This is a genomic window from Microbacterium sp. GCS4 (assembly GCF_001262495.1).
Taxonomy (GTDB): domain Bacteria; phylum Actinomycetota; class Actinomycetes; order Actinomycetales; family Microbacteriaceae; genus Microbacterium.
Map to the genome: position 1 here is coordinate 730,892 of NZ_LGYE01000002.1, position 55,841 is coordinate 786,732.

Annotated in this window: 54 protein-coding genes (2 of these 54 running past the window's edge); 30 read left to right on the plus strand and 24 right to left on the minus strand. The window is 69.9% G+C overall.

Annotated features, from left to right (window positions below; genetic code table 11):
• From AKH00_RS10790 to AKH00_RS10810, 5 genes are all read left to right on the plus strand, one after another.
• Window positions 1-504: the end of a glutamine synthetase family protein gene (locus tag AKH00_RS10790; RefSeq protein ID WP_050722690.1), read on the plus strand. It extends 852 nt beyond the left edge of the window; only the last 504 of its 1,356 coding nucleotides appear in the window; its start codon lies off the left edge, out of view; it ends in the stop codon at window positions 502-504.
• Window positions 485-1,237 (plus strand): gamma-glutamyl-gamma-aminobutyrate hydrolase family protein, encoded by a 753-nt coding sequence (locus AKH00_RS10795; RefSeq protein WP_050722691.1) that lies wholly within the window; start codon window positions 485-487, stop codon window positions 1,235-1,237. The genes AKH00_RS10790 and AKH00_RS10795 overlap by 20 nt, the downstream gene beginning before the upstream one ends.
• Before the next feature lie 123 nt (window positions 1,238-1,360).
• Window positions 1,361-2,719 carry an aldehyde dehydrogenase family protein gene (locus tag AKH00_RS10800; RefSeq protein WP_050722692.1) on the plus strand — a complete coding sequence of 453 codons (1,359 nt, stop codon included), beginning with the start codon at window positions 1,361-1,363 and terminating at the stop codon, window positions 2,717-2,719.
• 40 nt (window positions 2,720-2,759) lie between these two features.
• Entirely contained in the window at window positions 2,760-3,539 is a 780-nt protein-coding gene (locus AKH00_RS10805; RefSeq protein ID WP_050722693.1) for a 3-oxoacyl-ACP reductase, read from the plus strand.
• 61 nt (window positions 3,540-3,600) lie between these two features.
• The gene (locus AKH00_RS10810) at window positions 3,601-4,347 is read left to right on the plus strand and encodes a FadR/GntR family transcriptional regulator (protein ID WP_050722694.1); all 747 of its coding nucleotides are present in this window, start codon (window positions 3,601-3,603) and stop codon (window positions 4,345-4,347) included.
• Between the two features lie 6 nt (window positions 4,348-4,353).
• Here AKH00_RS10810 and AKH00_RS10815 read toward each other — a convergent pair whose 3' ends face one another.
• Together AKH00_RS10815 and AKH00_RS10820 are read right to left on the minus strand one after the other, a co-directional pair.
• Window positions 4,354-5,742 carry an aspartate aminotransferase family protein gene (locus AKH00_RS10815; protein WP_050722695.1) on the minus strand — a complete coding sequence of 463 codons (1,389 nt, stop codon included), beginning with the start codon at window positions 5,740-5,742 and terminating at the stop codon, window positions 4,354-4,356.
• Between the two features lie 19 nt (window positions 5,743-5,761).
• Window positions 5,762-7,246, minus strand: coding sequence for a CoA-acylating methylmalonate-semialdehyde dehydrogenase (locus tag AKH00_RS10820; protein ID WP_050722696.1), 1,485 nt, complete (start codon window positions 7,244-7,246; stop codon window positions 5,762-5,764).
• 196 nt (window positions 7,247-7,442) lie between these two features.
• Here AKH00_RS10820 and AKH00_RS10825 point away from each other — a divergent pair, with 196 nt between their 5' ends.
• The gene (locus AKH00_RS10825) at window positions 7,443-8,906 is read left to right on the plus strand and encodes a PucR family transcriptional regulator (protein ID WP_050722946.1); all 1,464 of its coding nucleotides are present in this window, start codon (window positions 7,443-7,445) and stop codon (window positions 8,904-8,906) included.
• Between the two features lie 9 nt (window positions 8,907-8,915).
• Here AKH00_RS10825 and AKH00_RS10830 read toward each other — a convergent pair whose 3' ends face one another.
• The 7 genes from AKH00_RS10830 to AKH00_RS10860 form a co-directional block, all read right to left on the minus strand.
• Entirely contained in the window at window positions 8,916-9,830 is a 915-nt protein-coding gene (locus tag AKH00_RS10830) for a hypothetical protein (RefSeq protein WP_050722697.1), read from the minus strand.
• A 61-nt stretch (window positions 9,831-9,891) separates the two neighbouring features.
• Window positions 9,892-11,286, minus strand: a complete 1,395-nt coding sequence (locus AKH00_RS10835; protein ID WP_050722698.1) for an aspartate aminotransferase family protein — start codon at window positions 11,284-11,286, stop codon at window positions 9,892-9,894.
• Complete coding sequence (locus AKH00_RS10840; RefSeq protein ID WP_050722699.1) at window positions 11,283-11,750, minus strand: Lrp/AsnC family transcriptional regulator; 468 nt, start codon at window positions 11,748-11,750, stop codon at window positions 11,283-11,285. The genes AKH00_RS10835 and AKH00_RS10840 overlap by 4 nt, the downstream gene beginning before the upstream one ends.
• Before the next feature lie 87 nt (window positions 11,751-11,837).
• Window positions 11,838-13,010 (minus strand): acyl-CoA dehydrogenase family protein, encoded by a 1,173-nt coding sequence (locus AKH00_RS10845; RefSeq protein WP_050722700.1) that lies wholly within the window; start codon window positions 13,008-13,010, stop codon window positions 11,838-11,840.
• The gene (locus tag AKH00_RS10850; RefSeq protein WP_050722701.1) at window positions 13,007-13,765 is read right to left on the minus strand and encodes an alpha/beta fold hydrolase; all 759 of its coding nucleotides are present in this window, start codon (window positions 13,763-13,765) and stop codon (window positions 13,007-13,009) included. The genes AKH00_RS10845 and AKH00_RS10850 overlap by 4 nt, the downstream gene beginning before the upstream one ends.
• A gap of 122 nt (window positions 13,766-13,887) precedes the next feature.
• A complete protein-coding gene (locus AKH00_RS10855; RefSeq protein WP_050722702.1) occupies window positions 13,888-14,817 on the minus strand; it encodes a sugar kinase in 930 nt (309 codons plus the stop codon).
• Window positions 14,814-16,022, minus strand: a complete 1,209-nt coding sequence (locus AKH00_RS10860) for an MFS transporter (RefSeq protein WP_200903837.1) — start codon at window positions 16,020-16,022, stop codon at window positions 14,814-14,816. The genes AKH00_RS10855 and AKH00_RS10860 overlap by 4 nt, the downstream gene beginning before the upstream one ends.
• A 389-nt stretch (window positions 16,023-16,411) precedes the next feature.
• Here AKH00_RS10860 and nrdH point away from each other — a divergent pair, with 389 nt between their 5' ends.
• The 4 genes from nrdH to nrdF are packed head-to-tail and all read left to right on the plus strand — an operon-like array spanning window position 16,412 to window position 20,293.
• On the plus strand, window positions 16,412-16,645 hold the full coding sequence (nrdH, locus tag AKH00_RS10865; RefSeq protein WP_045253199.1) for a glutaredoxin-like protein NrdH: 234 nt from the start codon (window positions 16,412-16,414) through the stop codon (window positions 16,643-16,645).
• 27 nt (window positions 16,646-16,672) lie between these two features.
• Window positions 16,673-17,122 (plus strand): class Ib ribonucleoside-diphosphate reductase assembly flavoprotein NrdI, encoded by a 450-nt coding sequence (gene nrdI, locus AKH00_RS10870; RefSeq protein WP_050722704.1) that lies wholly within the window; start codon window positions 16,673-16,675, stop codon window positions 17,120-17,122.
• Window positions 17,123-17,142: 20 nt separating this feature from the next.
• A complete protein-coding gene (gene nrdE, locus AKH00_RS10875) occupies window positions 17,143-19,263 on the plus strand; it encodes a class 1b ribonucleoside-diphosphate reductase subunit alpha (protein WP_050722947.1) in 2,121 nt (706 codons plus the stop codon).
• A gap of 49 nt (window positions 19,264-19,312) precedes the next feature.
• Window positions 19,313-20,293 carry a class 1b ribonucleoside-diphosphate reductase subunit beta gene (nrdF, locus tag AKH00_RS10880; protein ID WP_050722705.1) on the plus strand — a complete coding sequence of 327 codons (981 nt, stop codon included), beginning with the start codon at window positions 19,313-19,315 and terminating at the stop codon, window positions 20,291-20,293.
• A 54-nt stretch (window positions 20,294-20,347) separates the two neighbouring features.
• On the opposite strand, the gene AKH00_RS10885 is transcribed toward nrdF, so the two are convergent.
• The gene (locus tag AKH00_RS10885; RefSeq protein ID WP_082297552.1) at window positions 20,348-21,616 is read right to left on the minus strand and encodes an FAD-dependent oxidoreductase; all 1,269 of its coding nucleotides are present in this window, start codon (window positions 21,614-21,616) and stop codon (window positions 20,348-20,350) included.
• A 14-nt stretch (window positions 21,617-21,630) separates the two neighbouring features.
• Window positions 21,631-23,310 (minus strand): glucose-6-phosphate isomerase, encoded by a 1,680-nt coding sequence (gene pgi, locus AKH00_RS10890; RefSeq protein WP_050722706.1) that lies wholly within the window; start codon window positions 23,308-23,310, stop codon window positions 21,631-21,633.
• A 96-nt stretch (window positions 23,311-23,406) separates the two neighbouring features.
• Between pgi and AKH00_RS10895 the strand changes: the two genes are divergently transcribed.
• Complete coding sequence (locus AKH00_RS10895) at window positions 23,407-23,733, plus strand: DUF7882 family protein (RefSeq protein ID WP_050722707.1); 327 nt, start codon at window positions 23,407-23,409, stop codon at window positions 23,731-23,733.
• A 22-nt stretch (window positions 23,734-23,755) separates the two neighbouring features.
• Here AKH00_RS10895 and AKH00_RS10900 read toward each other — a convergent pair whose 3' ends face one another.
• Entirely contained in the window at window positions 23,756-24,367 is a 612-nt protein-coding gene (locus tag AKH00_RS10900; RefSeq protein WP_050722949.1) for a flavodoxin family protein, read from the minus strand.
• Between the two features lie 109 nt (window positions 24,368-24,476).
• Between AKH00_RS10900 and AKH00_RS10905 the strand changes: the two genes are divergently transcribed.
• The gene (locus tag AKH00_RS10905; protein ID WP_235556742.1) at window positions 24,477-24,707 is read left to right on the plus strand and encodes a hypothetical protein; all 231 of its coding nucleotides are present in this window, start codon (window positions 24,477-24,479) and stop codon (window positions 24,705-24,707) included.
• A 24-nt stretch (window positions 24,708-24,731) separates the two neighbouring features.
• Here the strand turns inward: AKH00_RS10905 and AKH00_RS10910 are convergent, their stop codons facing one another.
• The 3 genes from AKH00_RS10910 to AKH00_RS10920 are packed head-to-tail and all read right to left on the minus strand — an operon-like array spanning window position 24,732 to window position 26,206.
• Window positions 24,732-25,334 carry a GNAT family N-acetyltransferase gene (locus AKH00_RS10910; protein WP_050722709.1) on the minus strand — a complete coding sequence of 201 codons (603 nt, stop codon included), beginning with the start codon at window positions 25,332-25,334 and terminating at the stop codon, window positions 24,732-24,734.
• Window positions 25,335-25,367: 33 nt separating this feature from the next.
• Window positions 25,368-25,808 carry an ImmA/IrrE family metallo-endopeptidase gene (locus AKH00_RS10915; protein WP_082297553.1) on the minus strand — a complete coding sequence of 147 codons (441 nt, stop codon included), beginning with the start codon at window positions 25,806-25,808 and terminating at the stop codon, window positions 25,368-25,370.
• Window positions 25,809-25,831: 23 nt separating this feature from the next.
• The gene (locus AKH00_RS10920) at window positions 25,832-26,206 is read right to left on the minus strand and encodes a helix-turn-helix domain-containing protein (protein WP_235556743.1); all 375 of its coding nucleotides are present in this window, start codon (window positions 26,204-26,206) and stop codon (window positions 25,832-25,834) included.
• Between the two features lie 94 nt (window positions 26,207-26,300).
• Here AKH00_RS10920 and AKH00_RS10925 point away from each other — a divergent pair, with 94 nt between their 5' ends.
• The 3 genes from AKH00_RS10925 to AKH00_RS10935 are packed head-to-tail and all read left to right on the plus strand — an operon-like array spanning window position 26,301 to window position 27,882.
• Window positions 26,301-26,510, plus strand: a complete 210-nt coding sequence (locus AKH00_RS10925) for a hypothetical protein (RefSeq protein ID WP_152926157.1) — start codon at window positions 26,301-26,303, stop codon at window positions 26,508-26,510.
• Between the two features lie 37 nt (window positions 26,511-26,547).
• Window positions 26,548-27,477: an aldo/keto reductase gene (locus AKH00_RS10930; RefSeq protein ID WP_050722712.1), complete on the plus strand. Its 930-nt coding sequence runs from the start codon at window positions 26,548-26,550 to the stop codon at window positions 27,475-27,477.
• Between the two features lie 24 nt (window positions 27,478-27,501).
• On the plus strand, window positions 27,502-27,882 hold the full coding sequence (locus AKH00_RS10935) for a PLDc N-terminal domain-containing protein (RefSeq protein ID WP_050722713.1): 381 nt from the start codon (window positions 27,502-27,504) through the stop codon (window positions 27,880-27,882).
• Window positions 27,883-27,892: 10 nt separating this feature from the next.
• Here the strand turns inward: AKH00_RS10935 and AKH00_RS10940 are convergent, their stop codons facing one another.
• From AKH00_RS10940 to AKH00_RS10960, 5 genes are read right to left on the minus strand one after another with little or no spacing between them, the layout of a single operon-like run.
• On the minus strand, window positions 27,893-28,876 hold the full coding sequence (locus tag AKH00_RS10940) for an epimerase (protein ID WP_442922392.1): 984 nt from the start codon (window positions 28,874-28,876) through the stop codon (window positions 27,893-27,895).
• Window positions 28,877-28,878: 2 nt separating this feature from the next.
• Entirely contained in the window at window positions 28,879-29,487 is a 609-nt protein-coding gene (locus tag AKH00_RS10945) for a DUF4166 domain-containing protein (protein WP_050722714.1), read from the minus strand.
• Window positions 29,488-29,500: 13 nt separating this feature from the next.
• Entirely contained in the window at window positions 29,501-30,460 is a 960-nt protein-coding gene (locus tag AKH00_RS10950; RefSeq protein ID WP_050722715.1) for an NYN domain-containing protein, read from the minus strand.
• A complete protein-coding gene (locus tag AKH00_RS10955; RefSeq protein ID WP_050722951.1) occupies window positions 30,453-31,448 on the minus strand; it encodes a Gfo/Idh/MocA family protein in 996 nt (331 codons plus the stop codon). Before AKH00_RS10955 ends, AKH00_RS10950 begins: the two co-directional genes overlap by 8 nt.
• 43 nt (window positions 31,449-31,491) lie before the next feature.
• Entirely contained in the window at window positions 31,492-32,436 is a 945-nt protein-coding gene (locus tag AKH00_RS10960; RefSeq protein WP_050722716.1) for a quinone oxidoreductase family protein, read from the minus strand.
• 300 nt (window positions 32,437-32,736) lie between these two features.
• On the opposite strand from AKH00_RS10960, the gene AKH00_RS10965 reads away from it, so the two are divergent.
• Complete coding sequence (locus AKH00_RS10965) at window positions 32,737-33,039, plus strand: GIY-YIG nuclease family protein (RefSeq protein WP_050722717.1); 303 nt, start codon at window positions 32,737-32,739, stop codon at window positions 33,037-33,039.
• A 299-nt stretch (window positions 33,040-33,338) separates the two neighbouring features.
• Here the strand turns inward: AKH00_RS10965 and hrpA are convergent, their stop codons facing one another.
• Window positions 33,339-37,271 (minus strand): ATP-dependent RNA helicase HrpA, encoded by a 3,933-nt coding sequence (hrpA, locus tag AKH00_RS10970; RefSeq protein ID WP_050722718.1) that lies wholly within the window; start codon window positions 37,269-37,271, stop codon window positions 33,339-33,341.
• A 69-nt stretch (window positions 37,272-37,340) separates the two neighbouring features.
• On the opposite strand from hrpA, the gene AKH00_RS10975 reads away from it, so the two are divergent.
• From AKH00_RS10975 to AKH00_RS10985, 3 genes are read left to right on the plus strand one after another with little or no spacing between them, the layout of a single operon-like run.
• On the plus strand, window positions 37,341-38,507 hold the full coding sequence (locus AKH00_RS10975; protein ID WP_050722719.1) for a heparan-alpha-glucosaminide N-acetyltransferase domain-containing protein: 1,167 nt from the start codon (window positions 37,341-37,343) through the stop codon (window positions 38,505-38,507).
• A 54-nt stretch (window positions 38,508-38,561) separates the two neighbouring features.
• Entirely contained in the window at window positions 38,562-39,134 is a 573-nt protein-coding gene (gene msuE, locus AKH00_RS10980; protein WP_050722952.1) for an FMN reductase, read from the plus strand.
• A 9-nt stretch (window positions 39,135-39,143) separates the two neighbouring features.
• Window positions 39,144-40,940, plus strand: a complete 1,797-nt coding sequence (locus tag AKH00_RS10985; protein WP_050722720.1) for a thioredoxin domain-containing protein — start codon at window positions 39,144-39,146, stop codon at window positions 40,938-40,940.
• 7 nt (window positions 40,941-40,947) lie between these two features.
• Here the strand turns inward: AKH00_RS10985 and AKH00_RS10990 are convergent, their stop codons facing one another.
• Together AKH00_RS10990 and AKH00_RS10995 are read right to left on the minus strand one after the other, a co-directional pair.
• Window positions 40,948-41,166: a hypothetical protein gene (locus tag AKH00_RS10990; protein WP_050722721.1), complete on the minus strand. Its 219-nt coding sequence runs from the start codon at window positions 41,164-41,166 to the stop codon at window positions 40,948-40,950.
• 21 nt (window positions 41,167-41,187) lie between these two features.
• Window positions 41,188-42,744 (minus strand): dolichyl-phosphate-mannose--protein mannosyltransferase, encoded by a 1,557-nt coding sequence (locus tag AKH00_RS10995; RefSeq protein ID WP_050722722.1) that lies wholly within the window; start codon window positions 42,742-42,744, stop codon window positions 41,188-41,190.
• A gap of 35 nt (window positions 42,745-42,779) precedes the next feature.
• On the opposite strand from AKH00_RS10995, the gene rsmI reads away from it, so the two are divergent.
• Genes rsmI through AKH00_RS11010 form a run of 3 tightly spaced genes read left to right on the plus strand, consistent with a single transcriptional unit; the run spans window position 42,780 to window position 45,368 of the window.
• The gene (gene rsmI / locus AKH00_RS11000) at window positions 42,780-43,601 is read left to right on the plus strand and encodes a 16S rRNA (cytidine(1402)-2'-O)-methyltransferase (protein ID WP_050722723.1); all 822 of its coding nucleotides are present in this window, start codon (window positions 42,780-42,782) and stop codon (window positions 43,599-43,601) included.
• Window positions 43,598-44,215, plus strand: a complete 618-nt coding sequence (locus AKH00_RS11005; protein WP_050722724.1) for a class I SAM-dependent methyltransferase — start codon at window positions 43,598-43,600, stop codon at window positions 44,213-44,215. Before rsmI ends, AKH00_RS11005 begins: the two co-directional genes overlap by 4 nt.
• A 58-nt stretch (window positions 44,216-44,273) precedes the next feature.
• A complete protein-coding gene (locus AKH00_RS11010; protein ID WP_050722725.1) occupies window positions 44,274-45,368 on the plus strand; it encodes a LacI family DNA-binding transcriptional regulator in 1,095 nt (364 codons plus the stop codon).
• Window positions 45,369-45,378: 10 nt separating this feature from the next.
• Here AKH00_RS11010 and AKH00_RS11015 read toward each other — a convergent pair whose 3' ends face one another.
• Window positions 45,379-45,747, minus strand: coding sequence for a VOC family protein (locus AKH00_RS11015; RefSeq protein WP_050722726.1), 369 nt, complete (start codon window positions 45,745-45,747; stop codon window positions 45,379-45,381).
• Between the two features lie 55 nt (window positions 45,748-45,802).
• Between AKH00_RS11015 and AKH00_RS11020 the strand changes: the two genes are divergently transcribed.
• From AKH00_RS11020 to metG, 8 genes are all read left to right on the plus strand, one after another.
• A complete protein-coding gene (locus tag AKH00_RS11020) occupies window positions 45,803-46,246 on the plus strand; it encodes a MarR family winged helix-turn-helix transcriptional regulator (protein WP_050722727.1) in 444 nt (147 codons plus the stop codon).
• 130 nt (window positions 46,247-46,376) lie between these two features.
• The gene (locus tag AKH00_RS11025) at window positions 46,377-48,041 is read left to right on the plus strand and encodes an ABC transporter substrate-binding protein (protein WP_235556744.1); all 1,665 of its coding nucleotides are present in this window, start codon (window positions 46,377-46,379) and stop codon (window positions 48,039-48,041) included.
• On the plus strand, window positions 48,038-49,018 hold the full coding sequence (locus AKH00_RS11030; RefSeq protein WP_050722728.1) for an ABC transporter permease: 981 nt from the start codon (window positions 48,038-48,040) through the stop codon (window positions 49,016-49,018). Before AKH00_RS11025 ends, AKH00_RS11030 begins: the two co-directional genes overlap by 4 nt.
• Window positions 49,015-49,929 carry an ABC transporter permease gene (locus tag AKH00_RS11035; RefSeq protein ID WP_050722729.1) on the plus strand — a complete coding sequence of 305 codons (915 nt, stop codon included), beginning with the start codon at window positions 49,015-49,017 and terminating at the stop codon, window positions 49,927-49,929. Before AKH00_RS11030 ends, AKH00_RS11035 begins: the two co-directional genes overlap by 4 nt.
• The gene (locus AKH00_RS11040) at window positions 49,926-51,653 is read left to right on the plus strand and encodes an ABC transporter ATP-binding protein (protein ID WP_050722730.1); all 1,728 of its coding nucleotides are present in this window, start codon (window positions 49,926-49,928) and stop codon (window positions 51,651-51,653) included. Before AKH00_RS11035 ends, AKH00_RS11040 begins: the two co-directional genes overlap by 4 nt.
• Window positions 51,654-51,685: 32 nt before the next feature.
• Entirely contained in the window at window positions 51,686-52,855 is a 1,170-nt protein-coding gene (locus AKH00_RS11045; protein WP_050722731.1) for a glycoside hydrolase family 1 protein, read from the plus strand.
• A 61-nt stretch (window positions 52,856-52,916) separates the two neighbouring features.
• A complete protein-coding gene (locus AKH00_RS11050; RefSeq protein ID WP_235556746.1) occupies window positions 52,917-54,458 on the plus strand; it encodes a molybdopterin-dependent oxidoreductase in 1,542 nt (513 codons plus the stop codon).
• Window positions 54,459-54,495: 37 nt separating this feature from the next.
• Window positions 54,496-55,841: the 5' portion of a methionine--tRNA ligase gene (gene metG / locus AKH00_RS11055; protein WP_050722733.1), read on the plus strand. 229 nt of this gene lie beyond the right edge of the window; only the first 1,346 of its 1,575 coding nucleotides appear in the window; it begins with the start codon at window positions 54,496-54,498; its stop codon lies off the right edge, out of view.

A 55,841-nucleotide genomic window follows, 5' to 3' on the forward strand; every position in this document is an offset into this window, starting at 1 on the left:
CCGCTCATGGAGCACTGGATCGCCGGGATCCTCGCCACCCTCCGCGAGTTCACGCTGCTGTTCGCACCGAACATCAACTCGTACAAACGGTTCGCGAAGGGCAGCTTCGCGCCCACCGGGGTCGCGTGGGGCATCGACAACCGCACGTGCGCGCTGCGCGTGGTCGGCCAGGGCTCCGCCCTGCGCGTCGAGAACCGCGTGCCCGGCGGCGACGTGAACCCGTACCTCGGCATCTCCGCGATCATCGCCGGAGGCCTCCACGGCATCGAGAACGAGCTGCCGCTGCCCGAGCGGTTCACCGGCAACGCCTACGAGGACGCGGTCGACCACCTCCCGACGACCCTCCGCGAGGCCGCTCAGCTGTTCAGCGAGTCGACGATCGCCCGTGAGGCGTTCGGCGACGACGTCGTGGACCACTACCTCAACCAGGCGCGCATCGAGCTCGAGGCCTACGACGCCGCCGTCACCGATTGGGAGCGCATCCGTGGTTTCGAACGCCTCTGAGCCCGCGCCGATCATCGGCGTCACGACATACCTCGAGCGGGCGCAGCAGGGTGTGTGGGACGTGCGCGCGGCGTTCCTCCCCGAGCAATATCTCACCGGTGTGACCGACTCCGGCGGCATCGCGCTCCTGCTCCCGCCACAGAACCCGGATGCCGCCGACGCGGCGATCGCGGGTATGGACGGCCTCGTGCTCTCGGGCGGCGCCGACGTCGCCCCCGAGCTGTACGGCGAGTCGCGGCATCCGCTCACCGACCCCGCCCGCACGGACCGCGATGCCTGGGAACTGGCCCTGTTCCGGGCCGCCGAGCGCCGCCGGATGCCGGTGCTGGCGATCTGCCGCGGCCTGCAGCTCGTGAACGTCGCGCGCGGCGGAACGCTGCAGCAGCACCTGCCCGAGTCGCTCGGCACGGAGAAGTACCGCCTCGGGGGCGGCGTGTTCGCCGAGAACGCCGTCGGGATCTCGGACGAGACGCCGTTCGCTGACATCATCCGCGAGAGCGAGGTGAGCGTGCACAGCTACCACCACCAGGGCATCGGTCGCCTGGGCGACGGTCTGGTCGCGGCCGCTCACTCCGACGACGGCCTCGTGCAGGCCTTCGTCGACACCTCCGCCGGACACGTCGTCGGCGTCCAATGGCACCCGGAGGAGAACGCCGAGGACCGGCGTCTCTTCGCCGATCTCGTCGCACAGGCCCGCGTGTTCGCCGCGGGAAGAAGGGAGAGCGCGGCATGAACGCCGTCATGGTCAGCACCGACGCAGCGCGGGCAGCGACGAGAGGAGAGAGCATCCGATGAGCGCGTTCACCGTCGATCCGTCGACCGCCACCACCACCGGGACCGAGGGAGAGGGCATCCGATGAGCGCGTTCACCGTGATCGACCCGTCGACCGGCACCGCCGTGCGCGAGATCGCCCGCGCAGACGTGGGGGAGACGGATGCCGCGATCGCGCGTGCCGTCGCCGCGCAGCGCCGCTGGGCGGCGCTGCCCCCGGTCGCGCGGGCGGACGCGCTCCGCTCGTTCGCTCGCGCGGTGGAGGGTGTGGCCGAGGAGCTCGCCCAGCTGGAGGTGCTGAACTCGGGTCATCCGATCGGCCAGGCCCGCTGGGAGGCCGCGCACGTCGCGCAGGTGCTCAACTACTACTCGGCCGATCCGGAGCGCCTCTCGGGTCGTCAGATCCCCGTGGCCGGCGGCCTCGACGTGACCTTCCACGACCCCTACGGCGTGGTCGGCGTGATCGTGCCGTGGAACTTCCCCATGACGATCGCGTCCTGGGCGTTCGCGCCCGCGCTCGCCGCGGGCAACGCCGTGGTGCTCAAGCCGGCCGAGCTGACGCCGCTTACCGCGATCCGGCTGGGGGAGATCGCCCGGGAAGCGGGCCTTCCCGAGGGGCTGTTCGAGGTCGTCACGGGCTCGGGCTCGGTCGTCGGGCAGCGCCTCGTGGAGCATCCGGACGTCCGCAAGGTCGTCTTCACCGGGTCGACCGAGGTGGGCATCGAGGTCGCCGCCGGATGCGCCCGCGCGCTCAAGCCCGTCACGCTGGAGCTCGGCGGCAAGAGCGCCAACATCGTGTTCGACGACGCCGACCTCGAGAAGGCGGCGGCGGCCGTGCCCGGCTCGGTATTCGACAACGCGGGTCAGGACTGCTGCGCGCGCAGCCGCCTCCTCGTGCAGCGCTCGGTTTACGACCGGTTCCTCGAGCTGCTCGAGCCCGCCGTGCGGGCGTGGCGGGTCGGAGATCCGTCGAGCGCCGAGACCGACATGGGCCCGCTGATCTCGGCCGCGCACCGCGACACGGTCTCGTCGTTCCTCGACGGCGCCGACATCGCATTCCGCGGCACGGCGCCGGAGGGTGACGGCTTCTGGTTCGCCCCGGCCGTGGTGCTCGCCCAGCCCGGTGACCGCATCGCCCAGCAGGAGGTCTTCGGACCGATCGTCGCCGTGCTGCCGTTCGATGACGAGGCCGACGCGATCCGCCTCGCGAACGACACGGTCTACGGTCTCGCAGGCTCGCTGTGGACCCAAAACCTGGGCCGCGCCGTGCGTGTCGCCCGCGGCGTGCAGAGCGGCGTGCTGTCGGTGAACTCGCACTCCTCGGTGCGCTACGCCACGCCCTTCGGCGGCATGAAGGCCTCGGGACTCGGGCGCGAGCTCGGACCGGACGCCGCCGAGCACTTCACCGAGACGAAGAACGTCTTCTTCGCGACCGACGACTGACCCCGGCATCCGCCCTGATCCATCCAGCAACGGAGACACCATGACCATCGATCTGACCCAGCGACTGAAGGACCGCGTCGCGATCATCACGGGAGGCGCGAGCGGCATCGGCTTCGCGACGGCGCAGCGCTTCGCCGCCGAGGGCGCGTTCGTCGTGATCGCCGACGTCGACCCGGCGACCGGCGAAAAGGCGGCCGCCGAGGTGGGCGGCGCGTTCCGTCCCGTCGACGTGGCCGACGAGACGAAGGTGAACGCGCTGTTCGACGGCGTCGCCGCCGAGTTCGGGCGCATCGACATCGCGTTCAACAACGCCGGCATCTCGCCCGCTGACGACGACTCGATCGAGACCACCGAGCTGCCCGCGTGGGACCGCGTGCAGGATGTGAACCTCAAGAGCGTCTACCTGTGCAGCCGCGCGGCGCTGCGGCACATGGTGCCTGCGGGACGCGGCTCCATCATCAACACCGCCTCGTTCGTGGCGCTGCTGGGCTCGGCGACCTCGCAGATCAGCTACACGGCATCCAAGGGCGGCGTGCTGGCGATGTCGCGCGAGCTCGGCGTGCAGTTCGCGCGTCAGGGCGTGCGCGTCAATGCGCTGTGCCCCGGGCCGGTCAACACGCCGCTGCTGCAGGAGCTGTTCGCGAAGGACCCGGAGCGCGCGCAGCGCCGCCTGGTGCACGTGCCGATGGGGCGGTTCGCCGAGCCGTCCGAGCTCGCCGCCGCCGTCGCGTTCCTCGCCTCGGACGACTCCTCGTTCATCACCGCCAGCGCGTTCGTGGTCGACGGCGGCATCACGAACGCCTACGTCACACCACTGTGAGCACGGGGCTGTGAGCACGCACCTGTGCGGCGCGCACATCGGGGGATGACAGGCTGAGAGCATGAACGAGCGGAATGCGGACGGCGAACTCGTCGAGGTGCGCAAGCTCGTCGAGGTGCGCAAGGCGGTGTACCGCCCGCTGCGTCGCGGCAACGCCCTGGAGGACGCGATCTCCCGCATCGTGCAGACCATCAGGCTCGGGGTCGTGGCTCCGGGGGAGTCGCTGCCGCCGGAGCGCGAGCTCGCGGCATCCTTCGGGGTGAGTCGCGACACCGTGCGCGACGCCATCCGCGAGCTCGCCGACACCGGATACCTGGTGCCGAAGCGCGGTCGGTACGGCGGCACCTTCGTGGCGGACCCGCTGCCCCAGCCGTCGGATGCCGGTGCCGTGCCTCCCGCCGAGATCGACGACGTGCTCGGGCTCCGGCGGGTGCTCGAGACCGGTGCCGTCCGTGCCGCGGCGAACCGCTCGCTCGACGCGGCGACGCGGGCCGACCTCTGGGCGCGGCATGAGGCCGCGCTTCCGGCGGGCCCGGAGGAGTACCGACGCCTCGACACTCTGCTGCACCTCGCGATCGCGGAAGCTGCCGGCATCCCCTCGCTCGTCGCGCTCGTCGCCGAGAACCGCGCCTCGGTCAACGTCTGGCTCGACACGTTCCCGCTGCTGCCGCGCAACATCGCGCACTCGGGGGAGCAGCACGAGCGGATCGTGACGGCGATCCTCGCAGGCAGACCGGATGCCGCCGAGGCGGCCATGAGCGACCACCTCGCCGGCTCCGAGTCGCTGCTGCGCGGCTTCCTCGTCTAGCTCGCGCTAGCCCGCCGCGTGCTCGTCGGCGACGGAGAGCGCGTCGTCGAGCACGGACAGGCCGCGCACGAGCTCGTCCTCGGTGATCACGAGCGGCGGGGCGACGTGCATCCGGTTGAAGTGCGTGAACGGCCAGACGCCGCCCTTCTTCGCCGCCGCGGCGAAGGCCCCCATCGGCGCGGCATCCGCGCCGGAGGCGTTGAACGGCACGAGGGGCTCGCGCGTCTCCCGGTCGCGGACGAGCTCGACCGCCCAGAACAGTCCGCGCCCCCGGACCTCCCCGACGCTCGGATGGCTCTCGACCCAGGAGCGCAGGGTCGGCTCGACGACGCGCTCGCCGAGGTCGCGCACGCGCTCGAGGATGCCGTCTCGCCGGAAGACCTCGAAGGTCGCGACGCCCGCGGCGCACGCGAGCGGGTGCCCCGAATACGTGAGCCCGCCGGCGAAGGGCGTCGTGTCGAACGCCGCGGCGATGCGCTCGGAGATCACGACGCCGCCGAGCGGAACGTAGCCCGAGTTCACGCCCTTCGCGAAGGTGATGAGGTCGGGGCGTGCGTCGAACGCGTCGACGCCGAACCACTCGCCGAGCCGGCCGAAGCCCACCATGACCTCGTCGGCGATGTAGACGATGCCGAACCGGTCGCACAGCTCACGCACGCCCTGCAGGTAGCCGGGCGGCGGCACGAGCACGCCGTTGGTGCCGACCACGGTCTCGATGATGATCGCCGCGATCGTGTGCGGGCCCTCGAGCTGGATCGTCTGCTCGAGGTGCGCGAGCGCGCGCTCCGACTCCTGCTCGAGGGTCTCGGAGTGGAACGGAGAGCGGTAGAGGTACGGGCCGAAGAAGCGCACCGTGCCGGAGTCGACCGTGTCGTTCGCCCAGCGCCGAGGATCGCCCGTGAGCGAGATCGCGGTCGCGGTCGACCCGTGGTAGCTGCGGTACATCGACAGCACCTTGCGCCGGCCAGTCGTCTGCCGTGCCATGCGCACGGCGTACTCGTTGGCCTCGGCGCCGCCGTTGGTGAAGAAGACCTTCTGGAAGCCTTCTGGCGCGACCTCGACGATGAGTCGCGCGAGCTCGCCGCGCACGTCGTTCGCCACGGCGGGCTGGATCGTCGCGAGACGGCCGGCCTGCTGCTGGATCGCCGAGACGAGATCGGGATGCTGGTGGCCGAGATTGAGGTTCACGAGCTGGCTCGAGAAATCGAGGTACGCGTTCCCGGCGTAGTCCCAGAACGTGGAACCCTCAGCCGCGGCGACGGGCAGCGGATCGATCAGGCCCTGCGCGCTCCAGGAGTGGAACACGTGCCCGCGGTCGTCGGCGCGCACCTGCGCCTCGGCCTCCGGGGCGGGGAGCGTGTGGGACGCGCCGTGGCGGTCGATGAAGTCGGTCATGGTGTCTCTCCGTCCCCGGTCAGTGGTTGCTCGGGAACCCGAGGTCGATCTGCGAGGGGGTGTGGTCGGGCCAGCGGGTGGTGACGACCTTGGAACGCGTGTAGAAGTGGATCGATTCGGGGCCGTAGATGTGCGAGTCGCCGAACAGGGAGTCCTTCCAGCCGCCGAAGGAGTAGGCGCCGATCGGGACGGGGATCGGCACGTTCACGCCGACCATGCCGACCTCGATGTCGAATTCGTACTGGCGCGCGGTGCCGCCGTCGCGCGTGAAGATCGCGGTGCCGTTGCCGTAGGCGTTCGCGTTCACGAGCTCGACGGCCTCTGCGTAGGTCTCGACGCGCACGACGCCGAGCACCGGACCGAAGATCTCGTCGTCGTACACCTTCATGCCGGGTGCGACGTGGTCGATCAGGCTCACGCCGACGAAGAACCCCTCGGAGTCGAACTGCTTCTCGGTGCCGTCGACGACGACGGTCGCACCCTCCGCCGCGGCGCCCGTGACGTAGGAGGCGACGCGGTCGCGGTGTTCGCGCGTGATAAGCGGACCCATCTCGCTCGCCTCATCCGTGCCCGCCCCGATCGTGAGCCCCTCGATGCGCGAGGCGATCGCGGCCACGAGATCGTCGGCGACGTCACCCACCGCGACGAGCACCGAGACGGCCATGCAGCGCTCGCCGGCAGAGCCGTACGCCGCGGACACGGCGGCATCGGCCGCGGCGTCGATGTCGGCGTCGGGCATGACGACCATGTGGTTCTTCGCGCCGCCGAGCGCCTGCACGCGCTTGCCGTTCGCCGAGGCGCGCTGGTAGATCGAGCGAGCGATCGGCGTGGAGCCGACGAAGCTCACGGCGTTCACGCGCGGCGAGTCGAGCAGGGCGTCGACAGCCTCCTTGTCGCCGTGCACCACGTTGAGCACGCCGTCGGGGAGACCCGCCTCCTGGAAGGCCTTGGCCAGCCACACCGCGGCGGACGGGTCCTTCTCGCTCGGCTTGAGCACGACCGTGTTGCCGCAGGCGATCGCCGAAGCGACCATCCACAGCGGCACCATGACCGGGAAGTTGAAGGGCGTGATAGCGGCGACCACGCCGACCGGCTGCTTGACCGAGTGCACGTCGACGCCGCGGGCGACCTGCTCGCTGCGCTCACCCTTGAGGAGGTGCACGAGGCCCGCCGCGAACTCGACGTTCTCGATGCCGCGCGACACCTCGCCGGCGGCATCCGAGAGCACCTTGCCGTGCTCGCTCGTCACGATCGCAGCGAGCTCGGGGGTGCGCTCCTTGAGGATCTGGCGCAGGCGGAAGAAGACGTCGGCGCGCTTGATGACGCTGGTCTCGCGCCAGGCAGGGAGGGCGGCGGCGGCCGCGGCGACCGCCTGGTCGACCTCGGCGGTCGAGGCGAACGCGACGTGCGTCGACACCTGACCGGTCGCCGGATCGAAGACCTCTCCCGTGCGGGCCGCTTCCGCGGTATCGGTTCCGTTGACGACGTGACGGATGATCTCCACGCTGCTCCTCATGCTCGGGCTTCTGCTCAGGTTTCTCGGTCGCAGGCGCTGGCAGACATTCTGACCGGCTCCCGATACGCTGTTGTCCTCCCATGTTCACAGACGCAAGAGGGCGGTTCGGGTGGCAGAACGTCGCGAGTCGACAGACTTCCGGACAGACCGTCCGGGTGGATCCGGTTTCCTCACCGTCGCGGAGGTGCTGGAGACGCCTGCGATCCGTCGCGGTGCGCCCGAGGTCGCAGTCGGCGGCGCAGCTCTCGACGCCGCCGTGCGCTGGGTTCACGTGTCGGACAGTGCGGGCGTCGCCCGGCTCCTCGACGGCGGGGAGCTGCTGCTCACGACGGGCGCCGGCTGGCCGGACGACCCTCGGCTGCTGCGCGAGTTCGCGGCGCGCCTCAGCGGCGTCGGCGTGGCGGGCATCGTCCTCGAGCTGGGCGCGCGGCACCCGTCCATCCCCGACGCCGTGACCGAGGTGTGCGCGCAGGAGGGACTCGCCCTGATCGCACTCACTCGCGAGGTGAAGTTCGTCGCCGTGACAGAGGCCGTGCATCACGCGCTGATCGCCGCGCAGACCGCCGCCCTGCGCGAACGTCAGCACCTGCACGAGCTGTTCACCGCGCTGAGTCTGCAGGGCGCGCCGGCCGACGTCATCGTCGCGGAGACGTCCAGGGCGATCGGGTCGCCGGTCGTGCTCGAGAACCTCGCCGGCGAGCTGATCGCGGCCGAGTACCTGGGGCAGTCGGTGTCGCAGACCCTGGCGCGCCGCTCGCTCGCGGATCGGGTTCCCGTGGGCGCCCGCGGATCGCGCTGGGGGATGCTTCTCGCGCTCCCCGGGCCGGAGACGGCCGCGGGGCGACTCACGGTGCTGGAACAGGGCGCGACCGCGCTCGCCTTCGGCTGCATCGCGGACGGCGGCGATCAGGAGTGGTCGCTCCTTGCGCAGCGGGCGGTGATCGACGACCTCCTCGGTGCCCGGTTCGCGGATGCCGCGGACATCGACGCCCGTCTGCGCGCCGGGGGGTTCGAGTTGCGCGGGCGCCGATGCCACGGACTGGTCGCGCGCGGCACGACGTCGATCGGCGAGCTCGCCTACCGGGCGCGGCAGGCCGGCTTCGCGGTCGTCGCGGCTCGGGCGGGAGAGGACGACGTCGCCTTGCTGTCGGCCCGTCCCGCGGTCGAGCTGGACGATGCGACAGTGCTGCGCATCGCGGCGGGTGATCGGGCCGTGTTCCTCGGACCGCCGGCCGAGGACGTGCTCGGGCTCCTGGCGTCGCTGCGCGCCGCACGCGACCTGGCGGACAGCGACCGGGCAGAGGAGGGCGCCCGCGTGCGCCGCGTCGGCGACCGGCCGCTGGAGCGGCTCGTCGCCACATTGCGCGACGACCATCGCCTGCACGAGCACAGCCTGCGGATGCTCGCCCCGCTCGTGAGATACGACGAGGAGCGGCGCGGTGATCTGCTCGACGTGCTCGGCGCCCTGCTCGCCCACCCGGGCAACAGGTCGGCCGCGGCCACCGCGAGCCACCTGTCGCGGTCGGTGTTCTACCAGCGGCTCACGCTCATCGGGGACCTGTTGGGAGCCGACCTCGACGACGGTGAGACCCTGGCCGCGCTCCACCTCGCGCTGCTCGCGCGACGCCGCACGGCGGCATCCGGCTAGAACGCCGCCTTACGGGAGCTCTGCGCGCTCCCATCGGCCCTCGTAACCCCAGCGGATACCGAGCGCACCCGGTCCGAAGTCACGTCGAGCCTGGTGCACCGATGCCTTCGGGCGGAGTGGTCGTACGAAGAGCTCACCCGTCTCGTCCACCGACTCGAGCTCCTCGAGCCAATCGGGCATCGCATCCGGATGGAATCGCGTCCAGATCACGAGATCGCGGATGGGACGGAACACGGCGACGCCCGTCTCGGGCTGACGCGACCGGTGTTCGCCATACTCTTCCATGGTGACCTCCAACATGGCCGAGGCTCCCGGGGCGAGAGGCTGATCGAGCTTCATGACGTAGGCGTAGACCCGCCCGGAGGCATGCAGATGGTCGCGGACGATCCGTGCTCCGCGCACGGTGATCTCCGGGCGGTCGACGACGTCGATCTCGGACACCAGTGTGTACGTCACATGATCGATGGTCTCGGTCAGAGTGGACTGGATCATCGTCTGGGCGGTGCGTCTGCGGAGGATGCCGTCGGCGGCGACGTCGTTCACGACCAGACTCGTCAGCTCGCGCGTCGAGTCCAGGGCCGGGGCGTCCAGGAGCTGCAAGGTCTCCGCGAGCGCGGACTGCGCCTCGCCGTCGGAGAACGGACTCCTGGAAGGCCGCACCGGGGCGACCCGCACCCGTTCCGGGATCTCCCGGATCAGCGCGTGATCCGGGAGTCCCAGGATCCGTTCGATCTCGTCGACGACCGCGTGGGACGACGCCCCCTCGGGGACCCTTTCCCCGGAACGCCAGTAGCTCAGGGTCGCCGCCGCGACGGGGTTGCCGCTCTCGATCAGCCGTCGCCGGAGCGCCGTGAGCGACAGGCCGCGTGCGGCGAGGGCAGCGCCGAACGCCTCCGCGAACGGGTTGTCCTCGGGCATCCCCATGCGCCGCTCCCTCCTCTGCACAGAGGATAGCGCTCAGAATGGCGGCATACTGCTCAGCCCGCTACAGCACCCCCTGCGCCTCCGTGAGCACGCCGCGCAGGATCTGGCCGATCTCCCGGAACTCCGCCGGTCCGATCGTGAGCGGGGGCGCCAGCTGGATCACGGGGTCGCCGCGGTCGTCGGCGCGGCAGTAGAGGCCCGCGTCGAACAGCGCCGACGACAGGAAGCCGCGCAGCAGGCGCTCGGACTCGTCGTCGTCGAAGGTCTCCTTGGTCGCCTTGTCCTTGACGAGCTCGATGCCGAAGAAGTAGCCGTCGCCGCGCACGTCTCCCACGAGCGGGAGGTCGAGCAGCGTCTCGAGCTCGGCGCGGAACAGCGGGGAGTTCTCGCGCACGTGCGCGTTCAGCCCCTCCTCGTCGAAGATCGCGAGGTTCTCGAGGGCGACCGCGGCCGACACGGGATGCCCGCCGAACGTGTACCCGTGCGGGAACGACAGGTCGCCGTGCGAGAACGGCTCGTAGATGCGGTCGCTCACGATGGTCGCGCCGATGGGGGAGTAGCCGCTCGTCATACCCTTCGCGCACGTGATCATGTCGGGCACGTAGCCGAGGCCCGTGCATGCGAAGGTGTGGCCGAGGCGGCCGAACGCGCAGATGACCTCGTCCGACACGAGCAGCACGTCGTACTTGTCGCAGATCTCGCGCACGCGGGCGAAGTACCCGGGAGGCGGCGGGAAGCATCCGCCCGAGTTCTGCACCGGCTCGAGGAACACCGCCGCGACCGTCTCGGGGCCTTCGAACAGGATCATCTCCTCGATGCGGTTCGCGGCCCAGAGGCCGAACGCCTCGAGGTCGTCGCTCGGGCCTCCCATCTCGGCCGCGCGGTAGAAGTTCGTGTTCGGCACCCGGAACCCGCCGGGGGTCACGGGCTCGAACATCGCCTTCATGGCCGGGATGCCGGTGATCGCGAGCGCTCCCTGTGGAGTGCCGTGGTACGCGACGGCCCGCGAGATGACCTTGTGCTTCGCGGGCTTGCCCTGCAGCTTCCAGTAGTGCTTCGCGAGCTTGAACGCGGTCTCCACGGCCTCGCCGCCGCCGGTCGAGAAGAAGACGCGGTTGAGGTCGCCGGGCGCCTCATCGGCCAACCGGTCGGCGAGCTCGATGGCCGCGGGGTGCGCGTACGACCACAGCGGGAAGAACGACAGCTCGGATGCCTGGGCGGCGGCGGCCTCGGCGAGTCGGCGTCGTCCGTGTCCGGCGTTCACGACGAACAGCCCCGCGAGGCCGTCGATGTACTCCTTGCCCTTGGCGTCCCAGATGCGGTGACCCTCGCCCTTGACGATGATCGGCACGCCGGACTTCTCCATCGTGGACTGCCTGGTGAAGTGCATCCAGAGGTGGTCCTTGGCCATGGCCTGCAGCTCGGACTCGGACGGGGTGGTGCGGGTGGTGCTCATCTGGTCCCCCAGTTGTAGAGCTGCTTCTGCAGCTTGGCGTAGATGAAGGTCTCGGTCGACAGCACGCCGTCGATCGGGCGGATGCTGTCGTTGATCAGGGCGAGCAGGTCGTCGTCGTCCTCGCAGACGACCTCGGCCAGCACGTCGAAGGATCCGACCGTGATCACGACGTAGTCGATCGCGGGGATCTCGGCGATCTTCTCGGCGACCACCCTGGTGTCGCCGGACACGCGGATGCCGATCATGGCCTGACGGCGGAAGCCCAGCTGCATCGGATCGGTCACGGCCACGATCTGCATCACGCCCGCCTCGGTCAGCCGCTGCACGCGCTGACGCACGGCCGCCTCGCTCAGGCCGACCGCGCGGCCGATGTCGGAGTACGAGCGCCGGCCGTCCTCCTGCAGCAGCTCGACGATGGTCTTGGACACATCGTCCAGGATGGGATGCTTCTTCGACGACGGCATGATGCGATCTTCGCACCGTGAAGGCCGCTCAGCAACCGATTCCGCAGATTCGACGTATCCCGGATACGAATCCGGCGGTAGTCCGGATCAGGCCTCGAGCGGGCCGAGCCACGCGCTCGCCGCCGTGGAGTGCGCCGACTCCGGATCCGAGGGGTGGAACGCCCCGGCGAGCACGTCCCGGTATAGGCGGGAGAGCTCGTTCGACGAGAAGTAGGAGCCGCCGCCCGCCACCAGCATCGCCTGGTCGACGACGTGCTTCGCCATCGTGATCGCGCGGTGCTTGAGCCCCGACAGCAGAGTGAACCACCGGGCCCCGTGATCGACCCGCTCGTCGACGTCGCGCGCGAGAGCGGCGATCTGCGGGGGCAGCGCATCGTAGGCGAGTCCCATGTCGGCGATACGCCAGCGGATGTCAGGGTCCTGACTGTAAGCCGCTCCGGACCTCTTCGACCGGCGCGTGTGCGCGGTCTGCACCGCGAGGTCGAGCGCACGACGTGCGATGCCCGTGTACACCGACGCGAGCAGGACCTCGAACACCGAGAAGATGCCGAACACGATCGGGTCGGGATTCGGTCCCGGATCGATGCGGCGCACCACATGCGCGGCATCCGCGGTCGCCCCGTGCAGCCGCGTGGTGCGACTCTGCGTCGCGCGCATCCCCAGCGTGTCCCAGTCGTCGCCCGTGACGACCGCGTCGGTGCGATCCACGAAGGCGAACACCAGCTTCGGGGCGTCGGCGCTCGTGGTGTCGAGGCCGTGCAGCCCGAGCCGGGTCCAGACGGGTGCGAGCGAGGTGAAGATCTTCGTGCCGGTGAACGCGTAGCCGCCGTCGCCCGTGGGGACGGCGTCCGTGTCACTGCCGAACAGCACCAGGTCGTTGCCGCCCTCGCTGATGCCGAAGGCGAAGACCTCCCCGGCGACGGCCCCGTCCTGCACGAACTCGAGTCCTGGCACTCCGCGGTCCGAGAACACCTTCGCGACCCCCGTCCAGACCAGGTGCATGTTGATCGCGAGCGCCGTGGCGGGTGCGGCCGTCGCGAGGCGCTGCTGCAGGATCGCCGCCTCCGCGAGCCCGAGGCCCGCTCCGCCGCGCTCGGTCGGCACCAGGATCGACAGGTAGCCGGCATCCCTCAGCTCGGCGAGGTCCTGCTCGGGGAAGGTGTTGTCGCGGTCGTGCAGCGGCGCACGCTCCCGGATGCGCTCGAGGAGGTCGTCGGGGAGGAACTCGGCAGGGTCGAAACCGGGGTCGGATGCGGTCATGCGAGGGCCTCCTTCAGGTGCCGGATCGAGTCCTCGGGCCTGTCCCGGTGCAGGGAGTGCCCTGCACCCTCCACGACCGACATCGTGATGCGAGGGTTCGCGGCGAGCACGTTCGCGGCGACCTCGCCCGTGAAGATGCTGTAGACCGCGGGGTCGGAGCCGATCACGTGCGTCGGGACCGTGAGCGCCGCGGCTTCGGCCGTGACGTCCCAGGGGGTGTTCTGCGCGCTCGTCTGCTCCACGGCCCACGCGCTCGTGCGGTGCACCGCGTCGACCTTGAGCTCCCAGTCCTGCGGATGCCAGTGCGGATGCTCCTGCCGGACCAGCTCCACCCGGTTGTCGGCGAACGCCCGCTCCTGGCTCTTCCGGACGATCGAAGCGTCGCGGCCGCCCACGAGGATCGCGGGGTCCAGCAGAACCAGCCGTCGGGTCCACTCGGGTGACGCGGCCGCCGCGACCGTCGCGGAGGCCCCGCCGAGGGAGTGGCCGATCACGGCATCCCAGGGGCCGCCGCCGTCGGGGCGGGTCGCGGCGAGGTCCGCGCCGTACGCCTGGACCGTGTAGTCGAGCGCACGCGGCGCGTCGCCGTGGCCGCGCAGGTCGATCGCCGTCGCATGCCAGCCGTCCGCGGCGAGAGCCTCGCCGAGACGCCACATCAGCGCGCCCGAGGAGCCGAGCCCGTGCACGAGGAGGGCGCGGAGTGACGACGACGGATCGCCCCAGCCGAGGCGGGGGAGCGTGAGTGGCGCAGGCATGCCCTCAGCCTACGACCGCGGGATGCCGGGGAGCCCATCGGCGTTCCGTCCACCGGTGGGGTGCCGGGGAGAGCCCAGGCATGCCCTCAGCCCACGACCGCCGGGTATGTCGTGATCCGCGCTCAGTCCATCGGCGGGAGGTCGCCGTGGGTCGTGAGCACGCGGGCGGCCGCCGCGTGCCCGGCGGAGAGGCGCGCCGCGAGGTCCGCGCCGTCGAGCGTCGCCGCCAGGAATCCGGCGGCGAACGCGTCGCCCGCGCCGACGGGTTCGACCACGTCGACACGCGGCGCCGGAACGAACACGGGAGCGTCCTCGCCGTCGAAGGCGGTGGCACCGATTTCTCCGTCCTTGACGACGAGCAGGCCGCAGTGCGGCAGGTGCGCGCGCACGTCGTCGGCGGTCGCGGTGCCCCAGATGCGCTCGGCCTCATCCCGTCCGACGAAGGCGATGTCGGCGGCGTCCGCGAGGCGGGTCAGCGTCGCCGCGGCATCCTCCGGACTCCACAGCGCACGTCGGTCGTTCACGTCGAACGAGACCAGGGCGCCCGCCGCGCGTGCGTCGACGTACAGCCGATCGACCATGTCGCGGCAGGACGCGGAGAGGGCCGGGGTGATCCCGGTGGTGTGCACGATGCGGACGCCGTCGAGCCGGGACGGGTCGAGGAATCCCGCGTCCATGCGGGATGCCGCCGATCCGCGGCGGTAGTAGTAGACCGACGAGGACTCGACTCCCGGATCCTTGAACATCACGCCGGTCGGGGCGGTGTCGTCGGTCTCGACCCACAGGTCGACGCCGCGGCGGGCGAGCTCGGCGCGGATGCGTGTGCCGATCGGGTCGGCGCCGAGGCGCGAGGCCCACGCCGCGCGGTGTCCGGCTGCGATGAGCCCGACCGCGACGTTGCCCTCGGCACCGGCGATGCCGAGGGCGGCGGTCTCGGTCTCGGCGAGGGGCGCGCCGAGCGCGGTGACGAGTCCCATGGACTCGCCGACGCACACGACCGCGACGGGTGACCCCTGGTCTGTCGGGACCGGGGGAGGGGGAGCAGTGTTCATGAGGGTGTGACCGCCAGGGGCTCGGTGTCGGGACGGGGTGCCGCGTCGCGATGACGCAGATCGGGGAAGAAGCGGACGAAGACCACGGCGACGAGAAGGCCGACCGCGGCGAAGATCGTGGCAGCGAGGTAGGCCCCGCGCGGGTCGGTCGCGTCGACGAGGAAACCGGCGACCGCGGATCCGGCCGCGGCCCCGATGAGCTGACCGGTGCCGGTCCATCCGAACGCCTCGGCGGTCTCGCTGAACTTCACGCTCGCCGACGTGATCGCGAACAGCACGGCGAGGGCGGGGGCGATGCCGATGCCCGCGACGATCAGAGTGCCGCCGAGCCAGAAGACGTTCAGCGAGACCATGGTGAGGGCCAGGCCGACGGTGACGATCAGCAGACGTCGGGCCATGGCCCACGGTCCGATCGGGATGTGGCCGAAGGCGAGGCCGCCCGCGAGGCTGCCCACCGAGAACACCGCCAGCACGAGTCCCGCTGCGAGACTGCCGTGCTCGAACGTCGCGACCACGCCGACCTCGACGGCCGCGCAGGCGCCGATGAGGAGGAAGCCCACGACGGCGGCGAGGAGCACGGGCGGCTTCAGCACCACGGTGCCGAGCGCGCTGCGGCTGCGGGGGATGCGGACGCGCCCGACCTCGGGCGAGGCGATGAACCAGGCCGCGCCGCCCACGAGGATGACCGCGACGAGGAGGAGGCCTTCGGTCGTGCCGACCTGGGTCGACACGAGCGTGATCACGACCGGTGCGAGCACCCAGATGATCTCCTGCAGCGAGGCGTCGAGGGAGAAGAGGGGTGTGAGCTGGCGGGAGTTCACGAGCTTGGGATAGATGGTGCGCACGGCGGCCTGGATCGGCGGCGTCGACAGGCCGGCGAGCAGGCCGAACGCCATGTACCCGGGGACGCTCAGGGGGAGCAGGCCGAGTCCGAGCACCGCGAGCACGCACACGGCGCTCGTGAGGGTGAGGACGCGGCGCATGCCCCAGGCGCCCATCCAACGGCTCGTGATCGGACCGGCGACGGCCTGGCCGACGCTGGTCGCGGCGAGCACGAGACCGGCCGAGCCGTAGCTGCCGGTCTGCTGCTCGACGTGCAGGAGGATCGCGAGCGACATCATCCCGCTGGGGAACCGCGCGGTCAGCTGCGCCGCGATCATGCGCGCCACTCCGGGCGTGCGAAGAAGGTCCTGGTATCCCGCCACGCGTCCACGCTAGCGGGCGCCGCCGACCTCCGCGGAGGGGTGGGGAACACGACACGCCGCGACACGCCGAAGCGACGTTTCCACAGAAAATCGGATGTCGGAGGCCGGCCGTATCGTGCCCCCTGTGGATGGATCTCTCCCAGCGTCCTCCCAGCCGCGATTTCTCGCGGTTCGCGACCTCCGCGAGAGGGTGCGGACCTGTGGAAGAAACGGTGGAGAACCTGTGTTGTATATGGGGAGAGCGGTGGAAAACTACACGGATGTAACTACTACCCCTTGTGGTCACCCCGAATGTCCGTCCCCATATGTAGTATTGAGTTCCCGGTGAGGGTCTACCGGAAAACGTCTGACGATGAGCAGGCCAGAGAGAGTTGAGGGGAAACGAGAAGATGTCGATCACGGTCTACACGAAGCCGTCCTGCGTTCAGTGCAACGCGACCTACCGCGCACTCGACGCCAAGGGCATCGAGTACGAGATCCTCGACCTGTCGGAGGACCCGGCGGCGCTCGAGCAGGTCAAGTCGCTCGGGTACATGCAGGCACCGGTCGTCGTCACCGACGAGGGTCACTGGTCGGGCTTCCGCCCCGACAAGATCGACGAGCTCGCCTCCCGCCTGGCCTGAGCCGCGACAGCGAAGCGGGGTTGACGAATGACTGCCGTCGCGACCGCTGCACCGCTCCTGGTCTATTTCTCGAGCGTGTCGGGCAACACCGCGCGCTTCATCGAGAAGCTGGGTCTCCCCGCCCGGCGCATCCCGCTCCTCCGCCAGGAGGAGGACCTCGTCGTCGACGAGCCCTTCGTGCTGGTCACCCCCACCTACGGCGGGGGTGAGGGGCGCGGCGTCGAACGCGGCGCCGTGCCCAAGCAGGTGATCCGGTTCCTCAACGACGAGCGCAACCGGCGCCACATCCGCGGAGTCATCTCGGCGGGAAACACCAACTTCGGCGAGGCGTTCTGCCTCGCCGGTGACATCATCAGCCGCAAGTGCCACGTGCCTCACTTGTACCGGCTCGAGATATTCGGCACACAGGACGACGTGGATCGCGTGAGCGACGGATTGGAACGACGGTGGGCAACGCAGTTGAAGAGCACGCAGTGACCGACACGGTGGCTTTCAAGATGAACCCGGCGTACGAGGGGCTGGACTACCACGCCCTGAACGCCATGCTGAACCTGTACGACGCGAACGGGAAGATCCAGTTCGACGCCGACAAGCGCGCTGCACGGGAGTACTTCCTGCAGCACGTGAACCAGAACACGGTCTTCTTCCACTCCCTCAAGGAGCGCCTCGACTACCTGGTCGAGAAGGAGTACTACGAGCCCGCCGTGATCGAGGCGTACTCGCACGAGTTCATCCAGAAGCTCAACGACCTCGCGTACTCGAAGAAGTTCCGCTTCGAGACGTTCCTCGGCGCGTTCAAGTACTACACGAGCTACACGCTCAAGACCTTCGACGGCAAGCGCTACCTCGAGCGCTTCGAGGACCGCGTCGTGATGACGGCCCTCGGGCTCGCGGACGGCGACGAGAAGCTCGCGGTCGCCCTGGTCGAGGAGATCATCTCCGGTCGCTTCCAGCCCGCGACCCCCACGTTCCTCAACGCCGGCAAGGCGCAGCGCGGCGAGCTCGTCAGCTGCTTCCTGCTGCGCATCGAGGACAACATGGAGTCGATCGCCCGCGGCATCAACTCCGCGCTGCAGCTCTCCAAGCGCGGCGGCGGCGTGGCGCTGCTGCTCTCGAACATCCGTGAGGCCGGCGCGCCGATCAAGCAGATCGAGAACCAGTCCTCGGGCATCATCCCCGTGATGAAGCTCCTCGAAGACAGCTTCAGCTACGCCAACCAGCTCGGCGCGCGTCAGGGCGCCGGCGCGGTGTACCTCAACGCGCACCACCCCGACATCATGCGCTTCCTCGACACGAAGCGCGAGAACGCCGACGAGAAGATCCGCATCAAGACGCTGTCGCTCGGCGTCGTCGTGCCGGACATCACGTTCGAGCTCGCGAAGAACGGCGAGGACATGTACCTCTTCTCGCCCTACGACGTCGAGAAGGTCTACGGCATCCCGTTCGGCGACATCTCGGTCACCGAGAAGTACCGCGAGATGGTCGACGACCCGCGCATCAAGAAGACGAAGATCAACGCGCGCGAGTTCTTCCAGACCATCGCCGAGATCCAGTTCGAGTCGGGCTACCCATACGTCATGTTCGAGGACACGGTGAACAAGGCCAACCCGATCAAGGGTCGGATCAACATGTCGAACCTCTGCAGCGAGATCCTGCAGGTGAACACGCCGACCACGTACAACGACGACCTGTCGTACGACCAGATCGGCAAGGACATCTCCTGCAACCTCGGCTCGATGAACATCGCGCTGTCGATGGATGCCGACGACCTCGGCCAGACGGTCGAGACGGCGATCCGTGCGCTGAGCGCGGTCAGCGACCAGAGCCACATCCGCTCTGTGCGTTCGATCGAGGACGGCAACGACAAGTCGCACGCGATCGGCCTCGGCCAGATGAACCTGCACGGCTACCTCGCCCGCGAGCACGTCCACTACGGCTCGGAGGAGGGTGTCGACTTCACGAACATCTACTTCTACACCGTGCTGTTCCACGCGCTGCGCGCCTCCAACAACCTGGCGATCGAGCGCAAGCAGGCGTTCGAGGGCTTCGCGGACTCGACGTACGCCTCGGGGGAGTTCTTCGACAAGTACATCGACCAGGCGTGGGTACCGGCGACCGAGAAGGTCAAGGAGCTCTTCGCGGGCAAGCACATCCCGACGCAGGACGACTGGAAGGCGCTGAAGGCGTCGATCCAGGAGCACGGCATCTACAACCAGAACCTGCAGGCCGTGCCGCCGACCGGGTCGATCTCGTACATCAACAACTCGACGTCGTCGATCCACCCGATCGCGTCGAAGATCGAGATCCGCAAGGAAGGCAAGCTGGGTCGCGTCTACTACCCGGCCGCGTTCATGACGAACGACAACCTGGAGTACTACCAGGACGCGTACGAGATCGGCTACGAGAAGGTCATCGACACCTACGCCGCGGCCACGCAGCACGTCGACCAGGGCCTGTCGCTGACGCTGTTCTTCAAGGACACCGCCACCACTCGCGACATCAACAAGGCGCAGATCTACGCATGGCGCAAGGGCATCAAGACGATCTACTACATCCGTCTGCGTCAGCTGGCGCTCGAGGGCACCGACATGACCGAGTGCGTCTCGTGCATGCTCTGAGGCGTTTCGTCTCGCTCCGCTCGCTCAACGACCGAATCAGGACCGCATCATGACCCCCAACCAATCGATCAAGCTGGTCGACAGCGTGCAGGCGATCAACTGGAACCGCATCATCGACGACAAGGACCTCGAGGTCTGGAACCGTCTGGTGAACAACTTCTGGCTGCCGGAGAAGGTGCCGCTGTCGAACGACATCCAGTCGTGGAACACGCTCACCGCGGACGAGCAGCTGCTCACGATGCGCGTGTTCACCGGTCTGACGCTGCTCGACACGATCCAGGGCACGGTCGGCGCCGTCTCGCTGATCCCTGACGCGATCACGCCCCATGAGGAGGCCGTCTACACGAACATCGCGTTCATGGAGTCGGTGCACGCGAAGAGCTACTCCTCGATCTTCTCGACGCTCGCGTCGACCAAGGAGATCGATGAGGCGTTCCGCTGGTCCACGGAGAATCCGAACCTTCAGAAGAAGGCGCAGATCATCATGGACTACTACCAGGGCGACGACCCGCTGAAGCGCAAGGTCGCCTCGACCCTGCTCGAGTCGTTCCTGTTCTACTCGGGCTTCTACCTGCCGATCTATTGGTCGTCGAAGGCGAAGCTCACGAACACGGCCGACCTGATCCGCCTCATCATCCGCGATGAGGCCGTGCACGGGTACTACATCGGCTACAAGTTCCAGAAGGGCCTCGAGAACGAGACGGAGGAGCGCCGTCAGGAGCTCAAGGACTACACGTTCAACCTGCTGTTCGAGCTCTACGACAACGAGGTGCAGTACACGCAGGACCTCTACGACGGCGTCGGCCTCACCGAAGACGTCAAGAAGTTCTTGCACTACAACGCCAACAAGGCCCTGATGAACCTGGGCTACGAGGCGATGTTCCCCTCGACCGTCACGAACGTGAACCCGGCGATCCTGTCTGCCCTCTCGCCGAATGCCGACGAGAACCACGACTTCTTCAGCGGTTCGGGCTCGTCGTACGTGATCGGCAAGGCCGAGGCCACGGAGGACGACGACTGGGACTTCTGAGCGGAGACCGTTTCAGGCGAAGGGCCGGATGCTTCAGCATCCGGCCCTTCGCCGTCATCGTCCTCGCATTCTCGACGGTGACCCTGCGTGCGCGATAACGGCCCGAGCGGCGCGCTCTCCGGAGGCCAGTGCCCCCTGGATCGAGGCGGTGTCGCGGTGGTCGCCTGCGACGTAGAGGCGCTCCCCGTGGCGTGGCGATCGAGCGGGGCCCAGGGGCGCGGGCTGCGCCGGAAGGGCGTCCGGGATGTCGTCCCGTCGCAGCAGCTCCCACACGCCGACGTCTGCACCCCAGATCTCGCCCAGGTGCTGGCGCACAGTGCCCTCCTCCGCGGAGGCACCGGCCCGCGGCAGCAGGCAGGTCGCGGCGATCAGGTGGCGTCCGGCGGGCGCGTACGACGGCACCGTGTGCGTCATGACGACGGTGTTCACGACGGGCCCGCGGCGCCGACCGTCGACCGTCAGCAGGGCTGAACGGGTCGGCAGCGCGTCTGCGGCGAACCACCACGTCTGCAGGCCATTGGTCGCGGGTCGAGTCAGGTCGATGAGATCGGAGACGGCCTCCGGTCCGACCGCGACGACCGCGCGCGCGGCGCGGACGGGATCGCCGCCGGTGACGTCCGCCTCGACGCCGGCGCCGCTCGTCGACAGCCGCTCGACACGGGCACCCAGGTGGATGGCCGCTCCTGCATCGCGCGCGTGCGCGGCCAGCTGCTCAGGCACCGCGGCGATGCCCTGCGCGGGAAGGCCGGGGCGGCCGACAGCGAAGTACCCGGTGAGCAGCTGCGCGAACGCGTTCGAGGTGGTGCCGCGATCTTCTGCGAGTACCCCGGCGAGGAACGGCTCGAGCACGGCGGTGCGCAACGGACCCTGAAGTCCCAGGGCATCCCACGCCTCTCGCAGCGGGAGGTCGTCGGTCGCGAGGTTCGAGAGCGGACGCGCCAACCCCGGCGCCGCCCACCGTGCCAGCGCGACGGCATCCCGACCGCTCACCAGACCGCTCCGCACAGTGGCGCGGATCGACAGCGGGTGCCGGAGAGGATGCCGGAGCTCGGCCATCCCGTCGGAGGTCCGCACCTGCACACCCACGGGGAACCTCCCGAGCGCCAGCGCGTCGAGATCGACGCTGCGCCGGAGCGCAGGATACGCCGGGTTGAGCACCTGGAATCCGCGGTCCAGTCGGAACCCGTCCAGGACGTCCGTGCGCTGGCGTCCGCCGACCGCATCCCCGGCTTCGAGGACCACGACGTCGAGTCCGCGCGCGGCGAGCAGCCCCGCGCAGCGGAGGCCCGCGAGTCCCGCCCCGATCACGACGACGTCATGCACGGCGGCGGTCCTCGTCAGTCCCGGTTCGCCCGGTAGTACTCCAGCAGCGCCCTCGTCGAGGGGTCCTGTGCGGCGACGGCATCCTCGTCGCCGCCGATCGCCGGCGCGATCTGCATCGCGAGCTGCTTGCCGAGCTCCACGCCCCACTGGTCGAAGGAGTTGATGCCCCAGATCGTACCCTGCGTGAACGTGATGTGCTCGTACAGCGCGATGAGCTGGCCGAGCACCTGCGGGGTGAGCGCGGGAGCGAAGATCGAGGTCGTCGGGCGGTTGCCGGCGAAGGTGCGCGCGGCGACGAGCGCGCCGGTCGTGCCTTCGGCCTCGACCTCGGCGGCTGTCTTGCCGAACGCGAGCGCCTTCGTCTGGGCGAGGAAGTTCGCGAGGAACAGCTCGTGCACGTCCTGGCCGCCGTCGCTCAGCGGGTACGCGGGGTTCACGAAGGCGACGAAGTCGGCGGGGATGAGCCGGGTGCCCTGGTGGATGAGCTGGTAGAAGGCGTGCTGGCCGTTCGTGCCGGGTTCGCCCCAGAACACCTCGCCGGTGTCGGTCGTGACCGGCGTGCCGTCCCAGCGCACGGACTTGCCGTTCGACTCCATCGTGAGCTGCTGCAGGTACGCGGGGAATCGGCTCAGCTGCTGCGCGTAGGGGAGCACAGCGTGCGACTGCGCGCCGAAGAAGTTCACGTACCAGACGTTGAGGAGACCCATCAGCACCGGGACGTTGCGCTCGAGCGGGGTCGTGCGCACGTGCTCGTCGACCGCGTGGAATCCGGCGAGCAGATCGCGGAACACGTCCGGTCCCAGGGCGATCGCGAGCGACAGGCCGATCGCGGAGTCGACCGAGTACCGTCCGCCCACCCAGTCCCAGAAACCGAAGGCGTTGACAGGGTCGATGCCGAACGCGGCGACCTTGTCGAGCGCGGTGGACACCGCGGCGAAATGGTGTGCCACGGCATCCGTCCGCGAATCCTCGGAGCCGTCGATCGACCCGGACGACTCGAGCCCCGCCCACAGCCAGTCCCGCGCGAGGCGCGCATTGGTGAGGGTCTCGAGGGTCGTGAACGTCTTGGACGCGACGATGAACAGGGTGGTCTCGGGATCGAGGTCCGCGGTCTTCTGAGCCAGGTCGGTCGGGTCGATGTTCGACACGAACCGCGCCTCGATCCCGGCATCCGCGTAGGGCTTCAGCGCCTCGTAGACCATGACGGGCCCGAGGTCGGAGCCGCCGATGCCGATGTTCACGACATGGGTGACCTTCTTGCCCGTCACTCCGAGCCAGTCGCCGCCGCGCACGCGATCCGCGAACGCCGACAGCGACTCGAGAACCGACTGCACGTCGGCATCCACGTCCTGTCCGTCGACGACGAGCGCGGGGTCGGAGCCGGCGGGGCGACGCAGTGCGGTGTGCAGCACCGCGCGGTCCTCGGTGGTGTTGAGGTGGGCTCCCGAGAGCATCGCCGCGAAGCGCTCGGCGACGCCGGTCTGCTCGGCGAGGCGCAGGAGCGACGCGAGCACCTCGTCCGTCACCAGGTTCTTCGACAGGTCGACGTGCAGGTCGGCGAGGGGGAACGACAGTCGCTCGGCACGCCCCGGATCCGCGGCGAACCAGCCGCGGAGATCGGGGGAGAGCTCCTCGTGCAGAGCCGTGAGCTCGGACCAGGCGGACGTGTGCGTCGGATCGACAGGAGCGGTCATGGCTCCACGCTACTCCCGCGACGGCTCGAACGGATTCCGCGTGACACTGCGCCCGCCGTGTAGGCGGAATATCGCCAGTCGGGGTACCTTTCACTCATGGGAAGACTGCGCTACGACGGAACCTCCGAGCCGATCCACATCGACGACGAGACCCTGGCCGTGCTCAAGGTGATCATCGGCACCAAGCTGCGCCGTCAGGAGAGCTTCATGATGACCTGGCGCACGATCGAGGGCGGCGATCCCGCTCGCATCACCGTGTGGGTGCATCCGGCGATCCCGCTGCAGTTCCTGTTCTCGTCGTCCGAGCCGCAGCACATCGAGAAGAAGCAGGTCGAGGACATGATGCACTCTCTCAACGCCACCGGGGAGCTCGTGATCGACGAGCTCGCGCGGGTCGAGGAGACGGTTCCCGAGAAGGTCTGACCCGCCGGGTCGCGCGTCCGGCCTATTCGGCCGGGTACTTCTCCGCGCGCAGCGCCCGGGCGAGGTGGGCCGCGTTGCGCGCTGCCGTCGCAGTGGCCGACGCGACCTTCTCCGGGGTCTCGGGGAGATCCTTGTAGTCCACGGTCTGCATGGCCTCGCCGTTCCAGTACACCGACCCCTGGGCGGCCACCGTGTACCCCACGTCGTTCAGGGACTGGAACAGGATGCCGGCGATGTGATGAGCGCCGTCCTCGTTCCCCACGATGCCCGCGATCGCGACCTTGTCGAACAGGCTCGGACGTCCCTCGTCGTCGGTCTCGGACAGTTCCGCGTCGAGGCGCTCCAGCACGCGCTGTGCGACGCTCGAGTGCTGCCCCATCCACGTGGGTGTCACGAGTACGAGGATGTCGGCCTCGAGCACCTTGCGTCGCAGCACCGGCCACTCGTCGTCGCCGCCCATGTCGGCCTCCACGCCGGGGCTCAGATGATGGTCGACGGCTCGGACCAGCTCGCCGCTCACACCATGCTGCGCGAGGGCCGTGAGGATCTGCGAGGAGAGCAGATCGGAGCTCGACACGTCGGGGGAGGGCTTGAGGGTGCAGGAGATGGCGATGGCAGTCGGTTGTGCGCTCATGACGGGCACGAAACCACTCCGCAGTCGTGAGTCCAAGGGGGTTCCGCCGGGCGCGCGGCTGCGCTAACCCCTCGGGGGCGAGAGCGGGGCGCGGACGACGGTATCCTGGATGACGGCCGCTACGACAGGAGTTCTCGTGATCCTCAGCTTCATCTTCTTCATGATCCTCTTCCTCGGAGGCATCTACCTGATGGGTCTCGCTCAGTCGCTCGAGGACTTCCAGGCGATCGTCTTCACGGGCGGCCTGCTCATCACGATGCTGTCGCTCGCCTTCATGATGCGCCAGGGCGGCACCGCGACCCGCCGCTCGAACAACTGGTCGGGCAACGCGACCGAGTGATCGCGGCGGCGCGTCCGCAGGGACTCAGGCCCTGACCGCGAGACGCGCCTGCAGATTCGCCTTCACCGCGGGCCATTCCGGCTCGATGATCGAGTACTCGACGCTGTCGCGCAGCGCGCCGTTGCGATAGCGGCTCATGGCGCGCATCACGCCGTCCTGCTTCGCCCCCAGCCGCTCGATCGCCGCGCGGGACTGGAAGTTCACCCACTGCGTGGTCAGGCCCACGCGGAACACGCCGAGGTCTTCGAACGCGTGCTGCAGCAGGAGCAGCTTGGACTCGGCGTTGGTTCCCGTGCCGTGGGCCGACGGCCGGTTCCAGGTGTAGCCGATGTGGAGTCTCGGCACATCGGCGGCGATGTCGTAGTAGGACGTGAGCCCGAGTGTGCGCCCCGCGGCGTCGAACGCCGTGAAGGGGATCATCTCGCCCGTCTCGATCAGGCCGATCCGCCGCTCGATCTCCGCGGCGAGGCCGTCGGGAGAGGGGATCGAGGTGTACCAGGCGCGCTGCCACAGATCGCCCTCGGTCAGCGCCTCGAGCAGTCCGTCGTGGTGCGAGCGCTCGAGCGGACGGAGCTCGACCAGGCGGCCGGTGAGAGTGAGCGGTGCGGGGCGGGTGCGGAACGTCATACCGTCATCCAACCAGCGACGCGCGGGTCTCGGTCAGGCCGACACGGCCCGATGCGCCCATTGCCCCGCGCCCATCCGCGCATCGACGTAGGTCGTGTCGCCGATCCGGTGCAGGAGCCTCCGGTACGCGAGGACCAGGTCGACCGCGACGCCGAGGTCGAACGCCATGCTGGCCGCGTGCGCGCCGCGGAGCTCCTCCGCCTCGGCGTACGCCTCCGGGGTGATGAGCAGGCGGGCGGCCCATTCGTCGGCACGCAGCTCCTGCCGCGCGCGGACGGCGGGGTCGGTGGTGGGCTCGTGCCCGAGGACGGCGTGCCCGAGCTCGTGCGCGATGATGCTGCGCGTGGTGCGTGCGCTCTGACCGGGCGTGACGCGGATCGTGGCCGTCTCCGGTCGGTAGCCCCCGCGCGAGGGACCAGGCTGCTCGATGAGGTGGAGCCCGTGCGCGTCGATGAGCCGGAGGAGCTGGTCCATGGGGCCTCCCGGGCGGTGAGCGTCTAGGGGTAGAGGTCGTCCGTGTCGTCGCCGTGCGGGACGGGCGAGTCGAAGGCGACCTCGGATCCATCATGGCGTCGGGCGGGGACATCGGCACGGGGCGTCAGCGTCGTCACCGGCGCGAGGTGCAGGTCCTCCGCCCGCAGGCGCTCCTCGGCGCGACTGAGGACGAGATGGGGCGCGATCCCGAGGATGGTGCTCACGGCGTACACGATCGGGATCGGGATGGCGCGCTTGCCGGTGACGTAGTTGTCGAGGGCGCTGCGGGCGATGCCCACCTGGCGGGCCATCGCGGCGATGCTGCTCCCCGCTGCGGCGATCTCGCCGCGCAGCTGTCGTCCCACCGCCGCGTTGAACTGCTCGCCCTGTGTCTTCACGCGAGTCACGATAGCACTGCATCAAAGCCAGGATGCCGTCATATTGGTGCACCGAGGGCTTGAGCGCGGTCGTTCGGAGCGCTACCGTCGTCGGGTGACGACAGAAGTGAGACGCCTGGTGGCAGGTGCGATCGACTCCGCCCTCGCAGAGCGAGAGCGGGACGTGCGATGGCTGTCGGTTCGATCCGGGATCGAGCTGGGGACCCTCGAGAGCGTGCTCGCCGGCGAGCGCGACGTGACGGTGATCGAGCTCGCGGACATCGCACAGGCGCTCGGGGTGGCCGTGGCACGGCTCGCGCCGTGACACCCTGAGCGCTGCGGTCCGCGCTAGCGTTGACCGCATGAAGACCATCCCCTTCGGATCCACCACCGCACCCGCCGTCGTCGCCGGGATGATGCGGATCGACGACAAGGACGACGCTCGCATCCGCGAGCTGTACGACGCCGCGCGTACGTCAGGCATCGACTTCTTCGACCACGCCGACATCTACGGCGGGCGCATGCACTTCTGCGAGGAGCGCGTCGCCGCAGCGCTCGACCTCACCGCGTCCGAGCGCGACGAGATCGTCATCCAGACCAAGTGCGGGATCGTGCCCACGCAGGGCATGTTCGACTTCTCCTACGACCACATCGTGCGGCAGGTCGAGGGCTCGCTCGCCGCGCTGCGCACCGACTACATCGACGTGCTCCTCCTGCACCGCCCCGATGCGCTGGTCGAGCCCGAGGAGGTCGCCCGTGCCTTCGACGACCTGGAGGCCGCGGGCAAGGTGCGAGCCTTCGGCGTCTCGAACCACACGCCGCGGCAGATCGATCTGCTGCGCACCGCCGTGCGGCAGCCGATCGTCGCCAACCAGCTGCAGCTGTCGATCACGCACGCCCCGATCGTGGCCCAGCCGGTCGCGGCGAACATGATGGGCGAGGAGCAGAGCGTGGTCCGCGACGGCGGAGGCATCGTCGAGTACTGCCGGATCAACCGCATCACGGTGCAGGCCTGGTCGCCGTTCCAGGGCGGGTTCTTCACGGGAGTGTTCCTCGGCAACCCCGAGTACGCGGAGCTCAATACCGTGATCGACCGCCTCGCCGCGTCCTACGACGTGACACCGATCGCGATCGCCACAGCCTGGATCACACGTCACCCCGCGAACATGCAGGTCGTGCTCGGCACCACCACGCCCGAGCGGGTGCGGGATGCCGCGGTCGGCGCCGACCTCGAGCTCAGCCGCGCCGAGTGGTACGAGCTGTTCCGCGCCGCGGGACACCTCCTGCCGTAGCCCGGCGTCGTCTACCCTGAACTCATGCCGTTCCTCTCCATCCTCGTCGTCGCCCTCATGGTGTTCGCGCTCGTCGACATCATCCGGCGCGACGACGCTCAGGTGCGGTTCCTGCCGAAGCTCGCGTGGATCATCATCGTGATCCTGCTCCCGCTCATCGGCAGCATCCTGTGGTTCACGATCGGTCGCGAGTACTCCGAGGCGGGGCTGCGCATCCCGCGGATGCGTGCGGCAGCGCCGACGGCCCCGCCGGCGGATCCGCGTCCCGCGCGTCCGGTCGACGCGCGCTCCACCGAGGAGCAGATCGCCGACCTCGACCGCGAGATCGAGGAATGGCGGCTCCGCGCAGAGCTCGAGAAGCGCCGCCGCGAGGGTGGCGACACGGCGTCGGGCCCCGCGGCCTGACGATCCGGGCCTAGTCCGGTCGGTCGTGCGACTCGCGGACGGCGCCCTCGAGCGTCGGGTAGGAGAACGTGAACCCGGCGGCCTCGAGCTTCTCCGGTAGCACCCAGCGGCTCTTCAGCACGAGCTCCGTCTCGGTGCGGATGCCGATCGCCCCCAGCTCCAGCATCCACCGGGGGAGCGGCGGACCGATGCGTGCGCCGAGCACCCGCCGCACCGTCGCCATGAACGTGGTGTTGTCGACCGGGTTCGGAGAGGAGGCGTTGACCGGTCCCTCGAGCGACGGGGTGCGCTCCAGGAGGTCGATCACCCGGGCGACGTCCTCCACGTGGATCCAGCTGAAGCGCTGGCTTCCGCGCCGGGCGGCGAACTCGTGGCCCGTGCCGGCCGCGCGGCGTGCCCGGCTGATGGGCCACCGGCCGTCGTGCGCTGCGCCCCCGAGACCCAGGCGTGCGAGGCCGCGCAGCGGTCCGAGCACGCCGCCGTGACCGAGCACGATCGCGCTGCGCAGGGCGACGCGGCGGGTGGCGGGCAGGTCGTCCGCGAACAGCGCACGCTCCCAGGAGGTGGCGACGTCGACGGAGAACCCGGTGCCGATCTCTCCCGTCGACTCCGTCATGGGGCGATCCTCCGCGTGGCGGTAGATCGTCGCTGTGGAGGAGTTCACCCACAGGGCGGGTGGTGCGTCTGCGTGGAGGATCGCGGTGCGCAGAGACGCCGTCGTCTCCAGACGCGAGCGGAAGATCTCCGCCCTGTTCTCCGGTGTGTACCGGCAATTGACGCTCTTGCCGGCGAGACCGATCACGAGCGCGGCTCCGTCGACGGCACTGTCGATAGCCGCCTGGTCTCCCCACGCGATGTCGGCTCCCGAGCGCGAGATCGTGACGACCTCACGCCCTGCGGCTCGATAGCGCGGCGCGAGATACCTTCCCATGAACCCGGTGGAGCCGCCGATCACGACGCGTCCCGTGTGGGCGTCGACAGGGGAGGAGGGGATGCTCACGGGCGCTCGCTCTCGATCGTGTACTCGAAGAAGCCGGAGTACTCGTAGACGCGGCCCAGGAAGGGCGCGTCTATCGTCATGGAGACATGGTGACGCTCGCGCGCCTCGTCCCAGCGCTCGACGAGGCCGATGGTCGGCCGCAGGAAGCGCGGCGCCGCGAGGCGGAGAGGCCCGAGCCGGAGACCCACGCGACGGATGCTCAGCACGACCGCCCCGTCGCGCACGTCGATGTCGAACGTCGTGACGACGGTGCCGCGCGGGCCGATCTCGTTGCGCAGCACATCCCCGGGGCCGAGAGCGACGACGTCGGGCATGACCCAGGTGCGGCCGGGCAGGTCGAACCAACGCGTCGCGACCGCGCGGCCGCCCACCGTCCTGTTCTCGATCCGGAACGGCACCTCGCGTTCCCACCCTGCGAACGCCACGCCGAGGGACTCGGCGATCCGGAACAGCGGGCGCAGCCAGCGGTGGCGGGATCCCGCCGTGGTGAACACCCCCGTGCCGACGCCGACGTGCCCCGGCGGTATCGTGCGGAAGTACCAGGCGGTCTTCGGATGCAGCTCCGCGATGCGCGGACCGAGCGCACGCTCGTACGGCGAGGTCATAGCGTGTCCGGGCTCAGGGTTCGCGCAGCCGGACGAGGCGCTCGTGTCCGGTCTCCTCGAGCTCGGCGATGTCGCCGCGCGACTTGAGGAAGTCCGAGAAGGACCGGAACCCGAGGGCCTTCTCGCTGAACGACGGATCCATGCGTCGCATGTGCGTCTTGACGGCCGAGCTGTGCAGCCACTCGTCAGCGTCCGCCTTGTCGTGGCCCAGGCGCAGCGCGCGCTGCAGGAGCTCGGTCGCCTCGTCCTTCTCCTCCACCACCTTCTCCTCCGCCTTCGCGGTGGCGGCCTTGGCTCGGCCGTTCTTGGCCGGCGGACGCGACTTCGCTTTCGCGGCGGGCTCGACCGTCGTCTCGGCGACGGTCTCAGGGAGCTCCGGGGTCGAGGGCGGCGCGGACTTCGTCGGGCGGACGACGCCCGGGAGGGAGTCGTAGGCCTCGAACTCGTCGCACGCGGCGGCGAGCGACTTCGCGGTCGACCCGGCGACGCCGACGCCGATCACGTACCGGCCGAGCCGCTTGCAGCGCTGAGCCAGCGGGACGTAGTCGCTGTCGCCCGCCACGATGACCACGTGCGTGAGATCGGGCAGGCGGAACATGTCCTCCACGGCATCCACCGCGAGCCGGATGTCCGCGCCGTTCTTGGCGTAGGCCGCGGCGGGGAACAGCTGCACGAGGTCGACCGCGCGCGCGACCAGCTGCGACCGGTACTCCGCGTTCACGGGAGACGACCAGTCGGCGTAGGCGCGGGTGAGCACGAGCGTTCCGAACGAGGAGGCGTAGTCGATGATCGCGCCGACTTCGATCATGGCCCGCGCGAGCCGGTCGGCCACCTCCGGGTCACCCGGGTGCTCGGTGATGCGCTGACGGTCCTTGCCGTACGCGTTGCGTCCGTGCACCCGGTCGTACCAGGAGATGACGATGTTGTCGAAGTCCAGGTACACCGCCACGCGGGCGTCGGTCGCCTCAGCCATTGCTGGTCCCCTCGCTCGGGTAGCGCACCCCGATCTGCGCGCGGATCTCGTCGAGCGTGCCCATGATCGCGACGCTCTCGGCGAGCGGGAGGATGTCGCCCTCCAGCAGTCCGTCGCGCACCAGGCGCTCGGCCGCCCACGCCTGGTACTCCATGCCGCGTCCCGCGACCTCGGAGGCGTACTCCTCTGTGACGGTGCCGTCCGGCAGCACGACCCGGAACGACGTCGGGGTGTACCAGACGCGGTCGATGTCGATGCGGGCGTCGGTGCCGATGATGCTGGCGACGTCGGGGCCGGCCGCGCGCGACGACGAGAGGCTCGTGGAGATCGCTCCGCCCTCGTGCGTCATGATGGTCGCGACCTCGGAGTCGGCGCCGGTCTCGATGAGGCGGGCGACGGCCGTGATCGTCTGCGGTGCTCCGAGCACGTCCCAGATGAAGGAGATCGGGTAGATGCCGAGGTCGAGCAGGGCGCCGCCGCCGAGCTCGAGCGCGTTGAGGCGGTGCTCGGGATCGGTCGGGAGCTTCTGCGTGTGGTCGGCGCTCACGGCACGGATCTCTCCGAGCGTCCCTTCGGCGATGATCTCGCGGATGCGCACCATGTGCGGCAGGTAGCGGGTCCACATCGCTTCCATCGCGAGCAGCCCCCGTTCGGTGGCGAGGCGCTGCAGGTCCTCGGCTTCGTCGCGGTTGACCGTGAACGCCTTCTCGACGAGCACGTGCTTGCCGGCCTCGAGCGCGAGCTTCGCGTTCTCGTGGTGCAGCGGGTGCGGTGTCGAGACGTAGACGATGTCGACTTCGGGATCGGCGACGAGCGCCTCGTAGGAGGCGTGGGCGCGGAGGATGTCGAACCGCTGCGCGAATGCGTCCGCCGACTCCTGCGAGCGGGAGCCCACGGCGACGAGGTCGAATCCTGCTGTGCGCAGATCGGATGCGAAGGTCTCGGCGATGAAGCCGGTGGCGAGGATGCCCCAACGAAGTCCAGTCATGCTCTCAGCGTAGAGGGTCATCGCGCGAGACCGGATGCCGCGGTCAGGGGATCAGCAGGATCTTGCCCGAGGTGGCGCCGGACTCCATGAGCTCATGCGCCTGCGCCGCCTCGGCGAGCGGAAGCTCCGGTCCGAGTTCGATCGAGAAGTCGCCAGACGCGAGGAGCGCGATGGTGGCCTCGAGCGCCTCTGCGCGCCATGCGAGCTCCTGCTCGGTGAGGGGGATCGGCGAGCCGCCGGAGAAGGCGCGGATGCCGAAGTCGGCGGCATCCGGTCCTCGGACGATCGTCGCGATTCGATCGCGATCGGCCACGAGTTCGAGCGAGGTCTGGATGGCCTCGTCGGTGCCGGCACCATCGAGCACGACGGTGACGCCCTGCGGGGCTGCCTCCCGCACGCGGTCGATCAGGCCGTCGCCGTATGCCACGGGGATCGCGCCGAGTTCACGCAGCTGGTCGTGCCGGGCGGGACTCGCGGTGGCGATCACGGTAGCGCCCCACGCCACGGCGAACTGCACGGCGGCCTGGCCGACGGAACCGGAGCCCGCGTGCACGAGCAGGACGTCGCCTTCGGTCAGGCCGAGGGACTTGAGGGCCTGGTAGGCGGTGCCGGCGGGGATGCCGATCGCTGCGCCTTCCCCGGCGGTGACGGCGTCGGGCAGGAGCGCCAGCCGCTCGACGGGCACCGCGAGCAGACTGGAGTATGTTCCCCGCGTGTCACGGATCGCGACGCGGTCGCCGACCGCGAAGCCGTCGACGCCGTCGCCGAGGACGTCGATCACCCCGGCCCCGTCGAACCCGACCGGGCGCGGTTCGGTGATCGGCGGCGATGGGCGCTTCGCGCTGCGCAGCTTGCCGTCGATCGGGTTGACGCCGGCCGCCTCGATGCGCACGATCGCCTCGCCGCGCACGGGAACGGGGTCGGGGATCTCGATCTGGTGGAGGACGTCAGGGGAGCCGAATTCCGTGTACACGATCGCGCGAGCCATGCAGCCAGGCTAACGCCGACTCCTGCGCCCTGACGCGTTTCGTCTCGCTGCGCTCGCTCAACGACCGGGGAGCTGCGCTCGCTCGACGATCGAATAGTGACCCCGGTGGTTGAGCGAGGAGCGCAGCGACGAGACGAAACGCGTCGAGCTCGTCCCGGTCGTTGAGCGAGGAGCGCAGCGACGAGACGAAACGCGTCGAGCTCGTCCCGGTCGTTGAGCGAGGAGCGCAGCGACGAGACGAAACGCCTTCCGTGCTGGACGACGCCGCGATGTCGGCATCCCCGAGTACGGTGCTGCTGCATGGGGACGGTGTACATCCTGAGATGCTCCGACGGCACACTCTACGTCGGCAGCACGATCGACCTGCCGCGACGGCTGATACAGCACGCCGACGGTACCGGAAGTTCGTACACGCGCCGCCGCCTCCCGGTCGAACTCGTCTGGAGCGAGGATTTTGCCCGCGTCGACGACGCGTTCCGGTGGGAGAAGCGCATCCAGGGATGGAGTCACGCGAAGCGTCGCGCGTTCATCGAGGGCGGGCTCGGTGCCGTCCGCGGGTGGAGTGCGCGACAGCGAAGGGAACAGCGTTCCGCGGAGACCTGACGCGTTTCGTCTCGCTGCGCTCGCTCAACGACCGGGAGGGGCTGCGTTCCGCGGAGACCTGACGCGTTTCGTCTCGCTGCGCTCGCTCAACGACCGGGAGGGGCTGCGGTCCGCGGAGACCTGACGCGTTTCGTCTCGCTGCGCTCGCTCAACGACCGGGAGGGGCTGCGGTCCGCGGAGACCTGACGCGTTTCGTCTCGCTGCGCTCGCTCGACGACCGGGAGGGGCTGCGTTCCGCGGAGACCTGACGCGTTTCGTCTCGCTGCGCACGCTCGACGACCGGGGGAGCAGCGTTCCGCTCACTTGCCGGCGGCGAGGGCCTTCATGATGCGCTGGGGTGAGACGGGCTGCGCCGTTCCGAGGCGCTGCGCGAACACGCTCACTCGGTACTCCTCGAGCAGCCAGCGCGTCTCGACCAGCGCAGGAGAGGCATCCGGGGCGAGCGGGATCGTGCCGCCGGCATCCGTGTACGCCGCCGCCATGCGCTCGTACTCGGTCATGCGGGTGCGGTCCTTGCCCGGCTCGTTCGCCAGGGTCTTCAGGCGCTCCAGCATCCCCTCGAGATACCGCGGCAGGTGCGCAAGACGTTCGACGCCCGTCGCCGCCACGAATCCGGGGTACAGCAGGCCGGAGAGCTGGGTGCGGATGTCGTTCAGCGGTCCGAGCAGCGCCAAGGAGTTCTGCGACTTGATGCCCCGCTCGACCTCGCGGGCCTTGGTCAGGATCCGTGCCACGAGCGACACGCACGCGAAGAGCTCGTCGACCATGGCCGCGGAGACGGCGTCGCGCACCCGGGTGAAGTCCGCCTCGCTGCGGATGACGCCGCCGGGCACCGCGCGCTCGATCAGCTGCCGTGCGACGGCGGCGCGGCAGTCCTCTATCAGCGTCGCGGCCGACGGGTACGGGGAGGCCGCGAGCGCCAGCTTTTCCTGGCTCGTGAGGTGCTGCTGCACGTACGACGAGGGCGACGGGACGCTCAGGAGCACGAGGCGCAGCACTCCGTCGCGGGTGGCTGTGGCTGCGGCATCCGCCGTCGACTCGACGCGGACCGCGACGGTCTTGCCCTGATCGACGACCGCCGGGTAGCCGCGCACCACGCCGCCGGCGACCCTGGTGTCGAGCACGTCGGGGAGGTCGCCGAAGGTCCACGCTGTGAGCCCATCGCGTTCGATGGACGCGGTGGCGGTGGCAGCGGCAGCGGGGCGAGGTCCCTTCCCGGGGCCCGCCGGACGCGGCGGCGCCGCGATCGAGCGGGCGACGCTGCTGCGCGCCCTGTCGGCGAGCGTCGACTGCAGTGCGCCCAGGTCGCGCCCGGAGCCCACGACGCGTCCGCGTTCGTCGATCGCGCGGAAGTTCATGCGCAGGTGCCCGGGCACCCGCTCGTCCTCGAAGTCCGCGGCCGACACGAGTTGATTCGCGAGCGGCTGGATCAGACGCGCGAGCGCCTCCTTGAGCGTGCGCGTCGGGCGTCCGCCGTGCGCCTCGGGGCCGTCGCCGGCCAGCTCGGCGCCGAACTTCTCCGCCCAGTCCGCGGCGGGTACGACGTGGCGGCGGATCGCCTTGGGCAGCGCGCGCAGCAATCCGGTGACGAGCTCTGCGCGCAGACCCGGCACCTGCCAGTCGAACCCGCGGTCCTCGATCTGCGCGAGCAGCGGCAGCGGGATCACGACGCTCACGCCGTCGTCGGGAGCGCCCGGCTCGAACCGGTACGCCAGACCCAGCACCTGGTCGCCCTGCGTCCATCGGGTCGGGAACTCGCTCTGATCCGCACGGCTGTCGTCGTCGATCAGGTCGGACTCGCGCATCACGAGGAGCTTGGGCGTGGAGGCCAGCGCCTCACGCCACCACTTCTCGAACGACCGGACGTCGAAGACATCGGCGGGGACCCGCTCGTCGTAGAAGCGGAACACGGCCTCGTCGCCCGCGAGGATGTCGCGGCGGCGCTCACGTTCCTCGAGCTTCTCCAGTCGTCGGCGGAGCTCGGCGTTGCTCCGCCGGAACGCGCTCACCCGCTTGTCGATGCGGCTCGGGTCCCACTCGCCCTCCACGAGGGCGTGCCGCACGAACAGCTCGCGCGACGCGGCGCGATCGATGCGCGCGAACTGCACCCGGCGGCGCGGGATGATCTCGACGCCGAACAGCGTCACCTTCTCGTAGGCGACCGCGGCCCCGGCATCCTTCGACCAGTGCGGTTCGGTGACCTGCCGCTTCGCGAGGTCGCCCGCGAGCGCCTCCGCCCACGCCGGGTCGATCGCAGCGACCGTGCGGGCGTAGGTGCGAGACGTCTCCACGACCTCCGCCGCCATGACCGCCTGGGGGGCCTTCTTGCGCAGCGCCGAGCCGGGGAAGATCGAGAACCGGATGCCGCGGGCCCCGCGGTACTCCGCCTGCCGGCGCTTCTTCGGGTCAGCGCCCTTGCCCGTGGTGCGCTCGTCGAGGATGCCGATCTGCGACAGGAGTCCCGCGAGCAGGGCGCGGTGGATCGCGTCGGGGTCGCTGGTGCCGGTGTGTTCGGTGCGTTTCGTCTCGCTGCGCTCGCTCAACGACCGGGGCCCCAGCACACCCCGCAGCTGGCGGTGGACGTCGAACCATTCGCGCACGCGGACGTAGTTCAGATGCTCGGAGCGGCAGAGTCGCCGGAACGCGCTCGACCCGAGCTCGCGCTGCTGCTCACGCAGATGGTTCCACAGGTTGAGGATCGACAGGAAGTCGCTGGTCGGGTCGGCGAAGCGCGCGTGCATGCGGTCAGCCTCGTCGCGCACGCTCTGCGGGGCCTCCTGGGACGGGCGCTCGCGGACGTCCTGGATCGACATGCCGGCGACGATCGCGAGCACGTCCCGTGCCACCGACCCCGCCGAGGCGCGGCCGGCTTCGATCAGCATGCGGGCGAAACGCGGGTCGATCGGGATCCGCGAGATGTCACGGCCGACACGGGTCAGTCGCGGGTCGTCGCGCGAGGTGTCGATCGCTCCGAGCTCGGTGAGCAGGTCGAACGCGGCCTTCACGCCGCGGGAGTCCGGAGGCGTGAGGAACGGGAATGCGGAGATGTCGCCGAAGCCCAGCGAGAGCATCTGCAGGATGACCGAGGCGAGCGAGGTGCGGAGGATCTCGGGCTCCGTGAACTCGGCGCGACGCTCGAAGTCCTCCTCGCTGTACAGGCGGATGGCGATGCCGTCGCTGGTACGGCCCGCGCGGCCCGAGCGCTGGTTCGCCGAGGCCTGCGAGATCGGCTCGATCGGCAGCCGCTGCACCTTGGAACGGGCGCTGTAGCGCGAGATGCGGGCGGTGCCGGTGTCGATCACGTACCGGATGCCGGGGACGGTCAGACTCGTCTCGGCCACGTTCGTCGCGAGGACGACGCGACGTCGTACCCCGGCCACGCGACTGCGCTCGAACACTCGGTGCTGCTCGGCGGCGGACAGGCGACCGTACAGTGGCAGCACCTCGGTGGGGGAGCGGTCGTGCGCGTAGGCGCCGCGGACCGCGTCCGCCGCGTCACGGATCTCGGCCTCGCCCGGCAGGAACACGAGCACGTCACCCGGCGCCTCGCGGTCGAGTTCGCGCAGCGCCGCGACGATCGCGGAGACCTCGTCGACGTCCGCCGCCGGGTCTGTGCCCTCGGCATCCGTCTCCTGGGAGCGGTAGCGGATCTCCACGGGGTAGGTTCGACCCGAGACCTCGATGATCGGCGCCGGTGTGCCGTCGGCGGCCGCGAAGTGGCGGGCGAAGCTCTCGGGATCGATCGTCGCCGAGGTGATGACGACCTTGAGGTCGGGGCGTTCGGGCAGGATGCGTGCGAGGTAGCCGAGCAGGAAGTCGACGTTGAGCGAGCGCTCGTGCGCCTCGTCGATGATGATCGTGTCGTAGCGGCGCAGCAGCCGGTCGCGGCCCAGCTCGTTGAGCAGGATGCCGTCGGTCATGAGCGCGATGCGCGTCTCGTCCGAGACCTTGTCGGTGAAGCGCACCTTGTATCCGACGAGCGTCCCCAGCTCGACCTGCAGCTCCTCCGCCACGCGTTCGGCGATCGTGCGGGCGGCGAGGCGCCGCGGTTGCGTGTGGGCGATGCGCTCGCGGCCCAGCTCGAGGCAGATCTTCGGCAGCTGCGTCGTCTTGCCGGAGCCGGTCGCACCCGCGACGATCACGACCTGGTGGTCGCGGATGGCGTCGGCGATCTCGTCCCGGGCGGCGCTGACGGGCAGCTCAGGCGGAAAGACGATCACGGGAGAAGACATAGCCCTCCATCGTATGACGCTCTCCCCGACCTTCGGCACACTCCTCAGCGCCGGCTCTACTATCGTCGGGTGACCTTCGCCCTCGCCGCTCCCGCGCACTGGTTCCGCACGTTCGGTCGGCCCCCGCGCATCCTCGGGCTCGACATCGCCCGCGGCCTCGCGATCCTCGGCATGGCCGGCGCGCACATCGGCGAGACCTCCGCGTTCGACCCGTTCGATCCCGGCACTTGGCTGGACCTCGTGCACGGTCGGTCCTCGATCCTGTTCGCGGTACTCGCCGGCGTCTCGATCGCCCTCATGACGGGGCGTCACGATCTTCCGGATCCCGAGCGGATGCCGAGCATCCGCCTGCAGCTCCTGGGCCGCGGCGCCGTGATCTTCGTGATCGGCCTCGCTCTGGAGATGCTGAACACGCCGATCGCCGTGATCCTCACCCTGTACGGGCTGCTGTACGTCGCGGTGATCCCGTTCCTCCGGTGGCGACCGGGCACGCTGCTCGTCGCGGCGGGCGTCCTCGCTCTCGCAGGACCCGCGCTGCTCGCGCTCGTCGGAGTGCTCGCGATGCATCCCTACGGCGCCGGCATCAGCCTGGTGCTGTACGGCTCGTATCCGATCACGGTGTGGCTCGCGTTCGTGTTCGGCGGCATGGCGCTCGGACGCCTGCGCGTGGAGCGCATGGAGACGGCGGTGGTGGCGCTCGGCATCGGCGTCGGGCTCATGGTCGTGGGGTACGGACTCGGCGTGGTCGGCGCCGCCGCAGGGGTGAGCTCGTCGGACGCGGGCATGGGTTCGGGAGGGGCCACCGGCTGGAGCTCGTATCCGACTGCGCTCGCGGATGCCGATCCGCTCGGCGCGGTGCTCACGGCGATCTTCGGCGTCGACCCGCATTCCGGCGGCACGGCGGAGATCCTCGGTTCGGGCGGGTTCGCGCTCACCGTGATCGCGCTGTGCCTGCTGCTGAGCCGCCCGGCGCGCTGGGTGCTGCTGCCGCTGGGCGCTCTGGGGTCCATGCCGCTGTCGGCATACAGCGTGCACGTGCTCTCGGTCGCCCTGATCGGTGGACCCGGCGGCTTCTTCACGAGCAACGCCTTCTGGGGCCTGACGGCCCTCGCCCTGCTTCTCGTCACGACGCTGTGGTCGATCTTCTTCGGCCGCGGACCCTTGGAGCGGCTCGTGGGCCGGGCGGCCACGGCGATGGCGAGCCCGCCACGCCCATCCGTCTCTCCCGTCAGATGACGTCGCGTGTCATTCCACGCGACAGGGCGGATGCTCGTGGGTAGCGTCGTCGGCATGACAGCCCCCTACCGTGTCGTCGCCGTCTCCGGATCGCTGCACGAGCCGAGCAAGACCACGGCCCTCGTGCGGGCGATCGCCGAAGCCGTCGCCGAGCGCGCCGATGTCGAGTTCGAGCTCATCGAGCTCACCGAGATCGGTCCCTCGCTCGCCGGGGCGCTGCGCCGCGACCAGCTGCCCGCCTCCGTCGAGGAGAAGCTCGTCGCGATCGAGACCGCGGACCTTCTGATCGTCGGCAGCCCCGTCTACCGCGCGTCCTTCACCGGCCTGTTCAAGCACCTGTTCGACTTCGTCGGCCAGTACGAACTCGTCGGCAAGCCGGTGCTGCTCGCCGCGACGGGCGGGGGAGAGCGGCACGCCCTCATGATCGAGCACCAGCTGCGTCCGCTGTTCTCGTTCTTCCAGGCGCTCACGCTGCCGTTGGGCGTCTACGCGAGCGACACCGACTTCGACGGCTACGTGATCTCCGCCGATGTGCTGCGCTCACGCATCGACCTCGCCGCGGAGCGCGCACTGCCGCTCGTCGGCTATGCGGCCAGCCGACCCACGGAGACCCTGCTCGTCTCGTAGCGTGAGGGTATGACGAACCGGCTCGCCGACACGCTCAGCCCCTACCTCCGCGCGCACGCCGACAACCCGGTCGACTGGTATCCGTGGGGCCCCGAGGCCTTCGAGGAGGCGGCCAGGCGCGACGTGCCGCTGCTCATCTCGATCGGCTACTCGACCTGCCATTGGTGCCACGTGATGGCGCGCGAATCGTTCGCCGACCCCGAGATCGCGGCGCTCGTGAACCGGGACTTCGTGGCCGTCAAGGTTGATCGCGAGGAGCATCCTGAGGTCGACGGGGCCTATATGGCGGCGGCTTCCGCGTTCACACAGAACCTCGGGTGGCCGCTCACGGCGTTCGCCACGCCCACCGGCCGCACCTTCTACGCCGGCACCTACTGGCCGCCGGAGGCCCGGCCCCCGCTGCCCGCGTTCCGCGACGTTCTCGCCGCGGTGCGCGAGGCGTGGACGGTCCGTCGGGCACAGGCGGAGGAGTCGGCGGATGCCGTGACGGAGGCGCTCCGGCACGCGGCGGCCACGGCTCCGTCCGACGTGCCCGCCGCGGCCGCGCTCCAGGCGGCGGCGTCGACGATCGCTCAGCGGGAGGACGCGGTGCACGGGGGGTTCGGCGGGGCGCCGAAGTTCCCCGTCGCGACGGTGCTGTCGTTCCTGCAGAGTCCACTGGTGCGGCGAGAGGCCCCGGATGCTGCGGCGTCGGCCGACCGCGCGATCGCCGCGATGACGGCATCCGCGCTGCGCGACGAGGACGGCGGGTTCTTCCGCTACGCGACGCAGCGTGACTGGAGCATCCCCCACTACGAGCGGATGCTGACCGACAACGCCCAGTTGCTGGACGCGGCGCTCGCGGCGGACGACCAGGACACCGCGCGGGGCGTCGCCGCCTTCCTGCTGCGCACTCTGCGACGTGCGGACGGCGGCTTCGGCGCCGCTCAGGACTCGGAGTCATGGATCGACGGCCGCCGCAGCGAGGGCGGCTACTACCTCCGGCCCGTCGCGGAGCGGAGCGCGCTGGAGCCGCCCGCTGTCGACGGCAAGGTCATCACGGGCTGGAACGGCCTCGCGATCGGCGCGCTCGCCCGCGCGGGAGCGGCGCTCGGAGAGCGGGAATGGGTGCGGGCCGCTGTCGAGGCCGCCCGTCACGTGCTGCGCGTGAACCGCGCGGAGGGCGGACTCGTACGGACCTCGCTCGACGGCGTCGCCTCGCCGGCGGCCGCGACCACGGCGGATGCCGCGCTGCTCGCCGGCGGTCTGCTCGCGCTCGCCGTCGCGACCGGCGAGGCCGGATGGGCCGTCGCGGGAAGGGACCTCCTGGACGCGGCTCTCGAGGGGCTCCGCGGCGATCCGCTTCTGCCGGCGCACGGCATCGCGGCCGCTCCGGATCAGACCGACGGCGACCTGCCGTCCGCGGCGGCGGCCGTGGCTGCGACCTCTCTGACGGCCTGGCGGCTCGGCGCCGGCGACCGTTACCGGGTCGCGGCCGAGGAGCGCGTGCGGGCGCACGCGACGGCTGCGACGGCACAGCCCTTCGCACACGGCAGTCTGCTGGGCGTGGCTGCCGGACTCGTGGAGGCGCCGCGGCAGATCGTCGTGGTCACGGAGGACCCGGACGGTCCGCTCGCGCAGGCCGCCCGTCGTGCGGACGCGGACGTCGTCGCGGTCGTGACGGCGACCCAGGCGCAGGCGTTCGAGGACGCGGGATTCGACCTGTTCGCGGCGAAAGCGAACGCACGGGAGCAGGCCTTCGACTGCCGGTCGTTCGTGTGCCGTATGCCGACGAGTGATCCGGGGAGCATCCCACGGGCGAGGTGACGGGTTCTCACCCCCGGTTGCGGGGATGCTCCTTCGCCGTCCGCTCGTTGCCGCGGCGGTAGTCGCCGGTCACTCTCGCCATCAGCAACTGCGGGTCGTCGCTCTCGACCTCGTCGAGGAACCGGGCCGCGCGCTCGCCGCGGAGCACGGTCGCCACGCGTCCGCCGTGACGGATCACGACGTCGCCGCCGCGGACGGCGTAGTCGAAGCCGGAGGGGTCGCCCATGATCGTCCTGGTCTCGGATCCTCAGACCCAGCCCGGCAGCCAGTTGTGCAGCAGCCAGAACTGGTACGGCACGCTCATGCCCGTCCAGACCGGGTAGTAGAACACCGACACGAGCACGACCACGCCGAGGAACACGAGCACGGCGCGCTCTCCGGTCCGGCGTCGATGCAGCGGAGCATCCCGGGTCCCGGCGATCCGGCGCAGCACGACGGCGAGCGCGATCGCAAGGAACGGCGCCATCGCGACCGTGTAGAACTGGAAGATCGTGCGTTCGGGGAACATCAGCCACGGGACGTAGGTCGCGACGAGGCCGACGAGCGGGAACGTGAGCGCCGGCCCTGGCGTCGGGCGCCGCTGGATCCACGCGCGCACCAGGCAGTACAGGAGGTACACCGCGGCGGCGATGCTCGCGTACCAGATGAGCGGGTTGGGGATCGTCGAGATCACCGCGATGCAGTGGTCCACGCCGCACGGCGCCGGGTCGCCGGCGACCCACACGGCGGTGGGGCGCAGCAACAGCGGCCACTCCCAAGCGGGGCTCGCGTACGGGTGCCCGCTGGTCAGACCGACGTGGAAGTCGAGGATCTGCTTGTGGTAGTTCCACAGCGCGATCAGGGGGTTCGGATCGCTGCGGCGGGCGTAGCCGCCCATCGTGACGAGCCAGCCCGTCCAGCTGACGAGGTAGGTGAGCAGGGCCGGGAACACGAGCAGCACGAACGACACCGGACCCTGACGGAACGCCGCAGCGGTCGGCCACAGCACGACCCCCGCCCGGCGGCGGGCGAGAGCATCCGTCACCACGACGTAGAGTCCGAACGCCGCGAGCGCGTACATCCCCGACCACTTGACCGCCGTGGCCGCGCCGAGCGCGACACCCGCCGCCACGAGCCAAGGGCGCCGCCACAGCACCCGGCCCCACATCGGGTCGGGGGAGTCGGGGTTGGGACGCTCCAGGACCGGGATCGTGCGCTCGCGGTCGAGCAGGATGAACAGGGCCCCGAGCAGCAGGAAGAACGTCAGCGGCCCGTCGAGCAGCGCGGTGCGGCTCATGACGATGCTGAGGCCGTCGATCGCGAGGAGTCCGGACGCGACGGTCGCGACGACGATCGATCCGGTCAGGCGGCGTGCGACCAGGTATACGAGCAGTACGGTCGCCGTGCCGAGGAGGGCCGTCGCCAGACGCCACCCGACCGTGTTGTCCGGCCCGCCGATCGCCATGCCCAGGGCGATGAGCCACTTGCCGAGCGGCGGATGCACCACGAAGGAGCCGACATCCGACAGGGGGAGCTTCTGCAGTGTGACGAAGGCCTCGTTCGCGCCCTCGCCCCAGGTGCCCTCGTAGCCGAGCGTCCACAGCGACCAGGCGTCCTTGACGTAGTACGTCTCGTCGAACGCGAGCTGATGCGGGTGCCCGAGGTTCACGAGCCGCAGGACCGCGGCGACGGCCGTGACGACGAGCGGGGCGAACCAGCGCAGCATCCGCCCCCAGTCCGGGTCGCGCAGGATGCGATCGCGGAGCGCTCCGTAGCGCGTCAGCCGATCCTCGGGAGAGGGCAGCAGCGGCACGGGCTCGGTCACCGCTCCAGCCTAGACAACGCGCCTATGCTGGGCGGGTGATCATCCTCGCCGCCACGCCGATCGGAAACCTGGGCGACGTGTCGCGCCGCCTCGTCGAGGTGCTCGAGAACGCCGAGGTCGTCGTCGCGGAGGACACCAGGACGACCGCGCACCTGCTGCGGGCGCTGGCGATCGAGAACCGGCCCCGACTCATCGCGCTGCACGACCACAACGAGAAGCAGAAGGCCGCCGAGCTCGCCGCTCTGGCCGCCGAGCAGGACGTGGTGGTCGTGAGCGATGCGGGGATGCCGGCGATCAGCGACCCCGGGTACGGCGTCGTCGCCGAGGCCGTGGCGCAGGGCGTGACCGTCACCGCGATCCCCGGTCCCAGCGCCGTGCTCATGGCCCTCGCGATCTCGGGCCTGCCGACCGATCGTTTCACGTTCGAGGGTTTCCTGCCGCGCAAGCCCGGGGAAAGGCGCTCCGCCCTCGCGACGCTGGCGGCGGAGCCGCGCACCATGGTGTTCTTCGAATCCCCGGCCCGCCTCGCCCCCGCGCTCGCCGACATGGGCGCAGCGTTCGGCGACACGCGCCGCATCGCGGTGTGCCGGGAGCTCACGAAACTCTACGAGGAGGTCCGTCGGGGGACGGCGCCGGAGCTCGTCGAGTGGGCGGAGGCTGGGGTCAAGGGCGAGATCGTGATCGTGGTGGAGGGCGCGCCCCGTACCGCCGCCTCTCCCGATGATGCGCTCGCCCAGGTGCAGGCGCTCGTCGCCTCCGGCATCCGCCTCAAGGACGCGTGCGGCGAGGTCGCCGCCGCCACCGGGCTCTCCTCGCGCGACCTGTATCAGGCGGCGCTCGCCGCGCGACACGGATGAACCCGGCTGAGGGTGCGGTCGCGGCGGCGTACGACGCGCGTGCCGCGGAGTACACCGCGCTCGCCGGGGACCTCGCGCAGATGGACCCGCGGGACATCGCGACGGTCGGTGCCTGGCGCGATGGCACGGCCGGGTCGCTGCTGGATGCCGGGTGCGGCCCGGGGCAGTGGGCGGCTCTCCTGGCGGAGGGCGGCAGGGAGGTCTACGGCATCGACCTTTCCGCCGCCTTCGTCGCGGTCGCGCGATCCCGGCATCCCGGCATCCGGTTCGATCAGGGTTCGTTTCATGAGCTGTCCTTCGACGACTCCTCGCTCGGCGGCATCCTCGCCTGGTACTCCCTGATCCATACGCCGCCCACGGATGTGCCGCTCGTGCTGGCCGAGTTCGCGCGCGTCCTGCGCCCCGCCGGCTCGATCCTGCTCGGCTTCTTCGACGGCGAGCCGCGCGAGCCGTTCGCGCACGCGGTGACCACGGCGTACCTCTGGTCCTCGGATGCGCTGGGAGCGCTGCTGACGGATGCGGGGTTCCACGTCGAGCGCAGCGAGAGCCGTGAGCGGGTCCCCGGCGAGATCAGCGCGCGTCCGCACGGGGCGCTCGTGGCCCGTCGAGTCTGATGTCCCGTCGCGGGTTACCCTGGTGCACACCCGAGCGAGCGACCGAGGAGGAGCCAGCGTGAGCAGGAGGGCGACGGTCTACGACGTCGCAGAGCGGGCCGAGGTCTCGATCGCGACCGTGTCGCGCGTGCTGCGGCAACCGGATGCCGTACGGCCGGTGACTCGCGAACGCGTGCTCGCCGCGGTGTCGGAGCTCGGCTACGTGCCGAGCGGGAGCGCCCGGGGATTGGCTGAGCGTCGCACCGGTGTGCTGGGTCTCTACTTCCCGGGTTTCGATGCGGCCGAGGATGCGCCGATGCTCGATGTGCTGGCAGATCGACCGGCCCCGCCGTTCACGGTGAGGCATGAATCGGACGACCACGTGCCTCAGCCGGCCATGCTGTTCCTCGACGAGGTGCTGCGAGGCGCGGAGCTGGAGGCGTGGAAGCGCGGGTTCGTCCTCATGATCGGCGTGGGGCGCGACGACCCCTCGCGGGAGACTGTGCGCGACATCGCCGGACGCGTCGACGGCCTCATGGTGCTGGCGCAGAGCGTTCCGGACGATGTGCTCGCACGCCTCGCGCAGCGCATCCCGGTGGTGGTGCTGTCGGGACCGCCGCGCGGCGACAGCTACGACCATGTCACGGTCAGCAACGCCGAGGCGATGACGGAGCTGACCCGGTTGGTGCTGCGGGACGCGGCACCCGATCGTCTGGCGTATCTCGCCGGCCCTGTCGACTCGCCCGACGGCGCTCAGCGCTGGGAGGGCTTCACGGCCGCGCTCGCCGAGGTCGGAGCGACTGCGGATGCCGTCACCCTGGTGCGCGGGGACTTCACGCGTGAGTCCGGGCGACGGGCGGGGGCGGAGCTGGTCGAGCGCGGAGCGCCGAGCGCGCTCATCGCGGCGAACGACCAGATGGCGCTCGGCGCGATCGACGCGTTCCGCGCGGCGGGGCTGCGGGTGCCGGACGACGTGCGCGTGACGGGCTTCGACGGGATCGAGGCCGCGGCGCTCGCGCGTCCGGCGCTGACGACGGTGCGGCAGCCGATGATCGACCTCGGCCGCGCGGCCGTCCAGCTGCTCGCGCGGCGCCTGGAGCATCCCGACGCCGAGCCCATGACCGTCCGGCTCCCGTTGCAGATCCTGGTCAGGGAGAGCTCCCGGGTGTCCTGAGCGGGTTCTCTCAGGCCTTGTCGTGCAGGGTGATCCGGTAGCCGTCGGGGTCGGCGAGCGTGAACGTGCGGCCGAAGGGGCCGTCGATCGGCGCCGATACGATCTCGTGGCCGTCTGCGACGAGGGCGTCGTGGATGTCCTGCACGTCGGTCGCGTGCAGCCAGACCGCGGCGCCGATTCCGGGGTGGGGGGCCGCGTCGAGGTCGGTGCCCTCGACGACGTCCCGCAGCGCGAAGGCGATGGGCGAGGTCGTGAACACGACGGCGTGCGGGGGACCGGCGGGGGACCGCTCGAGGCCGAGGTAGGTCTCGTAGAAGGCCTGGGATGCGGGGAGGTCGCGCACCTGGAGGGAGACGAAGTCGGGACCGGTGACGGGCATGTGGTCATCCTTTCATGTCAGTTATCTGACACAAAGCGTATGTCAGACTACTGACATGGGTCAAGACATGATCGATCTGGACACCTCGCTCGGCTACCTGCTCAAGGAGGCGTCGAGCGCCCTCCGCGCCGCCATGGAGGATGCGCTGCGTCCGTTCGGCATGACGATCACGCACTACTCGTGCCTCGAACTGCTCGCCCAGAGGCCCGGTCTGTCGAACTCGGAGCTCGCCAGAGGCGCCTTCGTGACCCGGCAGTCGATGAACGTCCTGTTGCAGGCGCTCGAGCGCGACGGCTCTGTGACGCGCCCCGACCATGCCCCGGTCGGCAAGGCGCTTCCGACCCGGCTCACCGCGCAGGGGAGGCGCACTCTGGAACGCGCCAGCGCCGCCGTCCGCGGGGTCGAGCTGCGCATGCTGGCCGGGCTCTCCGAGCGGGAACGCGAAGCCGCGTTGCGGAGCCTGCGGAGCATGATCGTCGCACTGCGAGCATCCGACTGAGCGCCCCGGCATCGCCGTCAAGGGGTTGCATTCCGCAAATGTATGCGCTTACACTCACTCATGCGGCTTCGGTCGCAGGGCGTCCCTGACCCGGGGACCCTTCATGACACAGACGACATGAGGTGGAAGCGTGGCGAAGACGCACATGCTCCGGCGCTGGCGGAGAGCGGCGATCGTGGGATTGGCGGCGGCGGCCGTGGTGCTCAGCGGATGCAGCATCCAGATCAGCTCGCAGCCCGACCCGTCCATCGGCGATGACACGATGCTCATCAACGCCGACAAGGGGAACCCGTTCTTCACGCGGAACTTCAACCCCTACCTGACCAACACGCGCACGGCGTCGCGGTGGATCTACGAACCGCTGATCCTCGTGAACCCGCTCGACAATTCGCTCAACCCGTGGCTCGCGAGCGAGTGGTCGCAGCCCGACGCTCGCACCGTCGTCATGACGATCCGGGACGACGTCGAATGGTCCGACGGCGAGAAGCTCACCGCCGACGACGTGGCCTTCACGTTCCAGCTGCTGAAGGACAACCCCTCTCTCGACATCAAGGGCGCGTGGCAGCACCTCGACAGCGTCGAGGTCGAGGGCGACGACGTGATCATGCACCTGCAGAGCGACGACGCCCCCGCGCTCCCGATCCTCGGGCTCACGATGATCGTGCCCGAGCACATCTGGGCCGACGTGAAGGATCCCGGCACCTTCCGCAACGAGAACCCGGTCGGCACCGGACCGTTCGTGCTCGGCAACTACAACGACCAGCAGTACTCGATGGACAAGAACCCCGACTACTGGCAGGCCGACAAGATCGAGATCGAGCACATCATCCTGCCCTCGACCAACACGCAGCTCGACACCGTGACCCGCGGCTACGACTGGTCCTACTCGTTCATCTCGGATGTGGAGGGCACCTGGGGTGCCGCGAGCCCGAACAACGAGTGGTGGTTCCCGCCGGTCGGCGTGATCGCGCTGCTGCCCAACCTCGAGGTCGCTCCTTTCGACGACGTGAACGTGCGCCGCGGCATCGCGCTCGCGCTCGACCGCGAGGAGATCGCCGAGACGGCATCCGAGGGGTACATGGAGCCCGCCGGGCAGACCGGCCTCATCCTGCCCAACCAGGAGGAGTACCTCGACCCGTCGATCCCCGACGGAGGAATGATCACCCAGGATGCGGATGCCGCGCTCGCGGCCTTCGCGGAGTCCGGCTACACGCTCGACGGCGACCGCCTCGTGGGTCCCGACGGCGAGCAGCTCGAGTTCTCGCTCACCACCGCCAACGGCTACTCCGACTGGACGCGCGCCGCGCAGGCCGTGCAGCGTCAGCTCGCCGCAGTCGGCGTGAAGGTGAGCCTCAAGCTCCCGCAGCCCGCCGGCTATCAGAGCGCCATCAGCAACGGCGACTTCGAGATGGCGATCGGCGGCATGGGCGGTGGCGACGTCTACCAGGCCTACAACAACCTGCTGTCGAGCCAGTTCTACGTCCCCTCGGGCGAGGCCACCGCGAACAACTTCGAGCGGTACCGGTCCGACGAGGTCGACGCTCTGCTCGCCGAGTACCGCGAGACCATCGACCCCGCACTGCAGACCGAGATCGCGCACGAGCTCCAGAACGTCGTGTACGACGAGCTGCCGGTGATCGGGCTCTACTACGGAGGGAGCTGGGGTCTGTTCAACGACGCCAAGTTCACCGGGTGGCCCTCGGCCGACGACCCGTACATGATCCCGCAGAACTACGACTCGGCGCCGCTGATGATCTTCACCCGGCTCGAGCGCGTGAAGGGAGACGACCAGTGAAGTACGTCCTGCAGAAGGTCGGCCTGTTCGTGCTCACGCTGTGGGCCGCGGTCACCCTGAACTTCTTCCTCCCGCGCATGATGCCGGGCTCCCCGGCCGATGCGGCGATCGCGAAGCTCGCGCAGAACGGTCCCGTCACCGACGCGACCCGCGCCGCGATAGAGGCGCAGCTCGGCGTGCCGACCGGATCGCTGTGGGACCAGTACGTGTCCTACCTGGGTCAGGTCGTGCGGCTGGACTTCGGCGTCTCGTACACGTTCTATCCGCAGAGCGTGTCGAGCATGGTCTCCACGGCGTTGCCGTACACGATCGGCCTGGTCGGCATCGTCACGATCCTCGCGTTCGTGATCGGCACGCTGATCGGCGTGACGGCGGCCTGGCGCCGCGGCACCTGGCTCGACTCGCTGCCCACGCTGACCGGGTCGTTCCTCAGCACATTCCCGTACTTCTGGACCGCGCTGCTGCTGCTGTTCTTCCTCGGCTACGTGCTGCACTGGTTCCCGACCACCGGGGCCTACGCCGCGACGACCACGCCCGGCTTCACAGGCGACTTCATCGCGGACCTGGCCCGGCATGCCGTGCTGCCGGCGCTGACGATCCTGCTCACCTCGCTGGGCGGCTGGATCATCGGCATGCGCAACGCCATGATCAACACGCTCGGCGAGGACTACGTGACCTTCGCCGAGGCGAACGGTCTGCGCGGTCGCACGATCGCCCTGCGGTACGCGGCACGAAACGCGATCCTGCCGAACCTCACCGGCTTCGGGCTCACGCTCGGCGGCGTGGTCGGCGGATCGATCCTCGTGGAGCAGGTCTTCCAGTACCCCGGTATCGGGTACCTCCTCTTCAACGCCGTGATCGGGCAGGACTACCCGCTCATGCAGGCGCTCTTCCTGATGATCACCGTGAGCGTGCTCATCGCCAACTTCCTCGTGGACATCCTGTATGGGGTGCTGGACCCAAGGACACGCCGATGACCTCAACCATGAATCTCAAAGTCCCCGCCGAGCGGATCGCGGCGCCCAGCCCGTGGCGCGCGTTCGGCCGCATGGTGGGCACGCTGTGGGCCAACGGCAAGGCACGGCTCGGCCTCATCATCCTCGGCCTGTTCGTGCTGGTCGCGGTGTTCGCTCCGCTGCTGGCGCCCTACGGCCCTAAGGACAACTCCTTCGAGCGCAACGCCGACGCCTCGGCTGCGCACTGGCTGGGGACGACCGCCGCGGGCGAGGACGTGCTGAGCCAGCTCATCTACGGCTCGCAGATCAGTCTGCTGGTCGGCCTGGCGGCCGGCATCCTCTCGACCATCGTCGCGGTGCTGATCGGCCTCAGCTGGGGGTACATGCGCGGCTTCGCGGGCGAGGTCATCGGCTTCATCGTGAACCTCTTCCTCGTGATACCGGGCCTCCCGCTCATGATCGTGATCGCCGCGTACCTGCAGAACGGCGGCATCCTCATGATCATCGCCGTGATCGTGGTGACCGGCTGGGCGTGGGGCGCGCGCGTGCTGCGCAGCCAGACGCAGTCGCTGCGCGGCAACGACTTCGTCACCTCGGCGCAGTTCTCGGGTGACAGCCGGGCGCGCATCGTGTTCCGCGAGATCCTGCCGAACATGACGTCGATCATCGCCGGCACGCTCTTCGGGGCGGCGACGGCGGCGATCCTCGCCGAGGCCGGACTCGAGTTCCTCGGTCTCGGCGACTCCAGCATCGTCAGCTGGGGCACCATGCTCTACTGGGCGCAGAACTCCAACTCCCTGCTCACGGGGCAGTGGCTGCTGCTGTTCGCGCCCGGTCTGTGCATCGCGCTGCTGGCGCTGAGCCTCACACTCATCAACTTCGGCGTGGACGGCATCTCCAATCCGCGCCTCCGGGAAGGGAAGGGGCGATGAGCGCCATGGCACCTCAGACCACGACCACGAGCGACATCCTCCTCCACGTGCAGGATCTCTCGGTCGAGTACGCCTCGCCCGGGGCCACCCCGGTCACGGCGGTCGACAGCGTCTCGTTCTCGCTGCGTCGCGGCGAGTTCGTCGGACTCGTCGGCGAGTCAGGGTCCGGCAAGTCGACGCTCGGGTTCGCGCTCACCCGGCTGCAGAAGCCGCCGGCGCGCATCAGCGGCGGACGCATCCTGTTCGGTGGCCGCGACATCCGCGAGCTGGATGCCGAGGAGCTGCGTCGTCAGCGCCAGGGTGGCTTCGCGATGGTGCTGCAGTCGGGCATGAACGCGCTCAATCCCGTACGCACGGTGGGCAACCACTTCCGCGACATCTTCGCGGCGCACGGCCATGTGCCGCGCGAGGAGCGGGAGGCCAGGGCACGGGAGCTGATCGGCAAGGTCGGCCTCGACCCCGCGGTGCTGTCGCGCTACCCGGGCGAACTGTCCGGCGGTATGCGCCAGCGCACTTCGATCGCGCTCGCGCTGTCGCTGGAGCCGCAGCTCATGGTGTTCGACGAGCCGACCACGGCGCTCGACGTGCTGGTGCAGCACGCCGTCATGGACACGATCAAGGAGCTGCAGCACTCCGAGCACTTCACCGCGATCCTCATCAGCCACGACCTCGGCATCGTGCTCGAGGCCACCGACCGGGTCATGGTCATGCACGAGGGCAAGATCGTCGAGGACGCGCCGAGCCTCGACATCCTGCACCACCCGCAGGACGAGTACACGCGGATGCTGCTGAGCCACTACGCCGACCCGCGGGCCGAGTCGATCTCGATCCCGGGGTTCGTCGACCTCGGCACCCGTCGCCGTGAGGGCACCTCCCGCACCGATGTGACCGAGACCGTGCCGACCGTGTCGCAGCGCGACACCCGACGCGCGGACGCCGCGGTCGTCGTCGACGGCGTGACCAAGCGCTACGCCCCGCCGCGTCGTGGCGAGAAGCCGGTGGTGGCGGTCGACGACGTGTCCTTCCGCCTCGAGCCCGGCGAGGCGCTCGCGCTCGTCGGTGCCTCCGGGTCGGGCAAGTCGACGCTCGCGAAGCTCATCACGGGGGTCGAGAAGCCGACCGAGGGAACCGTGCGCTTCGGAGACGTCGACGTCGCCTCGCTCGGAAGGAAGGGGCTGCGCGACCTGCGCAAGGACGTGCAGATGGTGTTCCAGGACCCCTATGCCGCGCTCAACCCGCTGCACACGGTCGAGTACGCCCTCAGCCGCCCGGTGCGCAACTACACCTCGCTGCGCGGCGCGGAGGCGCGGGCGCGCGTGCTGGAGCTGCTGGAGACGGTGGGGCTGACGCCCGTCGAGCAGTTCGCCGCCAAGCTCCCGCATCAGCTCTCCGGTGGGCAGCGGCAGCGCGTCGTGATCGCCCGGGCGCTCGCGAGCGATCCGCAGGTGCTGATCGCCGACGAGCCGGTGTCGATGCTCGATGTCTCGCTGCGCGCCGGGGTGCTCGCACTGCTCGAGGATCTCCGTGAACGCTGGGGCATCAGCATGCTCTACATCACGCACGACCTGCTGAGCGCGCGACTCGTGACCGAGAACATCCTCGTGCTCAACAGCGGGCGGGTGGTCGAACGCGGCGAGACCGCCGAGGTGCTGCAGCATCCGGAGGACCCGTACACGGTCCAACTGCTGGATGCCGTGCCCAACCCCGCACGCATCGCGCGCTAGAACGAAGCGCGAGAGAAAGAAAGGAGCGCACCGTGCTCACCTTCCCTGACGGCTTCCTCTGGGGAGCGGCCACCGCCGCCCACCAGGTGGAGGGGAACAACACGACCAGCAACTGGTGGACGATGGAGCACGCTCCGGACTCGCCGATGGTGGAGCCCTCGGGAGACGCCGCCGACCACTTCCACCGCTACCCCGAGGACATGGGCCTGCTCGCCGCCGCAGGCCTCAACTCGTACCGCTTCTCGGTCGAGTGGGCGCGGATCGAGCCGGAGCGCGGGTTCATCTCGCGGGCCATGCTCGACCACTACCGCCGCATGATCGACACCGCACTCGGGCTGGGACTCGACCCGACCGTGACGCTCATGCACTTCACGGTGCCGCAGTGGTTCCAGAAGGACGGGTTCTGGCGTGCGTCCGACGCCGTCGACCTCTTCTCGCGTTACGTCGAGACCGTGCTGCCGATCCTCGACGACGTCACCTACGTGTGCACGATCAACGAGCCGAACATCGCGGCGATGCTCGCCGGGGGAGAGGATGCCGCGAACCTCGTCGCCTACGGTCTGCCGAATCCCGACCTCGCCGTCGCCGACACGCTGCTCGACGCGCACCACCGCGCCTCGGAGATCCTGCACTCGAAGCCCGGCATCCAGGCCGGATGGACCATTGCGACGCAGGCGTTCCACTCGACCGGCGAGCCCGGAGCCGACGAGATGCTGGCGCAGTACGGCGACCCGCGCGACCACTGGTATCTGGACCAGTCGGCGGGCGACGACTTCGTGGGCGTGCAGGCGTACACCCGCACGTTCATCGGTCCCGAGGGCCCGCGGCCCGTCGCGTCCGATGTCGAGACCACGCTCACCGGGTGGGAGTTCTTCCCCGAGGCGCTCGAGATGGGAGTGCGCAGCGCGTGGGAGCGCAGCGGCGGCGTGCCGGTGCTCGTGACGGAGAACGGCATCGCCACGGCCGACGACACCCGACGCGTCGCCTACACGCAGGGCGCACTGGAGGGTCTGCACCGGGCCATCGCCGACGGCGTCGAGGTGCGCGGATATCAGCACTGGAGCGCGCTCGACAACTACGAGTGGGCGAGCGGCTACCGGCCGACGTTCGGGCTCATCGGCTTCGACCGCGAGACCTTCGAGCGGTCGCCGAAGCCCTCGCTCGCGTGGCTGGGAGAGGTCGCGCGCCGCAACGCGCTCTGAGCGCTGGCCGTCCGAGGGCCCAACGGCCCTCGGACGGTCGCGCCGGGGTTACGCTCGGTCCATGACCCATGTCATGACCGCGCGTCGAAGCGGCCGCCTCCGGGCGGGCGCTGCGGGGCTGAGCGCCGCCGTGCTCGCGGTCGGCGCGGGTGAGCTCGTCGCGGCCGTCGTGGAACCGGCCGCGAGTCCCGTGGCCGTGATCGGCAGCGGACTGATCGACCTCGCGCCCGCGTGGGCGAAGGACACCGCGATCGCGCTGTTCGGCACCGGCGACAAGGCGGCCCTGATCACGGGGATCGCGATCGTGCTCGCAGGTGTCGCGGTGCTGTCCGGCATCCTGGAGGCACGCCGCGCCGGGCTCGGCTCGGTGGTCCTCGGCGCGCTCGGAGCCCTCGCGCTCATCGTCGCGATGACCCGTCCCGGCGCCGGTCCCTTCGCGTGGCTGCCCGGGCTGGTCGCGGGGGTCGTCGCGGTCGTCGCGCTGCGGCTGCTCATGCGCACGGTGCATCCGATCCCGTATGTGCGCACCGAATCCGAGGAGCGACGGCGGTTCCTGCTCTGGACCGCGGGGGTCGCGGCCGCGGGCGTCGCCGCGCTCATCGTGGGCAACGTCGCGCGCGGAGCGACCCGCTCGATCGAGGCGATCCGCGATGCGCTCCGGTTGCCGCAGGCCACGCGCCCGGCGGCCCCGGTCCCCGCGACCGCCGACCTCGGTATCCAGGGCCTCGCACCGGTCGTGACCCCGAACGCCGAGTTCTACCGCATCGACACGGCCCTCGTCGTCCCGCGTATCGACCCGGGCGACTGGCGGCTGCGCATCCACGGCATGGTCGATCGGGAGGTCGAGATCACCTGGGAAGAGCTGCTCGCCCTGCCGATGCAGGAGTCGCACGTGACCCTGGCGTGCGTGTCGAACGAGGTGGGCGGATCGCTGATCGGCAACGCTCTCTGGCTCGGTCATCCCGTGCGCGATCTTCTCGCGCGTGCAGGGGTCGACCCGGACGCCGACATGGTGCTCTCCACCTCCTCCGACGGGTTCACGGCCTCCACGCCGATCGAGGCGCTCACCGACGATCGAGACGCGCTGCTCGCGGTGGGGATGAACGGCGAGCCGCTGCCGATCGAGCACGGCTTCCCGGTGCGGATGGTGGTGCCCGGTCTCTACGGCTATGTGTCGGCGACGAAGTGGGTGACCGATCTGGAGGTCACGCGGTTCGACCGCACGACGGCCTACTGGACGACGCGCGGGTGGTCGGACCACGGTCCGGTCAAGCTCCAGTCGCGCATCGATGTGCCGCGGCGCGGACAGCGGATCGAGCCGGGCGAGGCCGTGATCGCGGGCATGGCCTGGCAGCAGCACGTCGGGGTCGAGGGGGTCGAGGTGCGCATCGACGGCGGCTCGTGGCAGCAGGCGGAACTCGCTTCCCCGATCTCGGCTGACACGTGGGTGCAGTGGCGGCTGCCGTGGACCGCGGACAGCGGGTCGCACAGCATCGAGTGCCGCGCGATCAGCGCCGACGGCGACACGCAGACCTCCGATCCTGCTCCGCCTGCTCCCGACGGCGCGCAGGGCTGGCACCGCATCGACGTGAGCGTGGGCTGAGCGTAACCGCCCCCGTCATCGCGCCTAGAATCGATCCATGCCCGCAGGCGAATCCTTCTACATCACGACGCCCATCTACTACCCCTCCGACGTCCCTCACATCGGTCATGGGTACACCTCGGTGGCGGTCGACGCGCTCGCGCGCTGGCACCGCCAGGGCGGCGACGACACCTGGATGCTGACGGGCACCGACGAGCACGGGCAGAAGATGCTCCGTGCCGCGGCGGCGAACGGCGTGACCCCGCAGGAGTGGGTCGACAAGCTCGTGACCGAGGCGTGGTTCCCGCTGCTGAAGACGCTCGACGTCGCGAACGACGACTTCATCCGCACCACGCAGGAGCGGCACGAGGAGCGCGTCAAGAAGTTCGTGCAGGCGATCTACGACCGCGGCTACATCTATGCGGGCGAGTACGAGGCGCTGTACTGCGTGGGCTGTGAGGAGTTCAAGCCGGAGTCCGAGATCCTCGACGGCACCGGCCCCTTCGAGGGGCTCAAGGTGTGCGCGATCCACTCGAAGCCGCTCGAGCTGCTGCAGGAGAAGAACTACTTCTTCAAGCTCAGCGAGTTCCAGGACCGTCTCCTCGAGCTCTACAAGACGCAGCCCGACTTCATCCGTCCCGAGTCCGCGCGCAACGAGGTCGTCTCGTTCGTGCGGCAGGGTCTCAAGGACCTCTCGATCTCGCGTTCGGCGTTCGACTGGGGCATCGAGGTGCCCTGGGACCCGTCGCACGTCATCTACGTGTGGGTCGACGCGCTGCTGAACTACGCGACGGCCGTCGGCTACGGCGACGACCCCGAGACCTTCGACCGCCGCTGGCCGGCGTACCACGTGGTCGGCAAGGACATCCTCCGCTTCCACGCCGTGATCTGGCCGGCCATGCTGATGGCTGCGGGCGTCGACGTGCCCAAGGGCGTGTTCGCGCACGGCTGGCTGCTCGTGGGCGGCGAGAAGATGTCGAAGTCGAAGCTCACCGGCATCGCGCCGACCGAGATCACCGACGTCTTCGGCTCGGACGCCTACCGGTTCTACTTCCTCTCGGCGATCGCGTTCGGCCAGGACGGGTCGTTCTCGTGGGAGGACCTCGCCGCGCGCTATCAGGCCGAGCTCGCGAACGGCTTCGGCAACCTCGCGTCCCGCACGACCGCCATGATCGAGAAGTACTTCGAGGGCGTCGTGCCGCCGCCCGCCGAGTACCTGGAGCAGGACCTCGTGATCCAGCGTCTCGTCGCGCGCGCGACGACGGATGCGGATGCCGCGGTCGAGCAGTTCCGCATCGATGAGGCGATCCGCGCCGTCTGGACCATCGTCGATGCGCTGAACGGCTACATCACCGAGAACGAGCCGTGGGCGCTGGCACGCGACGAGGAGCAGCGCGAGCGCCT

Excerpts from the sequence above, each read along its gene's own strand:
- pgi (WP_050722706.1), bottom strand. The coding sequence starts at position 23,310 with ATGACCGCTCCTGTCGATCCGACGCACACGTCCGCCTGGTCCGAGCTC.
- AKH00_RS10935 (WP_050722713.1), top strand. The coding sequence starts at position 27,502 with ATGCCGTTCCTCTCCATCCTCGTCGTCGCCCTCATGGTGTTCGCGCTC.
- hrpA (WP_050722718.1), bottom strand. The coding sequence starts at position 37,271 with ATGTCTTCTCCCGTGATCGTCTTTCCGCCTGAGCTGCCCGTCAGCGCC.
- AKH00_RS10845 (WP_050722700.1), bottom strand. The coding sequence starts at position 13,010 with ATGACCGCATCCGACCCCGGTTTCGACCCTGCCGAGTTCCTCCCCGAC.
- AKH00_RS10905 (WP_235556742.1), top strand. The coding sequence starts at position 24,477 with ATGACGGCCGCTACGACAGGAGTTCTCGTGATCCTCAGCTTCATCTTC.
- AKH00_RS11015 (WP_050722726.1), bottom strand. The coding sequence starts at position 45,747 with ATGCCCGTCACCGGTCCCGACTTCGTCTCCCTCCAGGTGCGCGACCTC.
- AKH00_RS10915 (WP_082297553.1), bottom strand. The coding sequence starts at position 25,808 with ATGGACCAGCTCCTCCGGCTCATCGACGCGCACGGGCTCCACCTCATC.
- AKH00_RS11050 (WP_235556746.1), top strand. The coding sequence starts at position 52,917 with ATGACCCATGTCATGACCGCGCGTCGAAGCGGCCGCCTCCGGGCGGGC.
- AKH00_RS10805 (WP_050722693.1), top strand. The coding sequence starts at position 2,760 with ATGACCATCGATCTGACCCAGCGACTGAAGGACCGCGTCGCGATCATC.
- AKH00_RS10800 (WP_050722692.1), top strand. The coding sequence starts at position 1,361 with ATGAGCGCGTTCACCGTGATCGACCCGTCGACCGGCACCGCCGTGCGC.
- AKH00_RS10895 (WP_050722707.1), top strand. The coding sequence starts at position 23,407 with ATGGGAAGACTGCGCTACGACGGAACCTCCGAGCCGATCCACATCGAC.
- AKH00_RS10955 (WP_050722951.1), bottom strand. The coding sequence starts at position 31,448 with ATGACTGGACTTCGTTGGGGCATCCTCGCCACCGGCTTCATCGCCGAG.
- AKH00_RS10840 (WP_050722699.1), bottom strand. The coding sequence starts at position 11,750 with ATGCCGTCGTCGAAGAAGCATCCCATCCTGGACGATGTGTCCAAGACC.
- msuE (WP_050722952.1), top strand. The coding sequence starts at position 38,562 with ATGACAGCCCCCTACCGTGTCGTCGCCGTCTCCGGATCGCTGCACGAG.
- AKH00_RS10950 (WP_050722715.1), bottom strand. The coding sequence starts at position 30,460 with ATGGCTGAGGCGACCGACGCCCGCGTGGCGGTGTACCTGGACTTCGAC.
- nrdI (WP_050722704.1), top strand. The coding sequence starts at position 16,673 with ATGACTGCCGTCGCGACCGCTGCACCGCTCCTGGTCTATTTCTCGAGC.
- AKH00_RS10910 (WP_050722709.1), bottom strand. The coding sequence starts at position 25,334 with ATGACGTTCCGCACCCGCCCCGCACCGCTCACTCTCACCGGCCGCCTG.
- AKH00_RS10830 (WP_050722697.1), bottom strand. The coding sequence starts at position 9,830 with ATGGGGATGCCCGAGGACAACCCGTTCGCGGAGGCGTTCGGCGCTGCC.
- AKH00_RS10965 (WP_050722717.1), top strand. The coding sequence starts at position 32,737 with ATGGGGACGGTGTACATCCTGAGATGCTCCGACGGCACACTCTACGTC.
- AKH00_RS10815 (WP_050722695.1), bottom strand. The coding sequence starts at position 5,742 with ATGACCGACTTCATCGACCGCCACGGCGCGTCCCACACGCTCCCCGCC.
- AKH00_RS10900 (WP_050722949.1), bottom strand. The coding sequence starts at position 24,367 with ATGAGCGCACAACCGACTGCCATCGCCATCTCCTGCACCCTCAAGCCC.
- AKH00_RS10960 (WP_050722716.1), bottom strand. The coding sequence starts at position 32,436 with ATGGCTCGCGCGATCGTGTACACGGAATTCGGCTCCCCTGACGTCCTC.
- AKH00_RS10945 (WP_050722714.1), bottom strand. The coding sequence starts at position 29,487 with ATGACCTCGCCGTACGAGCGTGCGCTCGGTCCGCGCATCGCGGAGCTG.
- AKH00_RS11020 (WP_050722727.1), top strand. The coding sequence starts at position 45,803 with ATGGGTCAAGACATGATCGATCTGGACACCTCGCTCGGCTACCTGCTC.
- nrdF (WP_050722705.1), top strand. The coding sequence starts at position 19,313 with ATGACCCCCAACCAATCGATCAAGCTGGTCGACAGCGTGCAGGCGATC.
- nrdH (WP_045253199.1), top strand. The coding sequence starts at position 16,412 with ATGTCGATCACGGTCTACACGAAGCCGTCCTGCGTTCAGTGCAACGCG.
- AKH00_RS10985 (WP_050722720.1), top strand. The coding sequence starts at position 39,144 with ATGACGAACCGGCTCGCCGACACGCTCAGCCCCTACCTCCGCGCGCAC.
- AKH00_RS10810 (WP_050722694.1), top strand. The coding sequence starts at position 3,601 with ATGAACGAGCGGAATGCGGACGGCGAACTCGTCGAGGTGCGCAAGCTC.
- AKH00_RS10930 (WP_050722712.1), top strand. The coding sequence starts at position 26,548 with ATGAAGACCATCCCCTTCGGATCCACCACCGCACCCGCCGTCGTCGCC.
- AKH00_RS11035 (WP_050722729.1), top strand. The coding sequence starts at position 49,015 with ATGACCTCAACCATGAATCTCAAAGTCCCCGCCGAGCGGATCGCGGCG.
- nrdE (WP_050722947.1), top strand. The coding sequence starts at position 17,143 with ATGAACCCGGCGTACGAGGGGCTGGACTACCACGCCCTGAACGCCATG.
- AKH00_RS10835 (WP_050722698.1), bottom strand. The coding sequence starts at position 11,286 with ATGAGCACCACCCGCACCACCCCGTCCGAGTCCGAGCTGCAGGCCATG.
- AKH00_RS10855 (WP_050722702.1), bottom strand. The coding sequence starts at position 14,817 with ATGAACACTGCTCCCCCTCCCCCGGTCCCGACAGACCAGGGGTCACCC.
- AKH00_RS11005 (WP_050722724.1), top strand. The coding sequence starts at position 43,598 with ATGAACCCGGCTGAGGGTGCGGTCGCGGCGGCGTACGACGCGCGTGCC.
- AKH00_RS11040 (WP_050722730.1), top strand. The coding sequence starts at position 49,926 with ATGAGCGCCATGGCACCTCAGACCACGACCACGAGCGACATCCTCCTC.
- AKH00_RS10990 (WP_050722721.1), bottom strand. The coding sequence starts at position 41,166 with ATGGGCGACCCCTCCGGCTTCGACTACGCCGTCCGCGGCGGCGACGTC.
- AKH00_RS10850 (WP_050722701.1), bottom strand. The coding sequence starts at position 13,765 with ATGCCTGCGCCACTCACGCTCCCCCGCCTCGGCTGGGGCGATCCGTCG.